Raw genomic sequence first — 52,717 nt, forward strand, 5'->3', positions numbered from 1 at the left:
GAAACGACTGAACGCAGAACAATCTCTGTAACTAACTCAGAACATAACAACGATCACTAATGGAGTCGGCTATGCAACACAACTTATTGATTAATGGCGAACTGGTGACGGGCGAAGGTGAGCTGCAGCCCGTGTATAACCCGGCAACTGGCGAGGTGCTGGTGGAGATTGCCGAAGCCACCCCTGCCCAGGTGGATGCCGCCGTGCAGGCTGCCGATCGTGCGTTTCAGCAGTGGGGGCAGACCACGCCAAAAGCGCGTGCCGAGTGCCTGCTGAAGCTGGCTGATGTGATTGAACAGAATGCCGAAACTTTTGCCAGAATTGAATCGCTGAACTGCGGCAAACCGCTGCACTGCGTGCTTAACGATGAAATCCCGGCCATCGCCGATGTGTTCCGCTTTTTCGCCGGTGCAACCCGTTGTCTGAACGGCCTGGCCGCCGGGGAGTACATGGAAGGTCACACCTCGATGATCCGCCGCGATCCGGTGGGGGTGGTGGCGTCAATCGCCCCGTGGAACTACCCGTTGATGATGGCGGCCTGGAAGCTGGGTCCGGCGCTGGCGGCGGGCAACTGCGTGGTGATCAAACCCTCGGAAATCACTCCACTCACGGCTCTGAAACTGGCCGAGCTGGCGAAAGATATCTTCCCTGCCGGGGTGGTGAACGTGCTGTTTGGGCGCGGTAAAACCGTGGGTGACCCGCTGACGGGCCATGAAAAAGTGCGCATGGTGTCGCTGACCGGCTCTATCGCTACTGGCGAGCATATTATTGCGCACACCGCGTCGTCGATTAAGCGCACTCATATGGAGCTGGGGGGGAAAGCGCCGGTGATCGTCTTTAACGATGCGGATATTGATGCAGTGGTGGAGGGGGTGCGCACCTTTGGCTTCTACAATGCCGGGCAGGACTGCACGGCGGCCTGCCGGATCTATGCCCAGAAAGAGGTTTATAACACCCTGGTCGAAAAACTGGGTGTCGCCGTGGCCAGCCTGAAAATGGGTGCGCCAGACGATGAAACCACCGAGCTGGGCCCGGTGAGTTCCGCTGCCCACCTGGCGCGCGTCAGCGAGGCGGTGGAGCGCGCCAAAGCGCTGCCGCACATTCGGGTAGTGACCGGTGGTAACAAGGCTGGCGGCAAAGGCTACTACTACCAGCCAACTCTGCTGGCCGGGGCGAAGCAGGGCGATGAAATTATCCAGCGCGAGGTGTTTGGCCCGGTGGTGAGTGTCACTGTGTTCGACGACGAAGAGCAGGTGCTGGCGTGGGCCAACGATTCCCAGTACGGACTGGCATCATCGGTCTGGACCCAGGATGTGGGTCGTGCCCATCGTCTCAGCGCCCGCCTGCAGTACGGCTGCACCTGGGTGAATACTCACTTTATGCTGGTCAGCGAAATGCCGCACGGCGGGCAGAAGCTCTCCGGGTACGGCAAGGATATGTCTATGTATGGGCTGGAAGATTACACCGTGGTGCGTCATGTGATGATTAAGCACGGATAACAGTTATGTGGCTGCAATAGTAAATTATATTGCAGCCACTGCTTTATGAAGTGGCAAGCCATCAGCCGCGACTCCCGCGCAATCATGGGCTAATTCCAGTAATTGTCTTTTAATTGTTTTGGCATCTACCGCCATATCTACCGTAGCAAAATGGATCTTATGTCCCTGAGTGACAACATACTCATTGAGCATAAAGCCAACGGCGGGATGAAGCAGAAGGCCAGCGGCATTGAGCGAAAGTGGATCCGCCTTGCTGCCGACATTCAGGGCGATATGCGCCCAACCAACAAACTCCGGTGCGACGGTACCGCGGCCAGAAACACCGCAAAACAGATGACGCCAATCAGCAGTACCACGCGGCGAGGGATGGCAAAGGCCGGGCCGTAATGGCCCACGGCAGCAGCCCTTTCGGGCTGAATGCCAGCATCAATACCATGCTGAGGGTGATGTAGTGGCACACTGAATTTGGCCTGACCTGCTCCCCGTTGAACTCATAGCACGTAGCAGACAGGCTCGGGGCCAGCCTTGTTGCGTGCAGTAATACCCTCTCAGGCAGATAAGCACCGGAAGATGCCACAGCCGTGGCCGAGAAGCGCAGCCAGCTAACGGTGATGCATCATACTCACCAGCGGGCTCTACGTGAAACAGGACGATGGAATGGGATTCAACCTTGTGCCGTGGCGGTGTGTCCTGGAAAATCGGGCGGTAGCGTGTGCAAACCGTTCTTTACGGTCAGTCAATATTTGACCGATCGTTAAAATATGGATATGTTTATGCCGAATAACAACTACCTGGCATTCAATTATTTCGACATTCTTATGAGCGGAAGACCTAGAAAATTCGACGACAGCGCAGTTATCAAGGCGGCAATGGACGTGTTTTGGTCGAACGGCTACGACGGTGCTTCCGCCGAGGAGCTGTGCGAACGAACGGGCCTGGGACGCGGCAGCCTCTACAATGCATTTGGCAACAAGCAGAAGCTCTATGAGATAGCCTTGCGCCGTTACCAGGAGCAAGGCCTTCAGGCGCAAGCGGACATCCTCAATGGTCCTGGTTCCGTCAAAGAGCGTTTGCTTGCTCTGATGCGCTGGGGCATCGAGGACGATTTGGGCCCAAACAGAGGTCGGGGCTGTATGGCCCTGTTTGCCGTGCTCGACCGTGCTGGCAAAGATCCGGTCGTTGCCGAGATCAGCCGTGTGTATGTGTTCAAGCTGGAGCAGGTGTTGTGCCATCTGTTTACAGTTGGACAGCGCAATGGCGAAGTGTCCTCAGAGTCCTCAGCATTGGAGTTATCGCGAGCCTTTCTAAGCAGCTATTACGGCCTGCGTGTGCTGGGCCAGTCCATGCCGGATCGCGAGTTTCTTGAAGATGTGATAAAGGGTACGCTGGCCAGGTTCTAAGCAGGCTGCGAATACTCAAAAAGGCCTTTTGGCCTTTTATTTTAACCAATATTGGAATGAACGTTAAAAAATGGAGTTCTGCATGCCACTAGTCATCTACATCCTTGGATTGACGATTTTTTCGTTGACCACCTCCGAGTTCATGGTCGCTGGCATGATGCCATCGCTGACCATTGCCTTTGATGTGTCGGTTACGCAAGTTGGTTACCTGATTTCCGTGTATGCGCTTGGCATGGTGGTAGGTGGCCCACTGCTGACGGCTGGCCTGCTGCGGCTACGCATGCCGAACAAGACAGCCTTGTTGTTGTTGCTGGGTCTGTATGCGGTGGCGCAATCGGTCGCTGCCGTGACCGACAGCTATGCCGTCATGACCGTGGCACGTTTCTTCACTGGTGTGACTGCATCGGCGTGCTTTGGCGCTGCGCTGTCCATCTGCGCCGATACTGTGGCTGAGGATATGCGCGGACGGGCAGCGTCCATCGTACTGGGCGGTTTGATGCTGGCGGCAGCGCTGGGTGTGCCTGTGGCCACATTGATTGACCAGCACATGGGCTGGCGCGCCAGCTTCTGGCTAGTGGCAATCCTGACCGTGGTGTGCGCGCTGGTCATCGGGGTGCGGGTTCCACGCTCCCCATCATCGACCGCCATCAGCCTGGGGGCTGAGTTGCGCGAGTTCAGGAACTGGAACCTGTGGGCTGCCTATGCTACCAGTGCGCTGATTGTCGGCGCCACCTTTGCAGCCTTCAGCTATTTCACCCCCATCCTGACCGAAGTGTCCGGTTTCTCTGCCGCGATGATCCCCTGGCTGCTTGGTAGCTACGGTATTGCTAACATCGTGGGCAATGCTGTAGTCGGACGTTATGCGGACAAGCACACATTTCCTGTCATGGCCTGGGGTTTGTCACTTTTAACGGCTGCGCTGGTGGTCTTTGCGCTGTTGGCGCATATCCCCATTGTCAGTGTTGCCATGGCGCTGGCGGTCGGTTTGGTCGGTGTTACGATGAACCCTGCAATGGTGGCTCGCGTGATGAGGGCGGCCCAGGCTGGGCCGATGGTCAATACCGTGCATAACTCGGTGATCAATATCGGTTTGGGAATGGGCGCATGGCTTGGAGGGCTGGGAATCGACGCTGGATATGGATTGAGATCACCGCTGTGGGTAGGAGTGCTGCTTGCAGTACTGGGATTGCTCAGTCTTGTACCGTATATGCACAAGAAGCGTCGGTTTCATCCTCGTCAGGTATGAGTAGAGCAAGGTCATCTACAGTCTTTGTTCCACAGTGACGTATTCATGCCCAAATCTCCTGCAATGTGGGAGATTTGGGTATGGTTGTCCCTCAAGAGAGCGTGCAAGCTACGTCCGCAGTTGGCACTCAACGGATATATTAACTTTGGTGGCTGGTGGCTGGTGGCTGGTGGCTGGTGGCTGGTGGCTGGTGGCTGGTGGCTGGTGGCTGGTGGCTGGTCAGGACTACAGGCATACATTGCGGATGCTTACATGACTGGTTGGTATTCAGAGGAGAGTGGATTTTTGATGGATAACTGCTTGATTTCATGGTGATAATAGGAACAAAAAACGACAATAACACACTGTTTATAAATGATATTTTAAATTTTACATTGAGACGTGCCCCCAAAAATGCCCCCTATACATCCTTATAGTAAATTCTTTTGAAGCTGTATCATAGCCACAGAATGATTAAGCTAGGCTGTGAACCTTCGTGCGGAACACAGCCGAAAATAAAATTATTAACTTATTATATATTTTTTAATAGCCAAAAAATCTCTAACCTTACCATCCCAATGATATTTTGAGTCTTTTGCATACTTCATTAATTCGTCAAAAAGATACTCTCTAGTATCTGTAATGATATTTTTATCTGATATACCATCAGGACAAATGTCAGTAAGATGCATCATCACATTAAATTTCTGTGTTTTACTTGATGAATCATCCTTAGAACAGGCATCAATAATAGAAGTAATAGTAATATTTTTATTTTTGCAAACCTCAGTCAAAAACTCAAACTCATCTATAGTCATATAATAAATTCTATCTTTATTTATAGATAGCTCACCATATTTTTTCTCAATCATCTCAAAGAATGAACTATCTAACAAATCTTCAATCGTTTTTCCAGTTGATATGTAATGATCCATGTGCGTTATTATTATCAAGGAATCTTTTGGAGACATATTTCTTTTATTTATAAGATTCATTGTTCGAGCACAATCTTGTCCTTGTAGAACACCTTTAATGAAGCTATTACCTAACCGTTGTTTTATAAATAGTGCAGTATTAGAGAATTTAACTGTTTTATCCGGCTCAATTGCTTTTGAGTCTATATAAACATTCCCGTCAATCTCTTGAACAATAAAGTCCACCACTTTAGTATTTTCATGGATTTTATTTGCGCGATACAACTTGATGATTTCACTTTCTTTAATTACATTATCGAAAACTTCATCTAATAAGTTACCAACATAGAACTCCATGGCCTTTCCAAACTTTAACTTATAATCTGAAGACAATTCTTTTTTTAGTAAAGAAGGCACTAGAGCTGTAAGTGAGGCTCTCAAGATATGCTTACTAAGAATGACCAATCCATCATCAGTAAGTATCAATGGTTTGTTGAGCATTGGTGTATCTAAATAATACTCAATATCTCTTTGCTGGTCATCTTTGTAAAGACTCATAAAATCTCTCAACTCAGTCCATTTTACTGATACTAAATTAAGATATTTCTTTAATGTTTCAACGCCAAAATACGGAACCAAATGAATCAAATAAACATTTGAATAAATAAATGATGACTCTTTACCATCATCAACACATGAATAAATTGCAAAATAAGCACTAATTTTATAATAATCCTCAAGAGTTATCCCATATAACTTTTGAAAATTCCTCTCAAAATAACCACCTCCATAAGTGCTATACCAATAATACTGCCGAGCTAAAGTGTTCAACTCTAATTTCATAGGGACTTGATATAACTTTTGGTTAATTATCATTCTTCTTATACTTAACAAAATTTTATTATTATCGAAGATCCCTTCAACCTCGCTTTGAAGATTATAAATCCTATTAACAATATCAATAAAGTCCCTTTCCTTCATCACCTTTGGATTTGATTTTATTTTTTCTGTAAACTTCCATTTTAAAGCCAAAAAACAACACCACGGAAAATTAGATATAACACCAGTTTTAGGATCACGTATCCTTTGGAAATGCTGATACATATTATTAAAAAAAGAATCATCATCATAAGTTGAGAGTTTCTTTTTTATTGAATCAACTTTTCCGCCATAATTTTTTGGAGTTTCGATTTGTAGTGGAAATCCCGATTTCATTGTTGCCTCCTATTTTTACTATTAGTAGTAATACTACTTTCTATCTTATAGCACGCGCTATCATTTAGACAATATTCAAAGAGTTAATATCAGTTATTACAACACTGCACTGCACAGTACTCTAGTGCATAGAAATCCCATCCTCCCTGCCACATACTACCTGTAAAGACTTGCTATGGGATGATCTAACAAAAATTAGTTTACAACTAACCAAAATGGCACTACACCGCACCCGCCTGCGGTTTTCATATCACTAAAATTTTTCAGTTGTGATTTTTTACAAACGATACCGCCAGCCCACGCCCGTACTGGGGATGCACTGCGAGACAGGAACTGAAAAGAATGAAAAGAAATTCAGCTTTTTTCAGTTTTACTGTCCGTCGCATTTGTGGCCTGAATACGCAACACTATGATATTAAATGGATAATTTATTTTAGGTGTGTGATTTTATGAAGGTTTGTGAAATATGAAAAACATAACCAGTTGAAAAATAATAATTTTATATCCGTATAAACTGAAATCCTGTGTTCAGGTTCCGGGAACGGATCGGCCATTCCCGACGCATACTTTACCCATTCTTTTGCGCAGCCAGCAGCAACTTTAAAGCCTTTTCCCGTTCCTCGGGTGGAATTGCATCAATTAGCTCTTTAACCCTTCCCTGCCCGTTCAGCGCGCTTGGACTAACGGAATGGGAGAAAGCAACATTCATCACAAACGAGTGACCGCACTCCACATTAGAGCAATAGCAGTACACATCGTACAGTTGTGGGTGTTTCCTGTTTGTTTTACCTATCCGCGCTACTGCCTGACATGTGGGGCAGTACATTCTCATCATCTTCATCGTTCTGTGCCCTATACTGTTGCCCGCCAGAAGAAGGGATTTGTCTCCCTACCTCTTGTTCTGAACGTGTAACACTGGTAACACGTGTAACGCCATTGATTTAAAAGGATTTAATCTGTTACCAGTTAGCATAATCAAGAGGTAACGCGTGGTAACACACCATTTTTTGTTACCAGTGTTACCAGTCAGTATTTTTGACTGGTAACACTGAAGAACCGCATCAGTAACGGGTGTTACCTCTGTTACCAGTGTTACCTCATAAAAATAAGACTCACGCGATGATTACTCAGGTTCGGCGCTTCCCAGTACCTGTGTATTGAACTGGTACACACGTTTAAGCCCTATTTCTGGCAGGCGAATGCTGTTTTGCGTCCGGCCATCTTCACCGGGTTTCAGCCAGCCCGCGTCCACACACAACCTGGCCACCTTACGCGAGTCAAATCCCTTACAGATCTCCTTCCAGCCTGACGGGAGAACGTAGAACGTCACAACCGGCTCGGTCACGTTGTCTCCTTTATCGACTTTTCTGAATCCCATCATTGAAACAGGCCGGTTCCTGTCGTCATTCCAGTCAGCAAACCGACTGAACTGATTACGCGTCATGAAGTCCCGTACCTGTTCAAGTGCCGCTTTATCTTCCTGATTAGCTGTATGGCCCCGGTCAGACATCCATGCAGCCAGGCAACTTTGAGCGGCACGAAAGGCCTCTCCCTCCGGCCATCCTGTGATGCCCGCTTTTGTGGCCAGCTCCCCGGCCATCGCAACCAGAGCAAAACGGGTAACAGCCCGGCCAACCTGATTCCCGGCATTTTCCGGCGTTAGCCTTCGGGTGTACTCTTTCAATAAGGCTTTCGCCTGACTGGTCAGTTCCGGCAGATCAGCGGTCAGGCAATGCAGCCAGTCGCGGAATGGTGCACCATGATAATGCGCTACGTGCTGCTCAAGATGCTCAGCCAGGGTTTTCCCGCTACTGAAACCATGAAGTTCTTCAAACACGCCATATTTGCCTGAATCACTTGGGATCTGGATCATTCTGACCTCAACCCCGGCATACGTACGTTCCCCGGCGCTTGCCGCATGTTCCACCAGTGACAGTTCCCCGGTGGACAGAAACAACAGATTCCAGCGGTTGGTTTCCCTTACCGAACCATCTGTTCTGGCTCTGGCTTTGCCCTGCCCGTTAGCCAGCATATAAGCGATATTCCCCGCCTCCCTGCCGTCAACCTCCCGGATTTCATCCAGCATCAGCGTGGCATCATTGCGGCGGCTCGCCGTTCCTTCTAATGCATTCCCCGTCGCCCTCCACGTATGCCAGAAATCTGTTCCACCACATACCGATGCAGCCACTTTCATCGTCGTGGTTTTACCGTCTGTTGATTCCCCTTTGAGGTGATAACCTCCACCGCCGATACCAACCAGTTTCAGAAGGGGGGCAGCAAATGCCAGACTCACCGCAAAGGCAAGACGGGCATTATTTATGCAGTAACGGCCTATATTTTCACGCCAGTCCTCTGATGTGCCGCTGACACGAAAATCACGCCCCTGCACACTCGACGTTTGTAAGATGACTGACTGGGCTTCGCGCCCTATCACTTCATCCTGGAGAACGTAAACCCCGCCGTGCCAGCCCGTTTTATTCACACAGGTTACTTTTCTGTCCGGTTTACACAGCGAGATATATTCCATCAGGAATGCTCTGGCCATGCCGTTAATGTTGATGTACGAAAGCCCGTTAACCAGCAGAACGCGGCGCAGCTCTTCCCCGCTGCCACCCAGCATCTCCATCGGCATTGCCCATTTACGGCTGTTTCCGTTGGTATCTTCCCATTCCAGCAAACGCCCGTAATTACTCCCATCAGCATCACTGGTGATTGCCGTCACCCGCAACGGACTGGAAATTTTGATATTACGTATCTCCGTATCGCCATCAGACTTATTAACCAGCTTGTCGTACCACAAATATTCTTTTGTCAGCCGGAACCCTTCTGGTAAACGGGTCTGCCCTTTACCATGCAGCGTCATTTCTTCCCGAAAGGCATCTCTCGCCCGTTCTTTCCCCACTTCCTGCCGATAATCATCCCAGTCAGCCTTATGGCGTACCGGAGGGAGCGTTACCCAGCCATCCACCGCTTTGGCGGCTTTCTCTGCCTGAATACGCCCGGTGTTTTCTTTCCCGTCAGCCAGATCATTATCTCCGGCCAGAATGATCCGGGTTTCCGGCCAGCGTTTTCGGATCTGCTCCGTCACCTTCAGTAAATTGGTGGCAGCGACAGCCGCCACGATCCATCCTTCAGTCAGCAGACTGACGGTAAGCGCCGTGGCAAAACCCTCAGTGATAATCACCTGTTCAGGTGTTTCAGCGGGTATATCGGTCAGGGCAATGAATGCGCCAGACAGCTGGCTACCGGGCAGCAGACTTTTATCCCCGTCAGGATTGATAAGCTGACCACCGGTAATATTCCCGGAGATATCCGTCAACGGCAGCAGTAATGAACCGGAGGAAAATGTTATTCCGGCCAGATTCAAAGGCTGTGACAGCAAGGGAAGTGAATACCCGTGTAAGCCCTTGTTTGTCAGATAGACCGGCTCACCATTGCAGGACTGCTGTCTGAGTCTGGTATATCGCTCCGCACCCGCTTCTTTTCCTGCGGCCTTTTTCCTGGCTGGCAAAGCGGGCTTCTCCTGTATTTCGGGTAATGCAAGCGCCTCAGATACCATCCCGGCGGCTTCTTTTATCTTTCTTCCTGTCACCAGACGAACCAGATCAAGACCATCGCCATGACCGCACTGATTACAAAACCACGTCCCACGCCCCGCTTTATCGTCCAGTCGAAAGCGATCTTTGCCACCACAGGCAGGGCAAGCCCCATGATGTCCTGCGGACGGTACTTTGATACCTAATGCTGACAGGATATAAGGCCAGCGCCCAATCGCAGCCCCGGAAATCGTGGATACAGACTGTGTTTTCACAGCAGCACCTCCTGACCTTCCGGCTTCACAAATTCAAAACCTTCGGGTAGTTCGCCATCAGGTGCACCGAAAATAATATCCCGGTAAACCTCACGCATCTCTGTGACACCAAAAACTGACAGGCGAATATTTTCTGACATAAAGCCTGGTTTAAGCATTTTTTCCAGTTTCTCTGCGGCCAGTATGCAACCAGCATCAGCCCCAAACTCATTCACCCACGGCATTTCAATATGGTAAATAATATTGCTCACCACTTTTTCGTGGGTGAGTTCTATTCGTTCGCCATCTTCAATATAAACAGGTTCATTATGAACACGCTCCATTAAGGAAATGAATGCATCAGCAATGTAGTACCGTAAGACCGCTGTTCGTAAAGCATGCGCCTTTAAATTTTGATTATTATTCATCGCGCATCTCTCCCTTAATTGTGCTGGTTTCCTTAACAACGCCATCCAGTTGTTCAGCAATACAGGCCACTAAAGCCGCAGCGCCTTCCGCTGAAACAGTTCTCGCTCCATTCACTGTGGGAACGGACAAGACCTCTGCAAGAAACTCACTGGCCAGTGCCGCCCGTAACAGACGACTCTCACCCAATTCACTCAATATGCAGCCTTGCTGAAAATTCATGGATTTCATGCAACCACCTCCCCGGCGCTTTTCACAGGGATACGGGCAGCAAAGCTCAGGATAAATTCAGTGGCAAGTTTAAGGCGTGCAGCATGTTCACAGTCTGCGATTACACGCACAGGGCGTGGACGGGCATCACGGTCTGTACGGCGGACAGCCAGAAAGACAAAGGTAAATTCAGGGTGAGATAAAGCAGGGACTGTAGCCATAATGGCAACCTCCGTTAGATAGCGGGTAACGCTACCACCGGAGTTTCCACGCTCATGGGTGGTAGCCCAGACGGGGGTGGAAATACCGGCTCTAACGGATACCGGCCTGACCGAGGTCAGCCCCGCCTGAGCCACCATTACACGATAGCTACAACAGTAAAGAAACCGCTGTACAGGTAACAGGTGCACAAAGGCAAAGACACAAAAAAAGACGCATGGCGCGTCTGGTGTCGCCGTTAGATTACTCGGGTTTCCACGCCCGGCTGCCGATTTTGCGGCAACCTTTAAACTATATCCCGCATATTCCTGGCGAGGCAAGAAATTTATAACCGAAAACTGATGATTGCCTGGATTAATTAACGCTGGCATGCTTAAGCCTCTGCTTAAAAATAGTTCTTCATTTTTCCTGATGCTGTAAACGAGACCCGCCTCTGAGCGGGTCTTTCTGTCGCTAAGTCAATCCGCAAACGTCAGGGCGCTCTCATCGACAGCCGCGTACAGTTCTGGTTCACCGAGTGCATAGCCTTCATTGCGCAGGTAGGAATGTACGTATTCACTGTTTTCATCATCAAACTCAGCACGAAACCAGCGTGTTATCGCCTGGGTGTAAATATGCAGATTATCCAGCGTCGTTACTGCCAGACGCTTACCCGGCATAAACGGGGGAATAAACGCAAAGCGGCCAGCAACAGAACTTGTAGCCATCTGTGCAGCATTCACATCAGCCGGGCGGTCTGCGGCATTAAATAACTTCAGGCGTTGATGTGCTGCCAGCTCTGCCCCAACCAGTACAACCAGACGGGGATCTTCACGAAACTGCTCAGCAATAAGCTCAGTAATCAGATGGTTGGCCAGAGCATCAATATTTTTCCAAGTGCCAGTCTCTCCCAGAGTGACAGACTCAGAGATGATTTGCTTCCCGTTCCCGTAGGCTTTCGCCAGTGCATGCCAGCCAATATTGACATCCTCTCCTTTTTTATTGATTTCCGGGTTTGTAGTATTTGCAATCGACACACCATTGAAACCGACCCTCAGCATGTCCAGCGCATATGCCTGGGCAAAAAAGCTCTCAACCGTTTTCTCAAACTCATCCGGCACGCCAGTATGGTAAATATGAGACATATCGGAATAGCTGATCCGGGCACAGGTATCCGTCTCTGTCAGAAAGAACTCCGTACCATTGACTGCCATTTTTTTGTGGAAACGGCCACCATCCACACGTCCGGTATGTAGTTCACTGGTACCAATATTGACGGCATTACCTGACACGGCGTTAACATCACGTAGGGTGATATTTTTAATAAGCCACCCGGATTCCAGAATTGAGGTACGCAGTATATTTTCAGAGGATTCGCTTAATGCAAAGCGTCTGTTTGATTCCTCCTGATAGTTAGTGCCAGTGACGAATTTATTATGATAACGACGTGCTGCGTCCGGCCTTTCAGTTTTGAAGGCATACATAGTTTTTCACCTTTTTAGTATTTAAGAAAAGATTTTATTTTTGTACTCAGCAACCCGATTGTATTTCATTACATGCTCAACATAATCCCGGTCACTTACGACTGAACGTAATACATAATTATCTGCTCGATAGTACTCCCTGTAAGCCATAGCTCTTGCCATTCCACCGTTATTTAATACATAACGATCAGTTGGAACGCTACAACGGCTAATAATTTCACTCACAGAATCAGACAAAGATTTGAGTGCATCTGTAATAAATTTAATATCACGGACAACGTCACCGTCATTAAACACAGAAATAAAATCAGCAGGAATCTGGCCGGATTGAGGAAATATGTTCAGTAAACGCTTCTCAACTCCCTTACCAATGTAGTTAACTTCATCGGCCAGTACGCCCGGTAAAAGCTTAATTGTGCTCAGTCGGCTATGTTGCTCATTCAGCCGGGAAACAGCCAGATGGTAACACCGTTCAGCATCCGCTCGTCCAGCATGCCCCGTTTTATTCGTTTTGGCTTCAGCAATGCTACTGACGCCGTTTTTTGAGAATGTGCTTTTCCATGCAACTTCCGCATTTGTCACTTCTCGCTGCCGGAAAGATAACTCTTCCTCTTCCTGACGACACAACTGGGCATAACGGCTCAGGAGCAGGTTGATCTCATTCGCCACAGCTTCCGTATCAGGTACTGTTAACCCCGTAAGTGAATACAACTTTTCACCTTTAGCGCGCAGCTTATTCAGTGAATATATTTCAATAATACGCACAATACAGGCCGTGTCGCTATGAGTCTCTTTAAACGGGCTTACTTTATAGTTTCCTAACACGGAAACATATTCATTCTTAATTGGAAGGGATATGTATTGACTCCCCGCCGGTTGTAGACGGTAATTCATATAAACTCCTCATAAATGCTACTAATACTAATGTTTTTACTCTGAAGAATGACTATCACGCCAAGCATAGTAGTCACCGGCATGCCATCGAGACATACGACCTAATTTGATTGGTTTAGGAAAACGACCTAGAGAAATCAGTTTATAAATCCATTTATCAGTAAACAGACAATCAGATGTAATGAATTTCATATCAATGAGCGAGTCAGCAGAAGGACGATTATCAGTAAACCCCATAATGAGTTCCTCTCTATGTATCAATCTATATCAACGAAGAGGATTAAAACATCGTTCAAAAATATAAAAAAGGCGAGTAAGCAAAAAATACTTACCCACCAATAATGTTAATTATTTGTAAAGATTGGTTTTTTGAAAATACTAGCAATCATTTTGCAGATTACTTCGAATGATAAGGGCGGTTCTTTCTTATCAGGCCAAAATTCGGCTGCTCGGGAAAAAACAAGCTTTGTTAGCGCTGTAGCATTGTCTTTTTTGACATTAGAGTTTTCTTTGTAAAGATAAATGGCCACACTCAAAACTTGATTTCGCTTTGTTGCATGTCGCTCTTGTTGTGCAATTGATAGCGACTTATATACCTCCGAAGAAGAAACATCATTATTAATAATATTATACAGTTTTCGAACATCATCGCTTTCTATATATCCATCATGCTCAAAAAAAAGCCCATCAGAATTTTTCCAGTCTATCTGAAAGAACTTTATCTCTTCTGAAAACACTTCCCCTGCTGGAACAAGAAGAGATGGGTATACTGGGAATTGCCCACTAAAATAAATAAAATCCTTCTGGATTCCTGGTGGGTATTTAAAATAACCTTTTATACGTGAAATAACTAAATTCTTGTCATTTTTTATCTCATGTATTTTTATGAGACTATATTGACTAATATAACTATACCCCTCGTCATCCTTATCCAATGAATCAAGATGATTAATAAATTCATTTATACATCTAACTCGATGCTTTGAGAAATTACCCTCCCTGCCAACATATGCAGAGAATGAAAGTTCATTCTCTCCTGCCAGATAAAAAACATCCGCCTCTTCGCAATTTAGCATCTTAGCAACTTCTGCTACTTGATAATGCGTGCGAAATAGTTTCAAAGGAATGGTTTTATTAGCCATTACGATTCATTCCCTCAATAAAATCAGCATACCATTGCATCATTTCTCTGCGTCCTTCCAGATATTGAGCATGGTTATAAATTCCGCGAATAGAATTTTTATCTAAATGAGCAAGCTGGGTTTCAATCCATGCACTGTTAAATCCTTTCTCATGCAGAATTGTACTCATCGTATGCCTGAAACCATGCCCCGTAACACGCCCTGCATATCCAATACGTTTAAACACCTGATTAATGCTTGCTTCACTCATAAATTTGCTAGGATCGTTGCGTCCAGGGAACATCAGCGGGTAGTTCCCAGTTAGTTCTTTCAAACATTTGAGATGGGATAATACTTGTTTTGGCAACGGGACAATATGGCTCCTACGCATTTTCATACGTTCTTTTGGGATCTCCCACACCGCATTATCAAAATCCACCTCACGCCACTCACCTGCTCTTAATTCTCCTGTTCTTAGACCCGTCAGGATAAGTAAATGTGCCCCCAGCAATACAATTGGGCTTCCTGAATAAGCGTTAAGGGCAGTAAAGAACTCCGGCAGCTCGTTGGCTTTGAGGAATGGATAGTGGACTGCTTCATGTCCTTGCATCGCACTGGCAAGATCCGGTGCAGGATTGTAGATTGCTCTACCCGTTACGATGGCATAGCGGAAAACTTCACCGCATCGCTGACGGACTTTCTTCGCTTTCTCCATAGCACCTCGTGCTTCTATCAACCTCAGTACTTCAAGTAGTTCAAGGGGCTGAATATCGGCTATAGGTCTGTGTCCAATATGCGGGAAAATGTCTTTCTCAAACGCCTCAATTATGTCTGAAGCATAGCCCTCAGACCATTTGGGAGATTTCATTTTGTGCCACTCTAACGCCACTTCTCTAAATGGGTTAAGTGTCTCGATCGCTGCGTTTAAAGCATGCTTCTTTGCTTTTTTCACTTCGCCAGGATCTTCACCAGCGACGAGTAGTTTCTTTGCGTCTTCGCGTTTTTGCCTGGCATCGGCGAGGGTGACTGTTGGATAGACACCAAAGGACAAGCGCTTCTCTTTACCAGCAAAACGGTACTTCATACGCCAGTAACGCGAGCCATTAGGTTCAACCTGAAGGTACAGGCCACCTCCATCAGATAGCTTATAGCTCTTCTCTTTTCCTTTAGCGGCTTCAACCTTGCGGGCATTCAGCATCATTGGGGGCACATTTCCTAGACCGAACAGAACATGCCCCCGATTGTGCCCCCAATTGTATGTTGATTTCAAGAGATAGGGGTTGACGTCAAATGACGAAGAATCGCGTAATATCTATGTTTTTAAAGGGTTTTGTTGATTTGAGATGACTTGGAAATACTAAGGGATGGTGCCGATAATAGGAGTCGAACCTACGACCTTCGCATTACGAATGCGCTGCTCTACCAACTGAGCTATATCGGCCCTGATAAGGACATGTCCACAAGTGCGAACACGGGGTAGAAGGTTAAAACTAACCGGGCGATGCGTCAATGGCCTTGCGAATCAAACGCCTATTTTTGCATCACCCGGTGTCAATTATGCACGAATAGTGTCGTCACCAATGCCAATCCACTTGTAAGTGGTCAGTGCTTCCAGTCCCATCGGACCGCGTGCGTGCAATTTTTGCGTGCTCACGGCCACTTCCGCACCGAGACCAAACTGACCGCCATCGGTAAAGCGTGTCGAGGCGTTAACGTACACAGCTGATGAATCCACTTCGTTTACGAAACGATCGGCGTTGCGCAGCGTACGCGTCAAAATGGCGTCGGAGTGTTGAGTGCCGTGCTCACGAATATGGGCAATGGCATCATCAAGGTCAGTCACGATTTTGACATTCAGATCCAGCGACAAAAACTCGTCGTCGTACTCTTGCGCTTTCACCGCTACCACGTTCGCCGGTCCCGCGCTCAGCAATGCCAGCGCCACGGGGTCAGCGTGCAGCGTAACGCCACTCTCCGCCATCTGCTGGCTCAGTGCAGGTAGAAAGCGCTCCGCGATATCCTGATGCACCAGCAGCGTTTCCACCGTGTTACAGGTGCTCGGGCGCTGGGTCTTGGCATTGACGATGATCTTCAGCGCCGGAGCAATCTCTGCACTGTCATCAACATAGATATGGCATACGCCAATTCCGCCCGTGATCACCGGGATCGTAGCGTGCTCGCGACACAGTTTGTGCAGCCCAGCGCCGCCGCGCGGGATCAGCATGTCGATATATTTGTCCATGCGCAGCATTTCGTTCACCAGCGCACGATCCGGGCTTTCGATCGCCTGTACGGCGGCTTCTGGTAGACCGCAGGCTTTTAATGCCTGCTGGATCACGCGTACCGTTGCCGCATTGGTGCGATACGTCTCTTTCCCGCCGCGCAAAATCGCGGCGTTGCCTGTTTTCAGGCACAGAGACGCAACATCAACGGTGACGTTAGGACGCGCTTCGTAAATGACGCCAATGACGCCCAGCGGTACACGACGGCGCTCCAGACGCAGGCCGCTGTCGAGTAATCCACCGTCGATCACCTGTCCGACCGGATCGGCCAAATTACAGACCTGGCGAACGTCATCGGCAATCGCTTTCAGCCGTGCAGGCGTCAGCGCCAGACGGTCCAGCATCGCCTCGCTCAAACCGTTAGCGCGCGCTTCGGCTACATCCTGCGCATTTGCGTTCAGGATAGTGTCAGTTTGTGCTTCCAGCTCATCGGCTATTTTTTCCAGCACGCGGTTTTTTTCACGGCTGGAAAGCAACGCCAGCTTATACGACGCTGCTTTGGCAGCAATACCCATTTGTTCCAGCATACGTCGCTCCTTAGCGGGTGATCATGTCATCGCGATGGACGGCAACCGGGCCATATTCATAGCCAAGAATAGCGTCAATCTGTTGAGAGTGGTGACCCGCGATACGGCGTAGCGCGTCGCTGTTATAGCGGCTAACGCCATGAGCGATATCACGCCCTTCCAGATTGCAGATGCGGATCACTTCACCACGCGAGAAGTTACCTGTCACGCTTTTAATACCTTTTGGCAATAACGAGCTCCCGCGTTCCAGAATCGCTGAAGAAGCCCCTTCATCAACGGTAATTTCACCGGCGGGCGGCGCACCGAAAATCCAGCGTTTACGGTTCTCCAGTGGAGAGGCTTGCGCGTGGAAGCGTGTACCGACGGAAACACCTTCCATCACATCACCAATGACACCCGGTTTGCTGCCTGCGGCAATGATCGTGTCAATACCTGCGCGGCAGGCTACATCCGCCGCCTGTAGCTTCGTTCCCATACCGCCTGTCCCGAGGCCAGAAACGCTGTCTCCGGCGATAGAACGCAGCGCGTCATCAATACCGTAAACGTCTTTGATTAACTCGGCTTGCGGGTTGGTGCGCGGGTCGGCGGTGAACAGTCCCTGCTGATCGGTCAGCAGCAGCAGTTTATCGGCACCGGCCAGAATCGCCGCCAGCGCAGAAAGATTGTCATTGTCGCCGACTTTAATTTCAGCGGTCGCAACCGCATCGTTCTCATTAATGACAGGGACGATGTGGTTGTCCAGTAACGCACGCAGCGTGTCACGGGCGTTAAGAAAACGCTCCCGATCTTCCATATCTGCACGCGTCAGCAGCATCTGCCCGACATGAATGCCATAAATAGAAAATAGCTGTTCCCAAAGCTGGATCAGACGACTCTGCCCTACCGCTGCCAGCAGCTGTTTAGACGCAATGGTCGCCGGAAGCTCTGGATAACCAAGATGCTCACGCCCGGCGGCAATCGCCCCCGAGGTAACGATAACAATACGATGCCCCGCGGCATGTAGCTGCGCACATTGGCGAACAAGTTCAACGATATGGGCACGGTTCAGGCGGCGCGATCCGCCTGTTAGCACACTGGTGCCAAGTTTTACCACCAGCGTCTGACTGTCACTCATGATTCTCTGCCGTTCAAAGTGGGAAAAATGATATCAAACGAACGTTTTAGCAGGACTGGCGGCGGTTGCCAATAACCAGCGTACAAAGCATGAGACTTTGTTGAGCAGGATCAGCAAGCGTAGCGGCAATTTTTGACGTTTTTATTACTGTAATAATAAATCACCCTTTTTTAAAAATAGTCTTAATTTGTCATAAAACCTTCACTGCCAAACGTTAAAAATCCTCCTGTTTTTTTAACGGGGATCGCACCCAGCAAATTTTAGCGCGTTATTTAAATCAGGAATGAAAATGAAAAAGAGCTCTCTGGCATTAATGGTGATGGGTATTGTTGCATCAGCATCTGTACACGCAGCAGAAGTCTATAACAAAGACGGAAATAAACTGGATGTATATGGCAAAGTGAAAGCAATGCACTATATGAGCGACAATGACAGTAAAGACGGCGACCAAAGTTATGTGCGTTTTGGGTTTAAAGGTGAAACGCAAATTAATGACCAATTGACCGGCTATGGTCGCTGGGAAGCAGAATTTGCCGCCAACAAAGCAGAAAGCGATTCATCACAACAAAAAACGCGTCTGGCCTTCGCGGGTTTGAAATTAAATAATATGGGTTCCTTTGATTACGGCCGTAATCTGGGCGCACTGTATGATGTCGAAGCCTGGACCGATATGTTCCCGGAGTTTGGCGGTGACTCTTCCGCACAGACCGATAACTTTATGACCAAGCGCGCCAGCGGTCTGGCGACGTACAGGAATACAGACTTCTTTGGCGTTATCGATGGCCTCGATATCACACTGCAATATCAGGGGAAAAACGAAGACCGTGATGTGAAAAAACAGAACGGCGACGGTTTTGGCACCTCTCTGACCTATGATTTCGGCGGCAGTGATTTCGCCATCAGCGGCGCGTATACCAACTCTGACCGAACCAATGAGCAAAATCTACAAAGCCGGGGCACCGGTGATAAAGCGGAAGCTTGGGCGACCGGCTTAAAATATGATGCTAACGATATTTATCTGGCAACCTTCTATTCCGAAACCCGCAATATGACCCCCATTTCGGGTGGTTTTGCGAATAAGACACAAAACTTTGAAGCCGTGGCCCAGTATCAATTTGACTTTGGTCTGCGCCCGTCGCTGGGGTATGTCCTGTCAAAAGGTAAAGATATTGAAGGTGTAGGCGATGAAGATCTGGTGAATTATATCGATGTCGGCGCGACATATTACTTCAACAAAAATATGTCCGCATTTGTTGATTATAAAATCAACCAACTGGACAGCGACAATAAGCTCGCGATCAACAACGATGATATCGTTGCTGTGGGGATGACCTACCAATTCTGATGCGTTGGCCGTATGGCTTCACGAAGCCATACGGCCAAATATCTATTACGCGGATAATTTAACCGGCTCTTTAAAGTTCTCAGCGGGTTCCAGCGCCAGATTTAAAGACTTCAGCAACTCGCGCAATTTTTCATGAAACTCGCGTAAGGTGTATTCCAGTCGGTCTACAACCTCAGCCTCTTTTATGGGTACGGCGGTCCAGTTACCGTCTTTGTCAAACAGACCAAACTGGTAGCTGTAGGTAAAGCGCTTCTCTTGCGCTTCCAGTTCCATCCACCATCCCCAAAACTCACGCTTTTCAGGCGCAGGCTTCACGTTGACGCAAACTGCCAGACAATCGAAAAAAAATCGATTATCTTCGCACTGCCCTTCACGGATGTAAGGGCCGAGCGCGGTAAATTTCTTAATCAACCTACTTCTCGGGTGTCCACTCGGTAACGTCATTGCGATCTCCTTAGGTGAAGCAACTGTTTTACCAAATCGATAAAATTTAGCAATCTATTAACACAATCTCTGATTGATCCACTCAGCAATTTCTTTCAGAGCTTTGTCAAAATTGCGATACACCGGATTAAACGGGATCTCCATCAACTTACCGTCCGAAGATGAAGATGCGATTAAGCGCGACTCCTCTTCCGGGCTAAACGGATCGTTTTTCCAGAAGCCCGATAACATCGGCGTAGGACAACGTCTACCCAACAATCCCTGAACCTTCAGAGAGTAGCGATTCAGTTCGACCCGCAGCGCCTCATCGGACGCATCGTGCATCCCCAGACGGCTGGCCAGAACGTCAAGATACATTTCGGGTACTGCCCCCTGCCGTTGCGGATCGCTTAACAGCGCATGTACCACTGGTCCCAGACACGCCACCGCTTTCAAACGAGGCGCTTCGAGATAAGCCAGGCGTACCGCGACGTTAGCGCCAAAGCGAAAACCAAATGCCGCCACGCGGGTATGATCCACCCAGGCAACGTCAGGCAACGCTCTCAGGACATGCTGATGCAATTGACTGGAGTCCTGCGTCAATTTCCATTTTGAGGAGAAGCCCACCGACGGCATATCCAGCGTCAACATGGCGATACCGCGCGGCGCGAAATAGCGCTCATACAGCGTGTAATAGTCGGTTTGCATGGCATCGAGGCCCCCACACATTAACACCGTTGGGAACGGACCATCGCCTTTTGGCATATGCAAAAAGCCCGTAACCGGCGCGCCGCCGGGCACGGAAAATTCTATTTCACGTAATGTACCGGGTAATCGTTGCGCCGCCTCTTCGTAGGCACGGTTCGCCAGAGCCTGTGCCTGCTCCGCCAGATCGTCGCCTTTCAAATGCGGATAGGCGGCAATGCTGTATAAGGTGGCTGCATGTAACCAGTGGCGGCCGCTGAGTTGCGCGTCTTGCTCCTGGCTGGCCTTCTGCTGCCACTCCATGGCCTGTTTTGCCCATTCATAGATCCAGTTGCCGCCACGATAGCCGATAACCGTGTCGTACAACTCCTTGTCTGTCCGCTCGGCCTCGCTCATGACAATGCGGGCCTGCACTTCAAGGATTTCACGGGGGTCGACACCGCGCCAGATCCACATCAGACGGTTAACCATGCGATACCAGTGTGGAATGGTTTTACCATCCAGCGTGGACTGCACAGGCGATGACGTTCCGTTATTGAATCGACGGACAAGCGTGGACGTTTCAGGGTGTTTGAAGCGGGGTTTAAACAGGGTTTCGCTGAGGTTAGCCTGTGACATTCGTGCAGCCTCCATAGGTACTTACTGAGGCCTATTGTAACGCGTGTGTGAGTAAAAAGAACAACGCCCGGCATAACCGGGCGTTGAAAATTTCAGAGATTAGCGACCGGAAATCGGCGGAATGAACACGACGCCCATATCCCACGGTTGCTCAATCCAGGTATCCTGAGGAATATCAACAACATAATCGTTCACCAGCGGACGACCAGCCGGTTTCGCGAAGATGGTGACAAAATGTGCCTTAGGATACATTTCACGGATCGCCACGGCGGTGCCGCCGGTATCGACCAGGTCATCGATCACGATGAAACCTTCGCCGTCGCCTTCCGCACGTTTCACCACTTTCAGCTCGCGCTGGTTGTCGTGGTCATAGCTGGAAATGCAAACGGTATCGACATGGCGAATACCCAACTCACGTGCCAACAATGCGCCCGGTACCAGACCACCACGGCTAACGGCAATAATGCCTTTCCATTGTTCAGAAGGCAGCAGGCGGCTTGCCAGTTTGCGTGCGTGAATCTGCAACATGTCCCAGGTGACGACGTATTTTTCGCTCATGTGAAGTGTCCCAGCCTGTGTATCTACGGCTTAAAAAGTGTTCGAGGGGGAAATAGGTTGCGCGAGATTATAGAGATCTGACGCGCTAAAAACCAGTGTTTAGCGGAATCCGCCCCTCTTTTACGTGCTTTCTACTACCCGCCGCCGGATAAAGTGGTATTCTCAATTGCATCTCGCAAGCCTGACTTGTGGTGTTTTATATTCTGCTAACCCTGTGGCCTGCAAGAAAGTTTCGCAGGACATCGCCAAGGAGACTCATCGTGTCTGAACTGTCTCAATTATCTCCACAACCGTTGTGGGATATTTTTGCAAAAATTTGTTCAATTCCTCATCCTTCTTATCATGAAGAACAACTCGCTGAGCACATTGTCGGCTGGGCAAACGAGAAAGGTTTCCACGTAGAGCGCGACCAGGTCGGGAATATCCTGATTCGCAAACCTGCTACCGCAGGTATGGAAAACCGCAAGCCGGTCGTCCTGCAGGCGCATCTCGATATGGTGCCGCAGAAAAACAACGACACCGTACACGACTTCGCCAAAGATCCTATCCAGCCGTATATCGACGGCGAATGGGTGAAAGCGCGCGGCACGACGCTTGGGGCAGATAACGGCATTGGTATGGCGTCCGCTCTGGCGGTGCTCGCTGACGATAGCGTCGTTCACGGCCCGCTGGAAGTGCTGCTGACCATGACCGAAGAAGCGGGTATGGATGGCGCATTTGGCCTCCAGGCAAATTGGCTGCAGGCAGACATTCTGATCAACACCGACTCCGAAGAAGAAGGTGAGATCTACATGGGATGTGCCGGTGGTATCGACTTCACCTCTAACCTGCCACTGACCCGTGAAGCGGTTCCCGCAGGTTTCGAAAGCTTCAAACTGACCCTGAAAGGGCTGAAAGGCGGCCACTCTGGCGGCGAAATCCACGTCGGTTTGGGTAATGCCAACAAACTGCTGGTTCGTTTCCTGGCGGGCCATGCTGAAGAGTTAGATCTGCGCCTGGTGGATTTCAACGGCGGTACTCTGCGTAACGCTATCCCGCGTGAAGCCTTTGCTACCGTTGCCGTTGCCGCTGATAAAGTCGACGCCCTGAAAGCCCTGGCGAACACTTATCAGGAAATCCTGAAAAACGAACTGGCGGCAAAAGAGAAAAATCTGGTTGTTCTGCTGGATGCCGTTGCCAACGAGAAAGCGGCGTTGACCACATCCTCTCGCGATGACTTCATCCGCCTGTTGAACGCCACGCCAAACGGCGTGATCCGTAATTCCGACGTGGCGAAAGGCGTCGTCGAAACCTCCCTGAACGTGGGTGTGGTCACCATGACCGACGACAACGTGGAAATCCACTGTCTGATCCGCTCGCTGATCGACAGCGGTAAAGACTACGTGGTGAGCATGCTGGATTCTCTGGGCAAGCTGGCTGGCGCGAAAACGCAGGCGAAAGGCGGTTACCCAGGCTGGCAGCCGGATGCCAACTCCCCGGTCATGCACCTCGTGCGTGAAACCTATCAGCGTCTGTTTAACAAGACGCCGAACATCCAGATCATCCACGCCGGTCTGGAATGCGGTCTGTTTAAGAAGCCGTACCCGGAGATGGACATGGTTTCTATTGGGCCGACCATTACCGGTCCGCACTCCCCGGATGAACAGGTTCATATCGAAAGCGTAGGCCATTACTGGACCCTGCTGACTGAACTGCTGAAAGCAATTCCGGCCAAATAAGTTGCTCTCCTGCCCGGTAGGTTCAGCTTACCGGGCAATTTTCACATCTCGGCTTTTCGCATAACGAAATTGGTAAAAACCGCCCCTCTCGCCTCAACCTGTTGCTCTTTGACGACCTGATAACCTTGCCCAAGAAAAAAGGGTCTTGCGGTGATGCTGGCTTCGACCCAAAAAGCCGTGTCAGGATGCCGTTGTTCCAGATGGTGAAGCAGGCTGGTCGCCACCCCCAGGCGTTGTGCACTCGGCAAGACAAATAGCAGGTCTATGTAATCCTGTCTGGCCGTGAGAAACCCCACAATTCTCTGTCGGCAAACCGCCACCAGCCCCTCCGATTGCCGCAGTTTCCGGTGCCAGACAATTTCATCAATTTGCGCCCACGCGGCGATCTGTTCCGGCGAGTAATCCTGACTGGCTCCCTCTCTGATAGCACTGAGAAAAATCTCGCACAGCGCATCGAAATCATCAGGTTGATATTCCCGAATGTATACGTCCATCGTCATGGTTAAAGCCCCAGTAGCAGTTGTCTTTCCAGTTGTGGATCCAGCAGTGTCACGTGCAATCCGACTAACCGGACGCCGCGCCCTCCCCGACGTTCGTCCCAGGTTTTTCTGGCGGTGGCGATCAGGTCTTCTTTCGTTAACCGGGGCCAGACATGTTCCTGGGTGGTCTGCTGAAAATCATTAAACTTTAATTTGATGCCCTGGCGGGCGATGAGCAAATCCGGCTTTACCTTTGCCAGACGTCGTTCGAGTTCAGGATACAGTCGTTCAATGATCGCCTCGCACTCGGCCCATTCATGAATATCTTCCGCCAGCGTACGCTCAACGCCGACCGATTTACGTAGCCGTTCATTGTTCACATCCCGCTCATCAATGCCCTGACTGCGCTCCCACAGCACCCGACCAAACTTGCCAAAACGTTTGAGTAATATCGCCAGATCGTAGCGCTGCACATCCTCACAGGTGCGTAGCCCCATCGACTCCAGTTTGGCGGCAGACACCTTCCCCACTCCCGGAATTTTTGCCAGCGGTAACGTTTTGATAAACGCAGACACATCGGCGGGAGCAATGACATATTGCCCGTTCGGTTTATTGAGATCGGAGGCGATTTTTGCCAGGAATTTCACTGGGGCAATTCCCGCAGAGGCCGTCAATTGCAGCTCGTTAAAGATCGTCTGACGGATCTCCTGGGCAATCAGCGTGGCAGACCCCTGACAGTGAGTACTATCGGTAACATCCAGATAGGCCTCATCCAGCGAAAGCGGTTCGATCAACGAGGTATAACGCGAGAAAATCGCCTGAATTTGGCGAGAGGCCTCTTTATAAGCCTCATAGCGCCCCGGCAATAACGTGAGATGAGGGCACAGTTTAAGCGCCATTCCCGTGGGCATGGCGCTACGCACACCAAATTTTCGCGCCGGATAGTTCGCGGTGCTGATCACTCCCCGGCGCTCGCGACTGCCGCCAATAGCAACCGGAATATCGCGCAGTGCGGGGTTGTCGCGCATTTCAACCGCCGCAAAAAAGCAGTCCATATCGACATGTATGATTTTGCGCATCTTCCTCTCCCCGCACATTACTGTTTAAGTATACAGTATTAATGTGCAATAAAAAGAGAGTAAATCCGTCCGTTTCCGACTGAACTTTCCTGCCGTGTCTTATATAAAGAAACACTAAATTGTAAACGCAACACGAGAGACTTGCGAAAAACTTCAGTGATGCTAATGTGAGCGCTCCAAATCCAGATTAGTCCGATTTGGGGACTCTTTTGCCGTTCTGGCATGTGTAACCGTTTTATCAAGGAAAAAGCAGTATGCGTAAAATCGCATTGTTTATTGCGATGCTTTTGATTCCGTGCGTCTCATTCGCCGGTTTGCTGAGCAGCAGCAGCCCGACCATGCCAGTCAGCAAAGAGTATAAGCAACAGTTGATGGGGTCGCCGGTCTATATTCAGATCTTCAAAGAAGAGCGCACCCTTGATCTCTACGTCAAGATGGGCGAGCAGTATCAATTGCTCGACAGCTACAAAATTTGCAACTATTCCGGTGGGTTAGGCCCGAAACAACGCCAGGGCGATTTCAAAAGTCCTGAAGGCTTCTACAGCGTTCAACGCAGTCAGCTCAAGCCCGACAGCCGCTTCTACAAAGCCATCAATATCGGTTTCCCCAATGCTTATGACCGTGCTCACGGGTATGAAGGGAAATATCTGATGATTCACGGTGCCTGCGTTTCCGTCGGCTGTTATGCCATGACCGATAACGGTATCGATGAGATTTTCCAGTTTGTTACCGGCGCGCTGGTCTTTGGCCAGTCCAGCGTTCAGGTCAGTATTTACCCGTTCCGCATGACCGATGCAAACATGGAGCGCCATAAGTACTCTTATTACAAAGATTTCTGGTCGCAGCTAAAACCGGGATACGATTACTTTGAACAGACCCGTAAACCACCGACTATTTCAGTTACCGGTGGCCGTTACGTGGTCAGCAAGCCGTTGAGTCACGAAGTGGTTCAGCCGCAACTGGCGTCAAACTACACGCTCCCCGAGACAAAATAATCGCCATTCGCCTGGCATGATCTTTTGCCAGGCTTCATTCCCTGTCAGCGGTTGGGTGGCAATCACGGTGACCACATCATTGGGTGTGGTTTCCGAGCTAAAGTCGAACTCAACGTCCTGATCCAGCAATGTCGCCACGCCAAACGGCGCACGACGCGTGATCCAGTACAAATTCGTTGAGCAGAACGCCATCACATAGCGCCCGTCTGACAGCAGCATGTTAAAAACACCCTTCTCGCGTAATTCCCCTGCCAGCGTGGCAATATATTTAAAGACAGATGCCATATTGCCCGGCGTGCGCGGGTAGCGGGCGGTCAGTTTGTGTAACAGCCAGCAAAATGCCTTTTCGCTGTCAGTTTCGCCGATGGGACGGAAATTGCCGGTCTCAAGGGATTTATACCCGGTGAGTTGTCCGTTATGGGCGTAACTCCAGTTTCTCCCCCATAACTCACGCGTAAAGGGATGGGTATTTTCCAGCGCCACTTCCCCACGATTCGCCTGACGAATATGCGCAATCACGGAACACGATTTAATCGGGTAGTCCTGCACCAGTTTCGCAATGGGAGAATTAAAGCTGGGTTGCGGATCTTTGAAAGTGCGACAGCCTTTACCCTCATAGAAGGTAATTCCCCAGCCGTCTTTATGCGGCCCGGTTCCTCCACCACGCTGCACCAGCCCGGTGAAACTAAAACAGATATCGGTGGGCACATTGGCGCTCATCCCGAGCAGTTCGCACATACTTCACCTCCACAACAGCGGGGGCGCAACGCCCCCAGCGAAGATTTACTTAACCATCTCTTTTTCAATTAACTGAATCAGGATATGGATAACTTTGATATGGATTTCCTGGATACGATCAGCATAGCCAAAATGCGGTACGCGGATTTCGATATCCGCACTGTCCGCCATTTTTCCGCCGTCTTTACCGGTCAGGGTGATGACTTTCATTCCCTTTTCACGCGCCGCAGCAATTGCTTTGATCACGTTGCCTGAATTTCCTGACGTGGAGATCCCCAGCAGAACGTCACCTTCGCGCCCAACGGCTTCAACGTAGCGGGAGAAGATATAATCGTAACCAAAATCGTTACTGACGCAGGAGATATGGCTGACATCTGAAATAGCAATGGCCGGATAACCCGGACGGTTTTCACGATAACGACCGGTCAACTCTTCCGCAAAATGCATGGCATCGCAATGGGAGCCGCCGTTACCACAGGAAAGTACCTTGCCGCCCGCTTTGAAACTGTCTGCCAGCAGGACCGCTGCGCGCTGAATGGCGTGAATATTGGCATCATCTTTTAAAAAATTAGCCAGCGTTTCCGCCGCTTCGTTCAGTTCGTTACGAATAAGATCCTGGTACATGAGGATATCCTTCAGCATAAATGTAAATGACAGGATGCAGTGTACCGGATACCACAGAAAGCGAGAAGTCCAGGCCACCGGAAGCCCCCTGTCTTTTGATTTTTTGTGCCGGAGAAAACGGCAACAATGTGAGCTTTGTTGTAATTATTTTGTAAACATATTGCTAAAAGAAATGACATCCACTACAACCATATCATCACAAGTGGTCAGACCTCCTACAAGAAAGGGAGCTTTTCGTTATGATGATTTTGAGTATTCTCGCAACAGTTGTTCTGCTCGGTGTACTGTTCTATCACCGCGTAAGCTTATTTCTCAGCAGTCTTATCCTGCTCGCCTGGACAGCCGCGCTTGGCGTCGCTGGCCTGTGGTCAGTCTGGCTGCTGGTTCCTCTGGCCATTATCCTCGTACCGTTTAACTTTACGCCGATGCGTAAATCGATGATTTCTGCCCCGGTGTTTCGCGGTTTTCGTAAAGTCATGCCGCCAATGTCACGCACCGAGAAAGAAGCTATCGACGCGGGTACGACCTGGTGGGAAGGCGATTTATTCCAGGGCAAACCCGACTGGAAGAAACTGCACAACTATCCACAGCCTCATTTAACGGCTGAAGAGCAGGCGTTCATTGATGGTCCGGTGGAAGAAGCCTGCCGCATGGCGAACGATTTCCAGATCACCCATGAACTGGCCGATCTTCCTCCCGAGCTGTGGGCCTATCTGAAAGAACATCGCTTCTTCGCGATGATCATCAAGAAAGAGTACGGCGGCCTCGAGTTCTCCGCCTATGCGCAATCTCGCGTACTGCAAAAACTCTCTGGTGTCTCCGGGATCCTGTCGATCACCGTGGGCGTCCCCAACTCGTTAGGCCCGGGCGAGCTGCTGCAACATTACGGTACTGAAGAACAGAAAAATCATTACCTGCCGCGTCTGGCGCGGGGCCAGGAGATCCCTTGCTTTGCGTTGACCAGCCCGGAAGCCGGTTCTGATGCTGGCGCGATCCCAGACACAGGTGTGGTTTGCATGGGTGAATGGCAGGGTCAGCAGGTGCTGGGTATGCGTCTGACCTGGAACAAGCGTTACATTACGCTGGCGCCTATCGCTACCGTGTTGGGTCTGGCGTTTAAACTCTCGGATCCGGAAAAACTGCTCGGCGGCGAAGAAGATCTGGGCATCACCTGTGCGCTGATCCCGACCACCACACCGGGTGTTGAAATCGGTCGCCGTCACTTCCCGTTAAACGTTCCGTTCCAGAACGGCCCGACACGTGGAAAAGATATTTTCGTCCCGATCGATTACATCATTGGTGGACCGAAAATGGCCGGTCAGGGCTGGCGTATGCTGGTGGAGTGTCTGTCGGTTGGCCGTGGCATTACCCTGCCGTCTAACTCTACCGGTGGTGTTAAATCGGTAGCCCTCGCGACCGGTGCCTACGCGCATATCCGCCGTCAGTTCAAAATCTCTATCGGTAAAATGGAAGGGATTGAAGAACCGTTGGCGCGTATTGCAGGCAATGCCTACGTGATGGACGCGGCGGCATCGTTGGTTACGTACGGTATTATGCTGGGCGAAAAACCCGCAGTGCTCTCTGCCATCGTGAAGTACCACTGTACCCACCGCGGACAGCAGTCTATTGTCGACGCAATGGACATCACGGGCGGTAAAGGCATCATGCTGGGCGAAAGCAACTTCCTGGCACGTGCTTATCAGGGCGCCCCTATCGCCATTACCGTTGAAGGCGCGAACATTCTGACCCGTAGCATGATGATCTTCGGACAAGGCGCCATTCGCTGCCATCCTTATGTCCTCGAAGAGATGAACGCCGCGCAGAAAAACGACGTCAATGCCTTCGATAAATTGTTGTTCAAACACATTGGTCATGTCGGCAGTAATAAAGTGCGCAGTTTTTGGCTGGGCCTGACTCGCGGGCTGACCAGTCACACGCCGACAGGGGATGCCACGAAGCGTTACTATCAGCATCTGAACCGCCTGAGCGCTAACCTGGCACTGCTTTCCGATGTCTCAATGGCAGTGCTGGGCGGTAGCCTGAAACGTCGTGAGCGTATCTCTGCACGCCTGGGCGATATTTTAAGTCAGCTGTATCTCGCCTCTGCCGTACTGAAGCGTTATGACGATGAGGGCCGTCACGAAGCCGATCTGCCGCTGGTTCACTGGGGCGTCCAGGATGCGTTGTATCAGGCTGAACAGGCGATGGACGATCTTCTGCAAAACTTCCCGAACCGTTTGGTGGCAGGTTTGCTGAACGTGGTGATCTTCCCGACAGGTCGCCACTACCATGCACCTTCCGACAAACTGGATCACAAAGTCGCGAAGATTCTGCAGACGCCGAGCGCAACCCGTACCCGCATTGGTCGTGGCCAGTATCTGACACCAAGCGAACATAACCCGGTCGGTTTACTGGAACAAGCGCTGCTGGATGTGATGGCCGCAGACCCTATCCACCAGCGTATCTGCAAAGAGCTGGGTAAAAACCTGTCCTTTACCCGTCTGGACGAGCTGGCGCATAACGCACTGGCGAAAGGGTTGATTGACAAAGATGAAGCAGCGATTCTGGTCAAAGCCGAAGAAAGCCGCCTGCGCAGTATCAACGTTGATGATTTTGAACCCGAGGAGCTGGCGACACAGCCGGTAAAGTTGCCGGAGAAAGTGCGTAAAGTCGAAGCCGCATAAACATCCGCTACCCGTTCCAGCCCCGCTTTATGCGGGGCTTTTTTATTGCCACCTATCCGTCGTGGCGCATGCTACAGTGTAAAAATGCTGCTTAACGAGGAACCACGATCGTGCCCGGTTTGAAAATCACGCTTTTGCAACAACCTCTGGTCTGGATGGACGGCCCTGCCAATTTGCGCCACTTTGACAGACAACTGGAAACCATCGCCGGACGTGACATCATCGTATTACCCGAGATGTTTACCACCGGCTTCGCCATGGAAGCGGCAGCCCGCTCACTCTCTCAGGAAGCCATCATCGAGTGGATGCGCACAAGGGCTGAACAGACCAACGCCCTGATTGCAGGCAGTGCGGCGCTACAGTCAGAACGCGGGCCGGTTAACCGATTTTTACTCGTTGAGCCGCAAGGAACCGTTCATCATTATGATAAACGTCACCTGTTCCGTATGGCGGATGAACATCACCATTATGAACCGGGTACTGAGCGCGTTATTGTGAACTGGCGAGGCTGGCGTATCCTGCCGCTGGTCTGTTACGACCTGCGTTTTCCGGTGTGGTCCCGCAATCTCAACGATTATGATCTGGCATTGTTCGTGGCTAACTGGCCTGCTCCGCGTTCATTACACTGGCAGGCGTTGCTGACCGCGCGGGCCATTGAAAATCAGGCATATGTTGCAGGCTGTAACCGGGTCGGTACTGACGGCAACGGCCACCATTACCGTGGAGACAGTCGGGTGATTAGCCCGCAGGGCGAGATTATCGCCACGGCTGAACCCCATCACGCAACCCGCATCGACGCAGAGTTATCGCTCAGCACGCTGCGGGAATACCGGGAAAAATTCCCGGCATGGCAGGATGCCGATCCGTTCACGCTGCAATAAATCCGCGCGCCACTTCCGCTATGGCGAACCGTTTCCCATAGCGGGGATTGTTTCACTCAGTAACCTCCCGTAAAACAAATTCGCGTGGCACCCCTCACCTTTCAACGTATCCTGAGCGAGATATTCACTCATCGTTTACCCGTGGTAAGCACAGTTCAAAATTTCTTTATCAGGATGAAATAATGAAGAATTTCGTACGTATGACCTTAGTCGCTGCAGCGCTGGCTGGTGCCTCTTTCAGTACTTTTGCATCAAACGTGTCTGATACACCCGTTCCTTCCCAGGATCCGGTGGTGCAACAGCTTAAGCTGACCGACGCTCAGGTTGAGCAAATTAAAAAGCTGCACAGCGAGCTGGAAGCTAACGTGAGCAAGATTTCCATGAAGGACATTAAAGACGGCGAACTGATCAATGTCATTAGATCCGGGAAATGGGACGAGTCCGCAATAAACAAACAGCTGACGGCGATCGGCAGTGTTGAACAGCAATCCCGCTACTACCGCGTGAAATACTACTTTGAGCTGAACAAAGTCTTAACGCCGGAACAGCGTAAACTGGTACAAAATGAGATTGCCCAGACGCTGAGCGAATAATGTCGATAGCCCGTTGCGCCAGGTAGCGGGCTTTCCTGATTTTAGTAGCATGAAAATGACGAAGCCCTGCCTCATTGCGGATTAAGGTCTTCTGGCAAAACTTCTTGCTCAAACAGATATCCCTGTACGGCATCAGCGCCGCTTACACGGCAAATGGCATAATCCTCTGGTGTTTCAACCCCTTCAATCACCACCCGTCCCCCCAGTCCACGAAACTGATTGACCAGAATAGTCAGCTGCGATCCCGATGTCCTGAACTGATGAAATAATCCGGTTTCGATTTTGACCGCATCAAATTGAATGCCAGCCTGCCGCCAGATAAAAAACTGCGCCGGTGAAACGTCATCCAACCAGATGCGAAACCCGTACCGTATCAGAGTGTTTAATGCAGCGCACACCACCTGCTGTTCTGCCTTTTCCAGACGCATCATCGTGCCCGGATCCTGAATTTCGATAATGATCCGCCCCTGATGCACCTGTTCAGTAAGCAGGCTTACCCACCGCTGGCAGGTCAGCATCCTGACAGATAAATTCAGCGAAAAGCATCCCCGCAGCGCCAGTACCCGCTGCATTTGCCACAGAAAGAGTTGCTGCTTCTCTATTACGGAAAGGCGCTGGAAAAACAGATCCAAATGCTGCGGTGTCCGTACCAGGCTCAATACCTCGCGGACATCCCGCGCTGCATCATGAAAAAAATGGATACGCTGCAGGCGGATCCCGGTGATCTGCGTCAGTTCGGCATTGCGGGGAAGCTCTGGCGTATAAAGAGCCGGTTCACAGAGTCTGTTCATGTCATTCCATTTTTTGATTAAAAGGACGTCGTGCATCCTGCAACCAGGGGATACGGCGATCGTTCGGGTATTCCAGGTAAAAGCGTGCCGCCAGACGACGCGCCGCGGGCATGTCGCGCTGCTGCTGCGCAAGCAAGATTTGCGTGAAGGAGATATTCGGGTCCGGGTGAACACGCACGTATTCAGGTGCCCAGCGGCGAACCGGCACTAGCCAGAGAGCGTCCTGGGTTCGCTGATAACGTTGCAGATAACCCATTTCGACATCAAACCGGTAACGCGTGGCCAGTAGCCATCCGCCCACAGGGAGTGATTCGGCAAGACGCCACTGTTCTGACTGCCGCTCCGCCGCCGTCAGTCGTTGTTGCGTCTGCAGCGTGAGGAGCAACAACGGCGTCAAGGTCAGTGCCGCGATAAACGCCACCACGCGAACAAAGTCAGTCACAGGAAGCGTCAGCCGGCGCCTCTTCACCGCGCTGTCTGCACAACGTAGCAACAGGATCAGTAGCAGCCAGTGAGGTGTCGATTGTCTGACTGGGTATTCCGTCAGCATATGAATCACCACGGGCAGCGCTGCCACCAGGCATGCACGCCGCCAGTGATTTCCACTGATCCAAAGCCAAAAACCGCCTGCAATAAAACAGACCGCGCCAGCCAGACCGACCAGGCCGCCCTCCACCATCCACAGCATCAGTTCGTTATGCGGATGCGACATGCTGCTCAGCCCAAAACGCCCCGCACGTTCAAGAAATACCGCGGCAAAACTGCCGACACCCCAGCCCATCCACGGTCGTTCTACAAACAGCGCCAGAGACGTTTTCAGTACCGACCAGCGAACATGAGATGACGTCAGATGATCCACTGTCGCAACAGACAGGAAATGGCGAGTGACTTCCCCCATCGCCATTCCAGCCGCCACCAGCACCAGGAGTCGCAGCAACGTCCGCCGTTGCGAAGGAAAAATGGCCAGCAGCAATACTTCTCCAACGGCCAGAGACAAATAGCCGGTTTGCGACTGACATTCATGCAGCACAAATCCCATCAACACACAGGCAAACCCAATGACTATCCGGGCTCGGCCATGGATCCGTAAAAAGAGTAGCGCTGACAGCAATACGCCGCAGGCGGTAAAACTGGCCATCAGATTGACCTGCTGAAAAATGCCGTAAGGTCGCGTACTGCGCCACCAGGCAAACTCCCAGTAGCCAACGCCCGGCAGATGCAAATACTGATAGATAAACGCGAGGCATTCGAGGAGACAGGCACTCCATAGCAACGCCAGCAAGACCGTCAGTGTGTTTGCCGTCAGCGGGATTTGCAGCACTGCCAGGTATAAAAGTGTGCCACCCAACAATGCGCCTGCCACCAGCAATGCCTCCGTTTTCCAGACCACGGGCGTCAGCAGGCAAAGCAGTGTCAGAATGAGCGCACCCGCCATAAACCCGACGGCAGGTAACGTGAGACGCCAGCGTCGGCGGGGCAGCAACACGGACGCGCTCCCCACCAGTACCACGGCGTAGATCCAGGCCACAATATTGAGCGGTAACGACAGACCACTGCCACCGTTATTCGGCCAGTAAAGGTGCATTCCCCCGCACCAGAAAAGCAGGCTGGCAGCGAGTAAGAATCTCTGCGCGGACAACGGGGCTATACAATTCAGTGTGTTCATCATGCTACTGGTAATTCAGCGTCCAGGTTCCGCTGGCGCTAAACGGGCCGTACTCAAGGGACTGGTTTTTTATCGCCGTCGGCTCTGCAGCGACCCACGCCAGAAAATTCAGCGTCATCGATCCTTCAGTAATCTCTTTCACTGACGTGCTCTCGCCGAGCCGGATTGCCGTACCATTCTCTTCACTCATCCCTATGCCGATCCCAGCCGCACCGCCTTGCTCACTGCTGTCCAGCGCCAGATGATCGGGCAACTCCGCATCTTCGGTGCCACCGAAGGTGACGGAGATCCCGCGAAAAACCTCTGGGTTACAGTCGCGTAACTGAATACTGAATTTTTCTGGCTTACTGCGCCCTGACGAATAAAGATCCTGGGTGGCTATCTGCCCAAAATCGACCTCAATTTTGTCGCCGCCCGGAGGAAGGCTGCAGGCGAGCGCCCTGACGGTGCCGTGAAAATACATATCGCCGCCGACCAGTTTAGTGTCAGCCTGCGTCGTACCGCTGAGCAACAATGCACTAACCGCAATTAACGTCCTGAATCTCATGGCATCACCCTACTGAAACTGCGCAACAACGGTGGCAGAGGCTTCAAACTCCCCCTCCTTAACGCTGCCCACGCCCGGCTTTGCCACCGGTGCGGCAGTGAGATTCCAGTCGCCCTGGTTCTGGTAGAAGCCCTTCACGTTGTAAAACTGATTCGGCACCACGGGGTTTCCGCTCTCATCCTTAATGACGATCCCGAGATCGTCGCGTTTTTGCCCATTGCTGAGAGTTCCGAGGAAATGATCGTTAAACCCCGCGGTACCTGAGGCCGTGCTGGTTTGTACGCCGAGATCAATGTTCAGCGCCCCCTTGTCAAAACTGCCGCCTTCACAGACCACGTGTATGGGGATCGACTTGCTGAAATTGGTGCCGTTGAGTTTTGCGGCGGAACCGGGCAAATCGCCAAATTCAATACTGATCTTGTCGCCCCGGTTAAAGGTGCATTTATCCGGCACGGTAATCAGCCCGGATTTAATCACCACCCGGGAAATCGCTGTTGTTGGTGTAGGCCCCGAGTTACCCATGCGCCCGGCAACCTCCAGCAGGGACTGCGAAGCAATATTGATGCCGTTAATTATTGGTTTGGTGACTATAAACGTCACTTTTCCTTTCGAACCACTTTTAACGTTAGTGGCGCGTACGTAGCCTTTACGCTTCTTGCAACTGTTATTGCTGTTGCGGTTAGAAACATTGGTAAAAGGTGCCTGAGCATAATTGTTATAGCGTCCGGCGACCCACACCTGCACTTCCACATCCAGATACTCGTTCAGACGAAAACGGTTCGGTCCCTGGTTTGAGAGAGGCATCGTCGAGGTCGTGGTGTAGTAAATCGGCTGTCGGGAGATATCGGCCTGCTCGCAGTGAAAATCCACCACATACAAGCTTCCCAGATTCCAGGTAAACGGGTTTGTTCTTCCGCCCGCGTGGTTTTTGCTCACATCCAGTGATTTCAGCTCAATCTCATATTGATGTGGCGCCCCCCCCTGCGGCTCCCCTTCCCCCTGAGTAAACGCCTGCGCTGCCAGCGGACAGCCTGCCAGTGCTAGCCACAACAGCGTTTTGTGCAATACGCTCATAGATACTCCAGCTTCAGTCTGACCAGACCGTTAAATTCGCCAGCGGTCACCTCACGCCCGATGGATTCCAGCGCCGCGAGAAAGTGTATGGCGTTATCTCCCGGTTTAAGGATCCACATACGCTGCGGCTGACTGAGGTGGATCAACTGATTACGTTCAGTCAACAACCGGATGCCCGCTCCCCGCACATCGCCATGAATACGGCCCAGATCGCTATTTTCCGGCGCGCTTTCGGCCATCAACGTCATCGAAACGCCGCGTTCCACCGTGCTGTGCGCCAGCTCAGGCATTTCACTGGTCTGCCCGGGGAAATCCCGCAGGGTATGACCGGAGCCTTTTAAGCAGTCGTTCAGGTACAGCGTGACCAACACCGGATCGCTTCGATCGCCGCCCTGGCGAAACCGGCTGGCGGAAATATCACCAAGATCGATGGTCTGGTCACGTGACGCCATATCCAGCACACACGGCGAAACGAAGACCCGACCGTGAAAACGGACGTTGCCATACTCGCCGGACACGTTGCTCATATCCTGGCGCCCGCCTTTGGCCTGAACCGTACAGGCCACTCCCGCCATCAGCAGAGCGCAAAGCATCTTTTTCATTTACCGAGTCCTGTTACCGGGGCTGCTTCTCCATTGGCAATGCCTTACACACATTGCCTGTGCAGCTGAAATTCAGTTCGGGATGACCACCAAAATCGTTCACGTACATCATGCTGAACTGGCTGACGCTGCCGTCAGTGACGATGAAATCGTGAGAGGATTTTGGCGATACCATAATTCCGGGGAAGTCCGTCAGCTTGCCACCACCTTGCGCTTCCGGCTTACGGCTCAGGCCGATGAGGGTGACGAAATAAGGCGTCGGGTTATCCACGGTCCAGTGGGTGCCCTGCTTGTGAAAGACCACCTGGTTCTGCCACACAGCACCGGGGGTTTCCGGCACGATGGCGGTCGGACGGTAAAACAGCTTGATGCGCGACTGCATCGCCAGCTGCAGTACGTTCGGCTTGTCCGGTTTGGGCGGAATTTCGCGAACGTTCAGGTAGAAGAGGCTTTCGCGATCCTGCGGCAACGCGTTAATGCCACCGGTTTTTGTGACGCGGGCAATGCCCTTTTGCCCACCGTTGATGCGTTGCAGCGGCGGCAGGACCATCAACGGCGAGGTGATTTTTGTCCCGCTGGCATCTTCCACCCACGACTGCGCCAGAAACGGGATGCTTGGGCTGGTGTTGGTTAAGTTCGCACTGACGGAGCGAGCATCACCGGTGATGATCATTCGGGTGCGGTCGAGCGCAATACCCGCCCATGAGGTATTGATCTCTGCGACAAACAGCAAACCGCAGGCCACAGGTTTCAGCCAGCGCTGCACGGAGTAAAAAGCTTGGTTTTTCATGACACGATTCATTCAAGTTATGGAAATTATTCACAAGGCAACAGCACGTTGCCTTCCGGATTGAGTTGTTGCGGCACCTGTAAGTGACACTGCGCACGACCGCCCCAGGCAACGGAAAGACGTTCGGCAGGATTCACACCGGCAATCCAGGCCACGCCGTTTTCCATCACCATGGCGACACTGACGCCGTTGGCATTGAATACTTCGGCACCAAACGGCGGCACAGAGCCATCTTTCAGGCGCAACATCGCCATCATTTTTTGCCCCTGAGCCACGGCAAAGCGCTGATAGCCAATCGCCCCTTCCGTCAGGGTATTGGTGACGATGGCTTTGGTGGCGGAAATGTCTTCATCCATCGCGTCCACGTCGATGCGGGTATCAAAGCTGTGATAACTCACGACATCCGGCACCACGGCAATGCCGAAGCGGTTCGAATGCGCCTGTTCACCGTTCAGCGGCACGTTAGCGACACCGTCGGTATCGACCATCACGCGGGCGGTGTTCATCGACGCCTGGCTGTTGTGTAGCGCCGCACCGTGACGCGTCGCGGTGAAGCCGCCACGCATCGTGCCGCCAACTGAGAAATAGCGTGACTGCTGCCAGCTGACGTTCGATTCCAGCTCCGCCATCATGCTGCGGTGCTTGTAATAGCCATCAAACGCAGTGCGCCCTTCACCAGAGACCCCGGCGCGCAGACGCCACGGGTTGTTGCTATCGCGGTTATCGGAATACGAAACCATCTGGCTGGTCTGGTTGCCGCTGTTTTGCAGCTCATAATCCATTGAACGACCATCGTTCCACGGAATTGAGAGGGAGAGCGAGAGGCTGTCATCCCGTTTTCCCTGATACTCAGAGCGGTAAGCCGAAAGGTTGGTGCTAATCCCCCGAATCCCGGCGAACGAAAAGCTGTGCCCCATCGACATCCCGTAACGATCCTGTGAACGGCGGTCCCAGTAGTTCTGGTGGGTGTAGGTCAGGTATAGCGTCGTGGCCAAACGCGGATCGTCAGCAAAAAAGGTCTTGTTGCCGGTGATGGTGTACATCTCTTTTTCGTTCCCGACACTGTCGTTATTCTCATACTGTTCGTCGAGGAACTGCGAGAAAGAGCGGAAGTTTCGCTGCGAAAAGCGGTAACCCGCAAAGGTGATGGCACTGTTGTATTCATCAAAGGTTTTGGCATAGCTGAGCTTAAAGGACATGCCTTTTTTCTCATCCTGATGCTTCACCCGGCTCACGGATTGCGTGGCATCAGCCGACAACGCGCCCAGCCAGCTCAGATCACGCCCGATACCCATCGACCAGGCGTTATAGCGCTCACCGGCCAGCAGCGCACCGCCATACAGAGACCACGCATTACTGACCCCCCATGAAAAATCGCCGCTGTAAAACGCCGGTCCCTGAACGTCGTGGTTATAACGCGAAGGCTTACCGACGGCGGTGTTGTATCGCACGTAGCCAGGACGTGTCAGATAAGGAATATCGGCCGTGTTGACCTGAAAGGTTTGTACGGCGCCATCTTGCTCTTCGATTCTTACATCCAGCGTGCCGCGTACCGAGCCGTGCAGATCCTGAATATTAAACGGCCCCGCAGGGACGGTGGTTTGATAGATGACTCGCCCCTGCTGGCTGACGGTCACTTTTGCGTTACTGCGGGCGATACCGTGAACTTCAGGCGCGTAGCCCTGCAAATTCGGCGGTAGCATGCGCTCGTCGCTGGCGAGGTTAACGCCTGTGAAACGCACCGAATCAAATACCTGAGAATTCAGGTAGATTTCGCCTACCGTCAGCTTAGCGGCCTGCATCGGCAACGGGCGATAGGCGTAGATCTGGTCCCAGTCAATACTTCCCCGATTATTATCCGAGGAGTAATCAGCCTGATACTGTCCGCGAAAACGCCAGCCGCCGAGGTTAAATCCTGTCTGACCGTAGCCCGACAGAGAGCGGTAATGACCGCCGCCTTGTTCGTAGTGTGTGGTCTGACCCGAGATGCTGTAGTCAAATATCAACCCCGCCACGCCATTATCCCAACGTTCCGGCGGCGTCCAGTCAGGATCGGTATATTTCATCCATGCCTGCGGCACGGTAATGTCCAGCACCCCGGCGCTGTTATTTAATGCCACCCCCGGCAAACGGGAAATGTCATAGCAGGTCGCAGTAACCGGACGAATATGCACCAGCGCCTCTTCTTTGAGCGCCAGTAACTCAAGCTGTTCCGGCGTCAGGCATGCCATGGATTTATGTTTATTTTCAGGATCGACAATATAGCGGATCGACTGCTGTGGGATCTCCTGACCATTAATGCGAACATCCAGAAGATATTCGCCGGGTGTGACAAAGTTGCCTTCAGAAAAGCGCTGCAAATCTACATTCTGCCTGTCGCTGGCATCCAGAACGTCGGTATTAAATTCAATTGACTCATCCGCTTCAACCCATGAAGAAGCGCAGACCAGAGCAATAAAAAGCGCCAGACGTGTTTTATCTGTTTTCAGCGTGATCATTTTCGTTCGCAAACCTTCAGATACCCGAATTGCCAGTGCAGCTCAGAGATAATTCACAACAAAATGCGTGGCCGCGGTAAATTCACCGGATGTCATTCGTCCGTCGCGGGAGATCAAATAAGCCGTAAAATTGAGCGTATTTTTTCCTGGGTTAAGCGCATAGTCCGGTGATGGTTCGCCCAGATGAATTTGCTGTCCTTTGCTGTCATATATTTCTATCGCTAAATTTTCAGTTTCCGACTGCACGCTCAGATAATCGGAATTATCGCGATCGGATGCGCCGGAAAAGGTAATATTGGCGCGTTGAAACACATTCCCTGGGTGTTGAGAATCCCCTAATGAACATCCCAACAAATGAATACTGAAATCGTGCGCCGAGACTTTTTCGGGCTTCCCGGAAATATCCCTGGCGGAGAGGTCGTCAAATTCGACCAGCAGCGAGCGGTCCCGCGGATCGACATAGCAGGCAGCCTCAATAATATTTCCCCGCATCCGCATTTTGCCGGGCGTACTGGCGATATGATCTGTGCCAGCCATAACCCATGCAGGCGATATAAAGATAAAAAGCAGTAACGTTCGCCATCCAGGCATAACCGCATTTCCTTTCAGTGAATCGCAGGAAGGGTTAAGCAGGCGCAATAATGCGCCCGCAGCAGATCATTACTGATAGTCGATCTGGAAATTAACGGTGGATTCGAAATCACCTGGAGTCACCGCTGCAGAGGCGTTGCTCGCCTGCAGGTAAGCCACGAAATCGATATCGGTTTCGCCGTCGGTGATGTTGACCTCGGAAGCGGCTTCGCCCCATTTCACTTCCTGGTTGCCGCTGTCAATCATACCGATGCCCGCGCCCTGCGCAGTACCAGAGGTGAATGCAGCCAGCGCGTTGTTGTCCTTGTCAATTGTTGCCGGGGTGTAGGTCACGGTAGCGGTTTTCGCGACTGTCGTATCACAACCCTGCAGAACGATTTTGGCATGCTTAACACCAGCACGCTGATTGTCTTTTAACTGAGACGTCGGGATCTCGCCAAAATTTACCTGTACTGGGCTAGATTCAGGAGCCAGACCGCATGCGGAATTCACCAAAGAACCGGTGAAATGAATTTTACCGTTAGTCGGTTCTACCTTCTCAGCAGCAAAACTAGAAGCGGCAGTAAAAGTCATTCCCGCCATCAGCGCACAGGCCATAGCCACGTTTTTCATTTTCATATTAAATCTTAACCTTATATCTATTTTTGGTTATTTCGACGTTCTATTCCCGCAGACGATTTTTGTCTGGGAAATCCTGATATTCAGGTAGCAGCGGTGCATTTCCTTGCAGATAATCCCTCTCAAGCTACTCCTTATTTTGAACTTCACAGGCATTACATACGGAATACCCTCCACAGCCGTTCACGCTGTTTCGGGGTTTATATTAAGTCGTTGAAAAAATGAGACAACGAGAAAACCTGCTCTCCATCAAACTCAGGGAATCGTGTTGTTTCACAGCCACTGAACGGATCGATCACGAAAAACAGACCAAACAAAACACAAAAACTAGCACAAAACACTACTTTTTATATTATTTATAATATTTTTATCTGTTCTGTATTTTTTAATTTAGCTTAAATGATAAAAAAAAGTATTTATGAATATTTTGTAAAAATGACAATGGATATCAAATGTGAGCCATGACAATAAGATAGCGAAGACGAGAAGAAGAATTGGTAATTTCAGAAAAGGATATTAAAATATTGTTATGAAAACATTAAAAAAACGTTCTTTGGTACAACCATTTTTTATAAATGAATTATGTTATGCTATTGCCTTAACCACTCGAATGCGAGATTTCCTGCCTTAAAGGAGACATCAGTGATTTCTCATATACCAATAAAAAAAATCAAATCCGTAATTATCGGTGATGGCCTTATTTTTAGACCGCATAAAAATACGCTAAAAGACCTAACCTCTGGTGAAACGGCCACACTGAATAATGTAGCATCACTATTACTGCTGTATTTATTGCAAAATGGTAAAGAGATTTCCACGCGCGACGAGATTCTGCTGAATGTTTTCCAGCACAATGGAGCCAGAGCGACAGATGCTAATCTCAACCAGCATATTTCATTTCTACGCAAAGCAATAACGTCAACGGGACACCCTGCAGAATTCATCGTGACGATTCCCCGTATGGGATTTCGAATGGGCGATGTCAGTATCAATATTCAGCAACGGGAAGAGGTACAGATTCCTGACAAAACTCCCACCTCGATGCCGGCACAAAAGAAGAAGAAGCATAACCGATGGCCTGTTGCGATAACCGCATTAATTACCGGCATTGCTGTGCTGGCGACGGCCTGGTTGACCTGGATACCTAATGAAATCTACATGACGGATGCTTCTATTCTCAGGACGATCAACTATGAGAAATGCCGTGTGCATATTTTAGGTAATGCCCTCACCGACACCATTACCGAAAAGAAGGCGCGGGATATTTTCCAGTCCGTTGGCATTAACCCGGACTGTTCACACACGAAAGATCTCTATCTCAATACCTGGTCGAGCAACCATAATCTGATTGACTGGTCGTTTGCTGCTGAATGCGGTCTTAACCTCGGCTATTACCACTGTGCCAGCCTGTATCGTCATCATGAGGAATGATATGAAGCCGGAAAGCGATCACTCTCCTTTATTGTGGTCAGTCGTGATTACCATTTGTGGGCTGGCGGCTATCGCCTTCCTCATCATTACCGGAGATGCGAAGAAAAAAGAGATCAATTTTTCCTGCTCTTCGGAATTCACGTCGATACTCGACGTCCATAACTCGAAAAAGGTACTCAATGGGATCCTGTTGATAACCAGCTACAACTCCGGGCACCTTTCACTGTCAGTACAAGGGAAGTTCAAAAGCGATGAGGGCGAGTTCACTGTTGACCGTAAACTGTTCTTTCGCTACGCCAGCCCACTCGGCCATACCGCAGGCGTTTTCACCCTCACCCCCGACGGACGTGAAAAAGCCCCCGATGATGATGCAGCAGATGAAATCGATTATCTTTTTTTCGACGCCTACAAACGCGTCGACAAACTGTACATGCTGAAACGCATTAATAAAGAAACGATCATTATCGGTGATAGTTTTTCACCCCGCTTAGCCTGCGTGATGAATCGCTTTTCAGGTTAACCGCTCAGTAATCTTCGTCAGATTAAAGATGACATGGTGTGCTGTATTTACCGGCGCCTTCCCTGCCGTGTTCGCTGGCAGGAAGTCGTCGGGCGAGAGTCTACTCCACGAAAGCGCAACAATTGTGTTGAGGGAGAGATCGGTGAGCGGCTCCAGGAGGAAGGTAACAAACCAAAGGGGAATGGCATACCGGGGGAAAATACAAATATGAAAACGACGAAGGCCTGAATCATTTCTGATTCAGGCCTTCTGAATAGTGGCGGAATGGACGGGACTCGAACCCGCGACCCCCTGCGTGACAGGCAGGTATTCTAACCAACTGAACTACCACTCCGCGTTGTGTTCCGCTTGGGAACGAAGCGAATATTACGGATTGCTTCGCATCTCGTCAACGCTTTTTCTCACGTTTCGAATCGTTTGCTGTAAAAATCGCCCGAGAGGTTATTTTTAGCGCGTAAAAAGGCAAACTAGGCTCGCCAGAGACAACTTCCGCCCTTCTTCTGAACAAGGTCAAGACGCGACTCATGCGCCGCCAGCTCTTCATCAGTGGCTAAAACAACGCGTAACCTACCCGCCTGACGAACAATGCGTTGGATCCCCGCCTCACCCTGCTGCTGCTGGCTTTCCCCTTCCATCGTAAAAGCCATCGTCGTTTGACCGCCCGTCATCATCAGATAAACGTCGGCCAGAATCTGGGCATCGAGCAATGCGCCGTGCAGGGTTCGTTTGCTGTTGTCTATTTCATAACGTGAGCACAATGCATCGAGGCTGTTACGCTTGCCAGGAAACATCTTCCTCGCCAGCGCCAGGCTATCGGTCACTTTGCAGAAGGTGTTCGTCTTCGGGATGTCGCGATGGAGTTTACTGAATTCATAATCCATAAAGCCGATATCAAACGACGCGTTATGAATAACCAGTTCAGCGCCCCGAATGTAATCGAGGAACTCATCGGCTACCTCGGCAAACGTCGGTTTATCGAGCAAAAATTCATCTGCAATACCGTGCACCCCAAACGCTTCCGGGTCCACCAGCCGGTCAGGTTTAAGGTAGACGTGGAAGTTATTCCCCGTCAGACGACGATTGACCACCTCGACAGCACCAATTTCAATAATCTTGTGCCCTTCGTAGTGCGCGCCGATCTGGTTCATACCCGTGGTTTCGGTATCCAGGACGATCTGTCGTGTAATTGCAGTGCTCATAGCGGTCATTTATGTCAGACTTGTCGTTTTACAGTTCGATTTCAAATTACAGGAAGTCTACCAGAGATGCTTAAACAGGTAGAAATTTTCACCGATGGTTCTTGTCTCGGCAATCCAGGGCCTGGCGGTTACGGCGCTATTTTACGCTATCGCGGCCGCGAAAAAACCTTCAACGAAGGGTATACCCTCACGACGAATAACCGCATGGAGTTGATGGCGGCCATTGTCGCGCTGGAAGCACTGAAGGAGCACTGCAACGTTGTGCTCAGTACGGACAGTCAGTACGTCCGCCAGGGGATTACGCAATGGATCCACAACTGGAAAAAACGTGGTTGGAAAACCGCAGATAAAAAACCAGTGAAGAACGTTGATCTCTGGAAGCGTCTCGACGCGGCGTTGGGCCAGCACCAAATTAAATGGGAATGGGTAAAAGGCCATGCCGGCCATCCGGAAAACGAACGCTGCGATGAGCTTGCACGTGCCGCCGCAATGAATCCCACTCAGAAAGACACCGGGTATCAGCCGGAAGCTTAGACGTCGGGTTTACGGTAATGGCGGGTCGCACCGACAGTTTGTCGAATCCGCGCTGTGTTTTTATTTTGTTTCATTGGGTTAAGCGTAAGCGGAATGGTTCGCTTGCGCGCGACAATAAGCTGCAGACAACCCAATGCCGGAACATGCGCACTCAACAGCTTCCCGCCCTGCTTTGCCCAGGGCAAGACGTGAAAGCGGCTATAGTGTAACACTTCAAAATTCAGCAGGGATAACCAGTCGAACTGACGCATAAGCGTAAACATTCGGCTGTTATAGGGGCTCGTTTTACGTAATACCGGCACCAACTTGCGTAATCCCATCAGGCTCACAGGATTGAACCCGCTTAACACAATCCAGCCATCATCAATTAACACACGATCGGCTTCATGCAGTAAACGATGCGGATCTGCGCACCAGGGCAACGTATGCGCCAACAAACACACATCAACAGATTTGTCGGCAAAGGGAAGATGCAATGGGTCGGCCTGAACCTGGACCGGCGAACCTTGTGCGGAAACATTTACCTGGTGGGAGACAGCGCACGCTTCCGAGTTGATTTCTGCGCTTAAATTACCGACCTTAAGCAGGTGAAAACCATACATTTTAGCGAACCACGGGTTAAGTTGTTGTTCCAGCGCCTCACGATAGTACTCACCCCAGGGCAGATCGCCCCAACATTCAGGTGCTATAGCAGTTTGAGGGATCCTTGCCGGTTTCATCACGACCTTCCGCTACGTTTGAGAGGTAATCTATGAATCTTAACAGTATTCCCGCGTTTCAGGACAATTACATCTGGGTTCTTACTAATAATGAAGGACATTGCCTGATTGTCGATCCCGGTGACGCAAAACCGGTGTTGGATGCGATTGCGGAGCATAACTGGCAACCGGAAGCGATTTTGCTCACTCATCATCATCAGGATCACGTTGGCGGCGTGAAAGAACTCCGTGAGCATTTTCCTAAAATTGTGGTTTACGGACCGGCAGAGACACAAGATAAGGGAACGACTCAGGTAGTCAAAGATGGCGAAAGTGCCTTCATTTTAGGGCATGAATTTAGTGTATTTGCCACACCGGGTCACACTTTAGGACATATCTGTTACTTTAGCCACCCTTATCTATTTTGCGGAGATACTCTGTTTTCAGGGGGATGTGGGCGTTTATTTGAAGGTTCAGCACTCCAAATGTATCAATCACTTAAAAAAATATGCACGCTTCCTGATGATACTCTGGTGTGTAGCGCCCATGAATATACTTTATCAAATATTAAGTTTGCACTCAGCATCCTACCGCACGATTCGTTCATAAATGAATATTATCGTAAAGTTAATGAGTTACGCGCAAAAAACCAAATGACACTACCCGTAATTCTGAAAAATGAGCGGAAAAACAATATTTTTCTCAGAACGGAAGATATTGATTTAATTAATGAAATAAACAAAGAAACAATATTGCAACACCCTGAAGAGCGTTTTGCCTGGTTAAGGTCAAAGAAAGACAGGTTCTGACAATTCCTACTTGTCATTCGCAAACTTCGCCGTTATGATCGGTCGTCTTTTAAGCAACTATTGACACACACATGAAGGCAAAAGCGATTTTACTCGCCTCTGTCCTGCTCGTGGGGTGCCAGTCGTCTCAGAACGCTGGTGTTCAACAGCACGCACAGAGCCTTTCTGCAGCTGGTCAAGGGGAAGCAGGAAAGTTTACGAGTCAGGCTCGATGGATGGACGATGGGACGTCTATCGCGCCGGATCAAGACCTGTGGGCTTTCATTGGTGACGAGCTAAAGATGGGAATTCCGGAAAATAACCGGATTCGCGAACAGAAACAGAAATATTTACGCAATAAGAGCTATCTCCACGATGTAACTTTACGGGCAGAGCCGTATATGTACTGGATAGCCGGGCAAGTTAAAAAACGTAACATGCCTATGGAACTGGTACTACTACCCATAGTGGAGAGCGCTTTTGATCCTCACGCGACGTCTGGCGCCAATGCAGCTGGCATTTGGCAGATCATTCCGAGCACGGGGCGCAATTATGGTTTAAAACAGACGCGCAGTTATGATGCTCGTCGCGATGTTGTGGCATCCACAACGGCGGCGCTGGACATGATGCAACGTCTGAACAAAATGTTTGACGGCGACTGGCTGTTGACCGTAGCGGCTTATAATAGCGGCGAAGGTCGCGTTATGAAGGCGATGAAAGCGAACAAAGCTCGTGGCAAAGCGACGGACTTTTGGTCACTTCCATTACCTCAGGAAACGAAGCAGTACGTGCCAAAAATGCTGGCTTTGAGCGATATTCTCAAAAACAGCAAACGCTATGGCGTGCGTCTGCCTACGACAGACGAAAGTCGGGCGTTGGCGCGTGTTCGCTTGAGCAGCCCGGTAGAAATGGCGCAGGTTGCAGATATGGCGGGGATTTCCGTCAGCAAGCTAAAGACGTTTAATGCTGGCGTGAAAGGCTCCACGTTGGGTGCAAGCGGCCCGCAATACGTGATGATTCCAAAGAAGCATGCAGCACAACTGCGTGAATCTCTGGCTTCCGGCGAAATTGCGGCAGTACAGTCAACGTTAGTTGCAGATAATACGCCACTGAACAGCCGTAACTACACGGTTCGTTCTGGCGACACGCTTTCGGGCATCGCTTCGCGTCTTGGCGTGAAAGCAAGCGATCTGAAGCAGTGGAACAATCTGCGTGGTTCTAGCCTGAAAGTTGGGCAAAGTTTGACGGTTGGCGCGGGCACTAGCGCGCAGCGACTGGCTAACAACAGTGACAGTATTACCTATCGTGTGCGTAAAGGGGATTCTCTTTCGAGCATCGCTAAACGTCACGGCGTTAACATCAAAGATGTGATGCGCTGGAACAACGATACGGATAATCTGCAGCCCGGCGATCAGCTAACGTTGTTTGTGAAAAACAACGGTATGCCAGACTCCTGATCAGCATAATGTGAAAAAGGCACCGATTCCCCCGGTGCCTTTTTTATTTACGCTTTACACGCTTCAATCATGATGGTGTCGCTGGTAAAGGAACCATCCTCCTGCAACGCAAAGTAGCCCTTCACCTCCCCCGATGCGCTCTCCTGATACATGCGTATGGCTTGTGCTAATGCGGCCGGTGTGCGCATCCGTGCTACCCATGAGCTGAATTCCAGGGGCAAACGATCGGTCAGCAGCGTGTCGACGACCAAATTTGCATTATTAATGAAAGACAGCCACTCGCCGCTTGAATAGTTCCGCACATGCGAGGTATCACGCAACGCTTCAACCGTCTGCAACCAGATGTCACGAACCGGATGCCCTGGCGACATCACATCCATCATTATCAGTCTGCCACCCGGTTTCAATACACGGTACACCTCACGCAGCGCCATGCCAACATCATGCCAGTGATGGGCTGAATAACGGCTGATAACCACATCAAACGCGTGATCGTCGAAGGGTAACTTTTCGGCATAACCTTGCCGCGTAGAAATATTACTTAACCCTTTCTCACTCGCAGCTTGCGCAACCACTTCCAGCATTTGCGAGGACAAGTCATACGCCACAACGCGCTGCACAGCCTGCGCGGCAATAAAACTGGCATGCCCCGCTCCGCACCCCATGTCCAGAACGTGAGCCAGAGGAAATGCAGACAGTCTTTGCGCCAGACGCTGTAAATCACGGCCAGTGGCGTGTACGGCACTGGTTAAATAGGCATTCGCCTGCGAACCGAACTGTTTTTCGACGTTGTCATGATGAGAGTGTGTTGTCATTGTATTGCCCTTTTCTGGTTGGGAGGTAAAGGGCAGCACCGCTACTGGCCTGCCCTACGGCAGACCTGACACACCTATTGGTCAGGTTTGCCGGGACTGAATTCAACGAGTAGTGGGTTATGATCGGACGCGCGCGTGACCAGTACAGAGGCTTCACTAACGTTCAGACCACGATAAAAGACAAAATCGAGAGGACGGCCAAAGGCCCGACGGCGCTGATCATCCGTAAAGCGCACCTGACGAAGCGACATTTCACGCGCAAAGCGATACAGCGCATTCATGCGCTGGCGGCTCCAGGCATTGAAATCGCCCGCCATTATCACCGGGCCGCTGTGATGTGCAATCTGGTCGCCGATAGGAAGTAACTGCTTACTGTATACATCGACCCCCAGGCTGAAATTAACCGCATGGATATTTACGACCATCAATAATCGCGAATCAGGCAACGGATAGACCGTTACCAGCGCAGATTTCGCCAGGCGTAAGATCGGCTCGCGTTCGCGCAGTGGGCAGCAGTAAACAGGGTGAGCGGCTGAAAGCGTCATCACGCCAGAAGGATGTTGAGGCAGAACAAACGCCGGAACCTGGTCGGCGGCCAGATAGTTCGCCGTTGCAAACTGCACCAACTCTGGCGTGGTTTGCGCTTCCTGCAGTAAAACAAGATGCGCATCTTTGCCGAAGTTCTTCAGCACCGACAGCCATTCGGCACGCTGCTGTTTGAAGATATTCCACACCAGGATCCGAATGCGGTCTTCACTGCTTAACGGCTCTCCGGCGGGTAATGCCTGGCCGATACTCGCAAACGACCCAGGCGGTAAAATCCGTTCTGCAGGTTGTCCGGCGACATAGCGCATGGCATAGGTGTTTTTTCGCACTTTTGACTTTCAAACCTCTATAACGTCAACCAGCCCGGATCCGGACTGGTTCTTCTGTTATAGGGATTTTAGCTCACACTTTCAACGGACAATTACATATTGTTTTGTAAGCGAGCACTTACATCAACAGCTTAGCCCAGGGCAACGCGTGACGGTTTATCCAGCCTGCCACTGACCCCCATGAGTAAGAAGGCTCCCAGCACAATCACCGCGCCAATCCACGGCGTTTGCGCTAAACCAAAGTGCTGTACGGTTTGCCCACCCACGATGGACCCTATCGCAATCCCAATGTTGAATGCCGCAATATTCAGACCAGAAGCGACATCCACGGCATTGGGCGTAAATTGTTCCGCTTTTTGTACCACATACACCTGCAATCCTGGCACGTTGCCGAAAGCAAAGATCCCCATCACCAGGATGGTCGCCAGCGCAGCATATTGCACTGATGCCGTGAACTGGAAGACCATCAACAACACAACCAGCGCGGCAAAGATAAATTTCAACGCCGGAACTGCGCCATGCTTATCTGCCAGCTTGCCGCCCCAGATATTGCCGATAGCAACAGAAACACCATACCCCAGCAAAATCCAGCTCACGGCTGCCGGTGAAAAACCCGCCAGGTTCTGCATCATTGGCGCCAGAAAGGTAAACGCGGTAAACACGCCACCGTAGCCTAACGCGGTGATGGCATAGATAATCAGCAGGCGCGGGTGCGTTAAAACGCGAATCTGATCGCGCATCGTCGCGGCAGCGCGGCCTGGTATATTCGCCGGAATCAGAATCAGGCTGCTGATCAATGCGATGATACCGAGCATTGAGACAGCAAGAAACGTTTCACGCCATCCAAAATGCTGACCGATAAATGTTCCCAGCGGAACGCCGGTTACCAGGGCAACAGTTAAGCCGCCAAACATAATGGCAATGGCTGACGCGGCTTTCTCTTTTGGCACCAGACTCGTCGCAATTGTCGAGCCAATAGAGAAGAACACACCATGCGCCAGTCCCGTCAGCAGACGAGCGACTACCAGTGTCATATACCCAGGTGCCTGCCATGCCAAAATATTCCCGGCAGTAAACAGAACCATCAATGCAACCAGCAACTGTTTACGCGGTAAACGTCCGGTTAATGCTGTCAGCACTGGAGCGCCGATCGCGACCCCCAGAGCGTAGATTGAGACCAGTAATCCCGCAGAAGGCAACGAGATCGCCAGTTGTTCGGCAATGGTAGGCACCAGACCCACTATCACAAATTCGGTTGTGCCAATTGCAAAGGCACTGATTGTCAGTGCAAGTAACGCTAACGGCATAAGTCACTCCATATCATCACTAAGTAGATGACACGTAGTATGCAGTGGTGCTTTAATGACAAAAATATCCAAAATCTCAATATAATTTTGCTTCAGGTGCAAAAATGAAAGCAACATCAGAAGAACTCGCGATTTTTGTTGCTGTGGTGGAAAGTGGTAGCTTCAGCCGCGCCGCAGAACAACTTGGCCAGGCTAACTCTGCCGTTAGTCGTGCCGTCAAAAAACTGGAAATGAAATTGGGTGTGGGTTTGCTTAACCGCACAACACGCCAGTTAAGCCTCACAGAGGAAGGCGAGCGTTATTTCAGGCGCGTACAGTCAATATTGCAGGAAATGGCCGCCGCCGAGACGGAGATTATGGAAACGCGCAATACCCCACGTGGATTGCTGCGTATAGATGCCGCAACACCGGTGACGCTTAACTTTCTGACACCGCTGATCAAGCCATTCCGCGAGCGTTATCCGGAGGTAACTCTTTCGTTAGTCTCCTCGGAGACCTTTATCAATCTTATCGAGAGGAAGGTTGATGTGGCGATCCGCGCCGGTGCATTAAGCGATTCAAGTCTTCGCGCTCGTCCGCTGTTTACCAGCTACCGTAAAATTATCGCTTCGCCAGATTACATTGCACAGTATGGTAAGCCCGAAACCGTCGCCGATCTGAAAGATCATCTCTGTTTAGGTTTTACCGAACCGGCTACGCTGAATACCTGGCCGGTCTCCTGCTGCGATGGGCAGCTTCATGAGATTACCAGCGGGCTTTCTTCTAATAGCGGAGAGACGATAAAGCAGCTGTGCCTTAGCGGCAACGGGATCGCGTGTCTGTCAGACTATATGATTGCGAAGGAGCTGGAGCGGGGAGAATTTGTTGAACTGCTCGCCGAACATCGTGTTCCGATCGAGATGCCGTTTAGTGCGGTTTACTACAGCGATAAGGCAGTCAGCCCGCGTATTCGCGCGTTTATCGATTTTCTCAGTGAACATGCGGGTAGCATTGCCACCCGCACGCAGGTGAGTTAATCCCAGTTCGGTGCCAGTCCTTCCGGACTCACCAGACGATCGTTGCAATCCAGTGCAGCGATCGCTTTTTTGTCCTCGGCATCCAGTTGCAGATCCAACGCCTGCAGGTTGCTTGCCAGGTTTTCACGCCGGGTTGAGGACGGGATCACTGAATAACCTTCACCCATCGCCCATGCCAGAATCACCTGAGCAGGAGTGGCGTTATGCTTCGTTGCGATACGAATAATCGTCTCATCTTTCAACGCTTTGCCATAAGCCAGCGTCATGTAGGAGGTAATGTGAATACCGTGTTCGCTCGCCCAATCCACCACTTTACGGTTTTGCAGATACGGAGAGAGTTCGATCTGGTTCGTTGCGATATTCCCGGCACCGATCGCGCTAATCGCTTTCTCCATGAGTGGGATAGTGAAGTTCGAGATACCAATTTCGCGCGTCAGACCTTGTTTTTTCGCATCCAGCAGCGCCTGCATAAACTCTTCTACTGACACCGCATCATTAGGTGACGGCCAGTGAATCAGGGTTAAATCAACATAGTCCGTGCGCAGTTTTTTCAGGCTCTCTTTGAGGCTTGGGATCAGCCTCTCTTTGCTCAGGTTTTCTGTCCAGATCTTGGTGGTGATGTAGAGTTCGCTGCGCGATACGTTGCTTTCTGCGATTGCCTGGCCGACTGCGGCTTCATTATCATAGATTTGTGCGGTATCGACAGCACGATAACCCAGCTCAATAGCGGTTTTTACGGATGCGATGACCACGTCGTCTTTCAGGCGAAAAGTACCTAAACCAAATGCAGGGATTGTCATTGAATTCCTCTTTATTAATGCTGTTCATTAGCAGAGGACGATTATCGCTGTGGCAGATATGAGGAAAAAGAGGGTAAAACGCAGAAGATTTTTGCGAATTTAGCAATAACCAAATCGCAGATAAAGAAAAAGCCCTGAGTGTTAACTCAGGGCTCTTAATAAGTGGCGGAACGGACGGGACTCGAACCCGCGACCCCCTGCGTGACAGGCAGGTATTCTAACCAACTGAACTACCGCTCCACCGAATTTTTCTACAACTACCGGAATACTCCGGCTACTGCTTAATTTGATGCCTGGCAGTTCCCTACTCTCGCATGGGGAGACCCCACACTACCATCGGCGCTACGGCGTTTCACTTCTG

At 50.7% G+C, this 52,717-nt stretch carries 53 protein-coding genes and 3 tRNA genes (1 of these 56 running past the window's edge); 18 read left to right on the plus strand and 38 right to left on the minus strand.

Translation table 11 applies throughout. The annotated features are described in order from the left end of the window. The 6 genes from AC07NP_RS16350 to AC07NP_RS16375 all read left to right on the plus strand — a co-directional run. Window positions 1-31 carry the 3' portion of an APC family permease gene (locus AC07NP_RS16350; RefSeq protein ID WP_494661089.1) on the plus strand. 1,451 nt of this gene lie to the left of the window's left edge, so only the last 31 of its 1,482 coding nucleotides appear in the window; its start codon lies beyond the left edge, outside the window; its stop codon occupies window positions 29-31. A gap of 40 nt (window positions 32-71) precedes the next feature. Beyond that, a complete protein-coding gene (gene patD, locus AC07NP_RS16355; RefSeq protein ID WP_494661090.1) occupies window positions 72-1,499 on the plus strand; it encodes an aminobutyraldehyde dehydrogenase in 1,428 nt (475 codons plus the stop codon). A gap of 159 nt (window positions 1,500-1,658) precedes the next feature. Then, a complete protein-coding gene (locus AC07NP_RS16360; protein ID WP_494661091.1) occupies window positions 1,659-1,886 on the plus strand; it encodes a hypothetical protein in 228 nt (75 codons plus the stop codon). A gap of 386 nt (window positions 1,887-2,272) precedes the next feature. Further along, the gene (locus AC07NP_RS16365) at window positions 2,273-2,899 is read left to right on the plus strand and encodes a TetR/AcrR family transcriptional regulator (protein WP_494661092.1); all 627 of its coding nucleotides are present in this window, start codon (window positions 2,273-2,275) and stop codon (window positions 2,897-2,899) included. Window positions 2,900-2,981: 82 nt separating this feature from the next. Further along, window positions 2,982-4,145, plus strand: a complete 1,164-nt coding sequence (locus tag AC07NP_RS16370; protein WP_494661093.1) for an MFS transporter — start codon at window positions 2,982-2,984, stop codon at window positions 4,143-4,145. An 84-nt stretch (window positions 4,146-4,229) separates the two neighbouring features. After that, window positions 4,230-4,460 carry a hypothetical protein gene (locus tag AC07NP_RS16375; protein WP_494661094.1) on the plus strand — a complete coding sequence of 77 codons (231 nt, stop codon included), beginning with the start codon at window positions 4,230-4,232 and terminating at the stop codon, window positions 4,458-4,460. Between the two features lie 188 nt (window positions 4,461-4,648). Here the strand turns inward: AC07NP_RS16375 and gapS1 are convergent, their stop codons facing one another. From gapS1 to proB, 14 genes are all read right to left on the minus strand, one after another. Next, a complete protein-coding gene (gene gapS1, locus AC07NP_RS16380) occupies window positions 4,649-6,253 on the minus strand; it encodes a GapS1 family protein (RefSeq protein WP_494661095.1) in 1,605 nt (534 codons plus the stop codon). Window positions 6,254-6,821: 568 nt separating this feature from the next. After that, window positions 6,822-7,094 carry an Ogr/Delta-like zinc finger protein gene (locus AC07NP_RS16385; protein WP_000783295.1) on the minus strand — a complete coding sequence of 91 codons (273 nt, stop codon included), beginning with the start codon at window positions 7,092-7,094 and terminating at the stop codon, window positions 6,822-6,824. A gap of 282 nt (window positions 7,095-7,376) precedes the next feature. Beyond that, window positions 7,377-10,064 carry a DUF927 domain-containing protein gene (locus tag AC07NP_RS16390; protein WP_159137009.1) on the minus strand — a complete coding sequence of 896 codons (2,688 nt, stop codon included), beginning with the start codon at window positions 10,062-10,064 and terminating at the stop codon, window positions 7,377-7,379. Beyond that, window positions 10,061-10,471: a DUF5375 family protein gene (locus AC07NP_RS16395; RefSeq protein WP_001063903.1), complete on the minus strand. Its 411-nt coding sequence runs from the start codon at window positions 10,469-10,471 to the stop codon at window positions 10,061-10,063. The genes AC07NP_RS16390 and AC07NP_RS16395 overlap by 4 nt, the downstream gene beginning before the upstream one ends. Then, a complete protein-coding gene (locus AC07NP_RS16400) occupies window positions 10,464-10,700 on the minus strand; it encodes a hypothetical protein (protein ID WP_137477539.1) in 237 nt (78 codons plus the stop codon). Before AC07NP_RS16400 ends, AC07NP_RS16395 begins: the two co-directional genes overlap by 8 nt. Then, window positions 10,697-11,269 (minus strand): host cell division inhibitor Icd-like protein, encoded by a 573-nt coding sequence (locus tag AC07NP_RS16405; RefSeq protein WP_258340630.1) that lies wholly within the window; start codon window positions 11,267-11,269, stop codon window positions 10,697-10,699. The genes AC07NP_RS16400 and AC07NP_RS16405 overlap by 4 nt, the downstream gene beginning before the upstream one ends. A gap of 87 nt (window positions 11,270-11,356) precedes the next feature. Beyond that, entirely contained in the window at window positions 11,357-12,361 is a 1,005-nt protein-coding gene (locus tag AC07NP_RS16410) for a P2 family phage major capsid protein (RefSeq protein WP_494661096.1), read from the minus strand. A gap of 21 nt (window positions 12,362-12,382) precedes the next feature. Continuing rightward, the gene (locus tag AC07NP_RS16415) at window positions 12,383-13,255 is read right to left on the minus strand and encodes a hypothetical protein (RefSeq protein ID WP_258340632.1); all 873 of its coding nucleotides are present in this window, start codon (window positions 13,253-13,255) and stop codon (window positions 12,383-12,385) included. A gap of 36 nt (window positions 13,256-13,291) precedes the next feature. Then, window positions 13,292-13,492 (minus strand): helix-turn-helix transcriptional regulator, encoded by a 201-nt coding sequence (locus AC07NP_RS16420; protein ID WP_494661097.1) that lies wholly within the window; start codon window positions 13,490-13,492, stop codon window positions 13,292-13,294. Between the two features lie 107 nt (window positions 13,493-13,599). Next, on the minus strand, window positions 13,600-14,397 hold the full coding sequence (locus tag AC07NP_RS16425) for a hypothetical protein (RefSeq protein ID WP_001284746.1): 798 nt from the start codon (window positions 14,395-14,397) through the stop codon (window positions 13,600-13,602). After that, entirely contained in the window at window positions 14,390-15,577 is a 1,188-nt protein-coding gene (locus AC07NP_RS16430) for a tyrosine-type recombinase/integrase (RefSeq protein ID WP_258339481.1), read from the minus strand. Before AC07NP_RS16430 ends, AC07NP_RS16425 begins: the two co-directional genes overlap by 8 nt. A gap of 164 nt (window positions 15,578-15,741) precedes the next feature. After that, window positions 15,742-15,817 (minus strand) — tRNA-Thr (locus AC07NP_RS16435). A 114-nt stretch (window positions 15,818-15,931) separates the two neighbouring features. After that, on the minus strand, window positions 15,932-17,185 hold the full coding sequence (gene proA, locus AC07NP_RS16440; protein WP_494661098.1) for a glutamate-5-semialdehyde dehydrogenase: 1,254 nt from the start codon (window positions 17,183-17,185) through the stop codon (window positions 15,932-15,934). 10 nt (window positions 17,186-17,195) lie between these two features. Beyond that, window positions 17,196-18,299 (minus strand): glutamate 5-kinase, encoded by a 1,104-nt coding sequence (proB, locus tag AC07NP_RS16445; protein ID WP_203358815.1) that lies wholly within the window; start codon window positions 18,297-18,299, stop codon window positions 17,196-17,198. A gap of 289 nt (window positions 18,300-18,588) precedes the next feature. Between proB and phoE the strand changes: the two genes are divergently transcribed. After that, entirely contained in the window at window positions 18,589-19,644 is a 1,056-nt protein-coding gene (phoE, locus tag AC07NP_RS16450; protein WP_203358816.1) for a phosphoporin PhoE, read from the plus strand. 45 nt (window positions 19,645-19,689) lie between these two features. On the opposite strand, the gene crl is transcribed toward phoE, so the two are convergent. The 3 genes from crl to gpt form a co-directional block, all read right to left on the minus strand. After that, entirely contained in the window at window positions 19,690-20,088 is a 399-nt protein-coding gene (gene crl, locus AC07NP_RS16455) for a sigma factor-binding protein Crl (RefSeq protein ID WP_192611196.1), read from the minus strand. 57 nt (window positions 20,089-20,145) lie between these two features. Beyond that, window positions 20,146-21,390: an esterase FrsA gene (frsA, locus tag AC07NP_RS16460; protein WP_494661099.1), complete on the minus strand. Its 1,245-nt coding sequence runs from the start codon at window positions 21,388-21,390 to the stop codon at window positions 20,146-20,148. A gap of 99 nt (window positions 21,391-21,489) precedes the next feature. Continuing rightward, complete coding sequence (gene gpt, locus AC07NP_RS16465; RefSeq protein ID WP_203358818.1) at window positions 21,490-21,948, minus strand: xanthine phosphoribosyltransferase; 459 nt, start codon at window positions 21,946-21,948, stop codon at window positions 21,490-21,492. Window positions 21,949-22,208: 260 nt separating this feature from the next. Here gpt and pepD point away from each other — a divergent pair, with 260 nt between their 5' ends. After that, window positions 22,209-23,666 (plus strand): cytosol nonspecific dipeptidase, encoded by a 1,458-nt coding sequence (pepD, locus tag AC07NP_RS16470; RefSeq protein WP_494661100.1) that lies wholly within the window; start codon window positions 22,209-22,211, stop codon window positions 23,664-23,666. A gap of 41 nt (window positions 23,667-23,707) precedes the next feature. On the opposite strand, the gene AC07NP_RS16475 is transcribed toward pepD, so the two are convergent. Both AC07NP_RS16475 and dinB read right to left on the minus strand, forming a co-directional pair. After that, window positions 23,708-24,160: a GNAT family N-acetyltransferase gene (locus AC07NP_RS16475; protein ID WP_494661128.1), complete on the minus strand. Its 453-nt coding sequence runs from the start codon at window positions 24,158-24,160 to the stop codon at window positions 23,708-23,710. 8 nt (window positions 24,161-24,168) lie between these two features. Next, window positions 24,169-25,224, minus strand: coding sequence for a DNA polymerase IV (gene dinB, locus AC07NP_RS16480; RefSeq protein WP_494661101.1), 1,056 nt, complete (start codon window positions 25,222-25,224; stop codon window positions 24,169-24,171). Between the two features lie 254 nt (window positions 25,225-25,478). On the opposite strand from dinB, the gene dpaA reads away from it, so the two are divergent. After that, window positions 25,479-26,219 (plus strand): peptidoglycan meso-diaminopimelic acid protein amidase, encoded by a 741-nt coding sequence (gene dpaA / locus AC07NP_RS16485; protein ID WP_494661102.1) that lies wholly within the window; start codon window positions 25,479-25,481, stop codon window positions 26,217-26,219. Here the strand turns inward: dpaA and AC07NP_RS16490 are convergent. Together AC07NP_RS16490 and lpcA are read right to left on the minus strand one after the other, a co-directional pair. Continuing rightward, window positions 26,190-26,957: a class II glutamine amidotransferase gene (locus tag AC07NP_RS16490; protein ID WP_494661103.1), complete on the minus strand. Its 768-nt coding sequence runs from the start codon at window positions 26,955-26,957 to the stop codon at window positions 26,190-26,192. The two genes, dpaA and AC07NP_RS16490, sit on opposite strands and share 30 nt — an antisense overlap. Window positions 26,958-27,002: 45 nt before the next feature. Next, window positions 27,003-27,581, minus strand: coding sequence for a D-sedoheptulose 7-phosphate isomerase (lpcA, locus tag AC07NP_RS16495; RefSeq protein ID WP_494661104.1), 579 nt, complete (start codon window positions 27,579-27,581; stop codon window positions 27,003-27,005). A gap of 239 nt (window positions 27,582-27,820) precedes the next feature. Here lpcA and fadE point away from each other — a divergent pair, with 239 nt between their 5' ends. From fadE to AC07NP_RS16510, 3 genes are all read left to right on the plus strand, one after another. Then, entirely contained in the window at window positions 27,821-30,265 is a 2,445-nt protein-coding gene (gene fadE, locus AC07NP_RS16500) for an acyl-CoA dehydrogenase FadE (protein ID WP_203358824.1), read from the plus strand. A gap of 110 nt (window positions 30,266-30,375) precedes the next feature. After that, window positions 30,376-31,146: an amidohydrolase gene (locus AC07NP_RS16505; RefSeq protein WP_494661105.1), complete on the plus strand. Its 771-nt coding sequence runs from the start codon at window positions 30,376-30,378 to the stop codon at window positions 31,144-31,146. Window positions 31,147-31,328: 182 nt separating this feature from the next. After that, complete coding sequence (locus AC07NP_RS16510) at window positions 31,329-31,739, plus strand: Spy/CpxP family protein refolding chaperone (RefSeq protein ID WP_494661106.1); 411 nt, start codon at window positions 31,329-31,331, stop codon at window positions 31,737-31,739. A 71-nt stretch (window positions 31,740-31,810) separates the two neighbouring features. Here AC07NP_RS16510 and AC07NP_RS16515 read toward each other — a convergent pair whose 3' ends face one another. The 9 genes from AC07NP_RS16515 to AC07NP_RS16555 all read right to left on the minus strand — a co-directional run bounded on the left by AC07NP_RS16515 (window position 31,811) and on the right by AC07NP_RS16555 (window position 40,916). Continuing rightward, window positions 31,811-32,530: an EAL domain-containing protein gene (locus tag AC07NP_RS16515; protein WP_494661107.1), complete on the minus strand. Its 720-nt coding sequence runs from the start codon at window positions 32,528-32,530 to the stop codon at window positions 31,811-31,813. A gap of 1 nt (window position 32,531) precedes the next feature. Next, window positions 32,532-34,199: an O-antigen ligase family protein gene (locus AC07NP_RS16520; protein ID WP_494661108.1), complete on the minus strand. Its 1,668-nt coding sequence runs from the start codon at window positions 34,197-34,199 to the stop codon at window positions 32,532-32,534. Between the two features lies 1 nt (window position 34,200). Next, the gene (locus tag AC07NP_RS16525) at window positions 34,201-34,743 is read right to left on the minus strand and encodes a fimbrial protein (protein ID WP_494661109.1); all 543 of its coding nucleotides are present in this window, start codon (window positions 34,741-34,743) and stop codon (window positions 34,201-34,203) included. Between the two features lie 9 nt (window positions 34,744-34,752). Continuing rightward, complete coding sequence (locus AC07NP_RS16530; protein ID WP_494661110.1) at window positions 34,753-35,817, minus strand: fimbrial protein; 1,065 nt, start codon at window positions 35,815-35,817, stop codon at window positions 34,753-34,755. Further along, window positions 35,814-36,419 (minus strand): fimbrial protein, encoded by a 606-nt coding sequence (locus tag AC07NP_RS16535; protein WP_494661111.1) that lies wholly within the window; start codon window positions 36,417-36,419, stop codon window positions 35,814-35,816. Before AC07NP_RS16535 ends, AC07NP_RS16530 begins: the two co-directional genes overlap by 4 nt. Window positions 36,420-36,432: 13 nt before the next feature. Then, window positions 36,433-37,209 (minus strand): fimbrial biogenesis chaperone, encoded by a 777-nt coding sequence (locus tag AC07NP_RS16540; protein WP_494661112.1) that lies wholly within the window; start codon window positions 37,207-37,209, stop codon window positions 36,433-36,435. A gap of 26 nt (window positions 37,210-37,235) precedes the next feature. Then, window positions 37,236-39,707: a fimbria/pilus outer membrane usher protein gene (locus tag AC07NP_RS16545; protein ID WP_494661113.1), complete on the minus strand. Its 2,472-nt coding sequence runs from the start codon at window positions 39,705-39,707 to the stop codon at window positions 37,236-37,238. Window positions 39,708-39,749: 42 nt separating this feature from the next. Continuing rightward, the gene (locus AC07NP_RS16550) at window positions 39,750-40,244 is read right to left on the minus strand and encodes a fimbrial protein (RefSeq protein ID WP_494661114.1); all 495 of its coding nucleotides are present in this window, start codon (window positions 40,242-40,244) and stop codon (window positions 39,750-39,752) included. A gap of 123 nt (window positions 40,245-40,367) precedes the next feature. Beyond that, the gene (locus AC07NP_RS16555; protein ID WP_203358835.1) at window positions 40,368-40,916 is read right to left on the minus strand and encodes a fimbrial protein; all 549 of its coding nucleotides are present in this window, start codon (window positions 40,914-40,916) and stop codon (window positions 40,368-40,370) included. Between the two features lie 642 nt (window positions 40,917-41,558). On the opposite strand from AC07NP_RS16555, the gene AC07NP_RS16560 reads away from it, so the two are divergent. Both AC07NP_RS16560 and AC07NP_RS16565 read left to right on the plus strand, forming a co-directional pair. Further along, window positions 41,559-42,347: a winged helix-turn-helix domain-containing protein gene (locus tag AC07NP_RS16560; protein WP_203358836.1), complete on the plus strand. Its 789-nt coding sequence runs from the start codon at window positions 41,559-41,561 to the stop codon at window positions 42,345-42,347. 1 nt (window position 42,348) lies between these two features. Further along, window positions 42,349-42,867 carry a hypothetical protein gene (locus tag AC07NP_RS16565; RefSeq protein ID WP_494661115.1) on the plus strand — a complete coding sequence of 173 codons (519 nt, stop codon included), beginning with the start codon at window positions 42,349-42,351 and terminating at the stop codon, window positions 42,865-42,867. A 257-nt stretch (window positions 42,868-43,124) separates the two neighbouring features. Here AC07NP_RS16565 and AC07NP_RS16570 read toward each other — a convergent pair. Both AC07NP_RS16570 and dnaQ read right to left on the minus strand, forming a co-directional pair. Further along, window positions 43,125-43,201 (minus strand) — tRNA-Asp (locus AC07NP_RS16570). A gap of 133 nt (window positions 43,202-43,334) precedes the next feature. After that, window positions 43,335-44,066 (minus strand): DNA polymerase III subunit epsilon, encoded by a 732-nt coding sequence (gene dnaQ, locus AC07NP_RS16575; RefSeq protein WP_490468546.1) that lies wholly within the window; start codon window positions 44,064-44,066, stop codon window positions 43,335-43,337. A gap of 66 nt (window positions 44,067-44,132) precedes the next feature. Here dnaQ and rnhA point away from each other — a divergent pair, with 66 nt between their 5' ends. After that, window positions 44,133-44,600 carry a ribonuclease HI gene (rnhA, locus tag AC07NP_RS16580; protein WP_494661116.1) on the plus strand — a complete coding sequence of 156 codons (468 nt, stop codon included), beginning with the start codon at window positions 44,133-44,135 and terminating at the stop codon, window positions 44,598-44,600. Here rnhA and AC07NP_RS16585 read toward each other — a convergent pair. Next, window positions 44,597-45,319 (minus strand): class I SAM-dependent methyltransferase, encoded by a 723-nt coding sequence (locus AC07NP_RS16585; RefSeq protein ID WP_494661117.1) that lies wholly within the window; start codon window positions 45,317-45,319, stop codon window positions 44,597-44,599. The genes rnhA and AC07NP_RS16585 overlap by 4 nt on opposite strands. Window positions 45,320-45,351: 32 nt before the next feature. Here AC07NP_RS16585 and gloB point away from each other — a divergent pair, with 32 nt between their 5' ends. Both gloB and mltD read left to right on the plus strand, forming a co-directional pair. Next, window positions 45,352-46,107, plus strand: a complete 756-nt coding sequence (gloB, locus tag AC07NP_RS16590; RefSeq protein ID WP_494661118.1) for a hydroxyacylglutathione hydrolase — start codon at window positions 45,352-45,354, stop codon at window positions 46,105-46,107. 71 nt (window positions 46,108-46,178) lie between these two features. Further along, window positions 46,179-47,543, plus strand: a complete 1,365-nt coding sequence (gene mltD / locus AC07NP_RS16595) for a murein transglycosylase D (protein WP_494661119.1) — start codon at window positions 46,179-46,181, stop codon at window positions 47,541-47,543. 47 nt (window positions 47,544-47,590) lie between these two features. Here mltD and AC07NP_RS16600 read toward each other — a convergent pair whose 3' ends face one another. The 3 genes from AC07NP_RS16600 to AC07NP_RS16610 all read right to left on the minus strand — a co-directional run bounded on the left by AC07NP_RS16600 (window position 47,591) and on the right by AC07NP_RS16610 (window position 50,540). Beyond that, window positions 47,591-48,358: a class I SAM-dependent methyltransferase gene (locus AC07NP_RS16600; RefSeq protein WP_494661120.1), complete on the minus strand. Its 768-nt coding sequence runs from the start codon at window positions 48,356-48,358 to the stop codon at window positions 47,591-47,593. A gap of 74 nt (window positions 48,359-48,432) precedes the next feature. Then, entirely contained in the window at window positions 48,433-49,233 is an 801-nt protein-coding gene (locus tag AC07NP_RS16605) for an endonuclease/exonuclease/phosphatase family protein (protein ID WP_494661121.1), read from the minus strand. A gap of 131 nt (window positions 49,234-49,364) precedes the next feature. After that, window positions 49,365-50,540 (minus strand): MFS transporter, encoded by a 1,176-nt coding sequence (locus tag AC07NP_RS16610; RefSeq protein ID WP_494661122.1) that lies wholly within the window; start codon window positions 50,538-50,540, stop codon window positions 49,365-49,367. 104 nt (window positions 50,541-50,644) lie between these two features. On the opposite strand from AC07NP_RS16610, the gene yafC reads away from it, so the two are divergent. Beyond that, the gene (yafC, locus tag AC07NP_RS16615; RefSeq protein ID WP_494661123.1) at window positions 50,645-51,556 is read left to right on the plus strand and encodes a DNA-binding transcriptional regulator YafC; all 912 of its coding nucleotides are present in this window, start codon (window positions 50,645-50,647) and stop codon (window positions 51,554-51,556) included. Here the strand turns inward: yafC and dkgB are convergent. After that, a complete protein-coding gene (gene dkgB, locus AC07NP_RS16620; RefSeq protein ID WP_494661124.1) occupies window positions 51,553-52,356 on the minus strand; it encodes a 2,5-didehydrogluconate reductase DkgB in 804 nt (267 codons plus the stop codon). The two genes, yafC and dkgB, sit on opposite strands and share 4 nt — an antisense overlap. A 163-nt stretch (window positions 52,357-52,519) precedes the next feature. Continuing rightward, window positions 52,520-52,596: transfer RNA gene (locus AC07NP_RS16625), tRNA-Asp, on the minus strand. Window positions 52,597-52,717: the final 121 nt, after the last annotated feature.

The organism is Citrobacter sp. GW821-FHT07H02, from assembly GCF_059418505.1.

Coding starts and splice junctions, on each gene's coding strand:
- dnaQ (WP_490468546.1), bottom strand. CDS start 44,066: ATGAGCACTGCAATTACACGACAGATCGTCCTGGATACCGAAACCACG.
- AC07NP_RS16360 (WP_494661091.1), top strand. CDS start 1,659: ATGTCCCTGAGTGACAACATACTCATTGAGCATAAAGCCAACGGCGGG.
- rnhA (WP_494661116.1), top strand. CDS start 44,133: ATGCTTAAACAGGTAGAAATTTTCACCGATGGTTCTTGTCTCGGCAAT.
- proA (WP_494661098.1), bottom strand. CDS start 17,185: ATGCTGGAACAAATGGGTATTGCTGCCAAAGCAGCGTCGTATAAGCTG.
- AC07NP_RS16530 (WP_494661110.1), bottom strand. CDS start 35,817: ATGAGCGTATTGCACAAAACGCTGTTGTGGCTAGCACTGGCAGGCTGT.
- gloB (WP_494661118.1), top strand. CDS start 45,352: ATGAATCTTAACAGTATTCCCGCGTTTCAGGACAATTACATCTGGGTT.
- mltD (WP_494661119.1), top strand. CDS start 46,179: ATGAAGGCAAAAGCGATTTTACTCGCCTCTGTCCTGCTCGTGGGGTGC.
- frsA (WP_494661099.1), bottom strand. CDS start 21,390: ATGTCACAGGCTAACCTCAGCGAAACCCTGTTTAAACCCCGCTTCAAA.
- dpaA (WP_494661102.1), top strand. CDS start 25,479: ATGCGTAAAATCGCATTGTTTATTGCGATGCTTTTGATTCCGTGCGTC.
- AC07NP_RS16365 (WP_494661092.1), top strand. CDS start 2,273: ATGCCGAATAACAACTACCTGGCATTCAATTATTTCGACATTCTTATG.
- AC07NP_RS16405 (WP_258340630.1), bottom strand. CDS start 11,269: ATGCCAGCGTTAATTAATCCAGGCAATCATCAGTTTTCGGTTATAAAT.
- dkgB (WP_494661124.1), bottom strand. CDS start 52,356: ATGACAATCCCTGCATTTGGTTTAGGTACTTTTCGCCTGAAAGACGAC.
- lpcA (WP_494661104.1), bottom strand. CDS start 27,581: ATGTACCAGGATCTTATTCGTAACGAACTGAACGAAGCGGCGGAAACG.
- AC07NP_RS16475 (WP_494661128.1), bottom strand. CDS start 24,160: ATGGACGTATACATTCGGGAATATCAACCTGATGATTTCGATGCGCTG.
- AC07NP_RS16420 (WP_494661097.1), bottom strand. CDS start 13,492: ATGGGGTTTACTGATAATCGTCCTTCTGCTGACTCGCTCATTGATATG.
- AC07NP_RS16525 (WP_494661109.1), bottom strand. CDS start 34,743: ATGAGATTCAGGACGTTAATTGCGGTTAGTGCATTGTTGCTCAGCGGT.
- AC07NP_RS16610 (WP_494661122.1), bottom strand. CDS start 50,540: ATGCCGTTAGCGTTACTTGCACTGACAATCAGTGCCTTTGCAATTGGC.
- phoE (WP_203358816.1), top strand. CDS start 18,589: ATGAAAAAGAGCTCTCTGGCATTAATGGTGATGGGTATTGTTGCATCA.
- gapS1 (WP_494661095.1), bottom strand. CDS start 6,253: ATGAAATCGGGATTTCCACTACAAATCGAAACTCCAAAAAATTATGGC.
- dinB (WP_494661101.1), bottom strand. CDS start 25,224: ATGCGCAAAATCATACATGTCGATATGGACTGCTTTTTTGCGGCGGTT.
- AC07NP_RS16540 (WP_494661112.1), bottom strand. CDS start 37,209: ATGAAAAACCAAGCTTTTTACTCCGTGCAGCGCTGGCTGAAACCTGTG.
- AC07NP_RS16600 (WP_494661120.1), bottom strand. CDS start 48,358: ATGACAACACACTCTCATCATGACAACGTCGAAAAACAGTTCGGTTCG.
- AC07NP_RS16565 (WP_494661115.1), top strand. CDS start 42,349: ATGAAGCCGGAAAGCGATCACTCTCCTTTATTGTGGTCAGTCGTGATT.
- AC07NP_RS16430 (WP_258339481.1), bottom strand. CDS start 15,577: ATGATGCTGAATGCCCGCAAGGTTGAAGCCGCTAAAGGAAAAGAGAAG.
- AC07NP_RS16410 (WP_494661096.1), bottom strand. CDS start 12,361: ATGTATGCCTTCAAAACTGAAAGGCCGGACGCAGCACGTCGTTATCAT.
- AC07NP_RS16395 (WP_001063903.1), bottom strand. CDS start 10,471: ATGAATAATAATCAAAATTTAAAGGCGCATGCTTTACGAACAGCGGTC.
- AC07NP_RS16490 (WP_494661103.1), bottom strand. CDS start 26,957: ATGTGCGAACTGCTCGGGATGAGCGCCAATGTGCCCACCGATATCTGT.
- proB (WP_203358815.1), bottom strand. CDS start 18,299: ATGAGTGACAGTCAGACGCTGGTGGTAAAACTTGGCACCAGTGTGCTA.
- AC07NP_RS16535 (WP_494661111.1), bottom strand. CDS start 36,419: ATGAAAAAGATGCTTTGCGCTCTGCTGATGGCGGGAGTGGCCTGTACG.
- fadE (WP_203358824.1), top strand. CDS start 27,821: ATGATGATTTTGAGTATTCTCGCAACAGTTGTTCTGCTCGGTGTACTG.
- AC07NP_RS16510 (WP_494661106.1), top strand. CDS start 31,329: ATGAAGAATTTCGTACGTATGACCTTAGTCGCTGCAGCGCTGGCTGGT.
- AC07NP_RS16515 (WP_494661107.1), bottom strand. CDS start 32,530: ATGAACAGACTCTGTGAACCGGCTCTTTATACGCCAGAGCTTCCCCGC.
- yafC (WP_494661123.1), top strand. CDS start 50,645: ATGAAAGCAACATCAGAAGAACTCGCGATTTTTGTTGCTGTGGTGGAA.
- crl (WP_192611196.1), bottom strand. CDS start 20,088: ATGACGTTACCGAGTGGACACCCGAGAAGTAGGTTGATTAAGAAATTT.
- AC07NP_RS16415 (WP_258340632.1), bottom strand. CDS start 13,255: ATGAATTACCGTCTACAACCGGCGGGGAGTCAATACATATCCCTTCCA.
- AC07NP_RS16550 (WP_494661114.1), bottom strand. CDS start 40,244: ATGGCTGGCACAGATCATATCGCCAGTACGCCCGGCAAAATGCGGATG.
- AC07NP_RS16370 (WP_494661093.1), top strand. CDS start 2,982: ATGCCACTAGTCATCTACATCCTTGGATTGACGATTTTTTCGTTGACC.
- gpt (WP_203358818.1), bottom strand. CDS start 21,948: ATGAGCGAAAAATACGTCGTCACCTGGGACATGTTGCAGATTCACGCA.
- AC07NP_RS16545 (WP_494661113.1), bottom strand. CDS start 39,707: ATGATCACGCTGAAAACAGATAAAACACGTCTGGCGCTTTTTATTGCT.
- AC07NP_RS16385 (WP_000783295.1), bottom strand. CDS start 7,094: ATGAAGATGATGAGAATGTACTGCCCCACATGTCAGGCAGTAGCGCGG.
- AC07NP_RS16520 (WP_494661108.1), bottom strand. CDS start 34,199: ATGATGAACACACTGAATTGTATAGCCCCGTTGTCCGCGCAGAGATTC.
- AC07NP_RS16585 (WP_494661117.1), bottom strand. CDS start 45,319: ATGAAACCGGCAAGGATCCCTCAAACTGCTATAGCACCTGAATGTTGG.
- AC07NP_RS16400 (WP_137477539.1), bottom strand. CDS start 10,700: ATGAAATCCATGAATTTTCAGCAAGGCTGCATATTGAGTGAATTGGGT.
- patD (WP_494661090.1), top strand. CDS start 72: ATGCAACACAACTTATTGATTAATGGCGAACTGGTGACGGGCGAAGGT.
- AC07NP_RS16425 (WP_001284746.1), bottom strand. CDS start 14,397: ATGGCTAATAAAACCATTCCTTTGAAACTATTTCGCACGCATTATCAA.
- AC07NP_RS16555 (WP_203358835.1), bottom strand. CDS start 40,916: ATGAAAATGAAAAACGTGGCTATGGCCTGTGCGCTGATGGCGGGAATG.